Consider the following 48,978-nt stretch of genomic DNA (forward strand, 5'->3'; position numbering starts at 1 on the left):
CGCCATTCAGGATGTCGGCGCCGTTGCCGCCCCAGACCGTATCCGCGCCATGCACATCGTTCTGCCCGTGGTCATGGAACGTGTCATCGCCATCGCCCAGATAGATCTTGTCCCGGCCCCAGCCGCCCCAGACCTGATCGTCGCCATCGCCGCCATAGATCGTGTCATATTGCGTGCCGCCATAGATGCGGTCATCCCCGATGCCGCCCCGGATCACATCCGCCCCGGCATCGCCGTGCAATTCGTCCCGGCCACCGCCGCCATTCCGGATGTCGGCGCCATTGCCGCCCCCGACCGTATCCGCGCCCTGCACATCGTTCTGCCCGTGGTCATGGAACGTGTCCTCGCCATCGCCCCGATAGATCTTGTCCCGGCCCCAGCCGCCCCAGACCTGATCGTCGCCAGCGCCGCCATAGATCGTGTCGGATTGCGTGCCGCCATAGATGCGGGCATCCCCGATGCCGCCCCGGATCACATCCGCCCCGACACCGCCGTGCAATTCGTCCCGGCCACCGCCGCCATTCAGGATGTCGGCGCCGCCAAACCCGTGGATCACGTCATTGCCGTCGCGCCCGACGACATGGTCGGCCGTCGATCCCACCCGGGTCACCTCGAGCCGCAGGTTGCCCCAGGACTTGATGTCAAATTCCAGCGCCCGGGAGGAAACCGTCTTGCCGTCAAAATGCGTGATCGCCGCGGTGGCGCGCGGATCGGTACCGCCCGCGGCATTGTCCCAAAGCTCGGTGCCGGTCACGAAATACCGGGCCGGCAGGGACAGATCCGCAAAGGTCAGGGACACGTCCTGCTGGTCGGCACCGCTGCGTTCGGACACGAACAGGACGGTCCGGGCCGCATCCGCAAAACCATGAACGTCCAGCGCACCCTCCTGGCTCCAGTCCAGTACCGGGGTCAGCCCGGCCAGGCTTTCGGACATCAGCTTAAACATCTCGCCGGACAGGGTCGTCTCGTTGCCGTCCTTTGACACCAGGGTGATCGCCTGCGTGGTGTCAAAGGTCAGCGGCCAGGTATGGGCGGTCTGAATGCCGTTGGTGACCAGCTGAAAGAAATTCTCGACCAGCATCGACGCATGTTGCAGCCCCCGGTTCTGCTCGGCCCCCTTGGCATTGGTGTTCCATTCGGAAATGTGGAACAAAAGCGGCGCGTCCGAGACCTGCCGGTCCAGCGCATCCTCCAGCCGGTCGAATTGCGAAAAGAAGAATTCGTGGCTGGTATCGACGCCGGCAAAGCCCTCGCGCTGGTAATAATGCTGGACCAGACCGTCAATGACGCTGGCCGCGCCGGTCACCCCGTTGACCCCCTCGGCAATCTGAAAGACCTGGTTATAGGCGGTGCCCTGGCCCGGCACGGTCACCTTGACCCAATCCGCCGGCGGCGTGCCACCGTGGTTCTTCTGGACATAATCTTCGGTAAAGGGCCAGAGCATCCCGTGTTTCGTGCCGACATAAAGGGTGGTGTCGTTCTTGGGCGAAAACATCTGCGAGGCCGAGGAATGCGATTGCAGGATGATGTCGATATCCGGTTCGCCAAGCGCTTTCAGCTTGTCCTGCACGGCCACGGCCACGACCCCGGCCACCCGGCCATATTCGGTTGCGGTCATCTGGCCGCTGGCCCAGAATTCGTTTCCGATTTCAAAGCCGGTGATCTCGATGCCGTTCTTGCGCGCCTCGGCGACCGTCGTCTCGACAAGCTCCAGCAGGGTGTCAAGATAGGTCTGGCTGACCTCGCTGCGCTGCCCATAGGTACCCTTGATCATCGCCGCGCCGGCGATGTCCTCAAAGGCCATCCGCGTCGGCAGCACCATCGTGACGTTCATGTCCTTTTCACCGGCCACCCGGAAAAAGTCGTCCATCGGCACCAGGGTCTCGTCCGGATTGACATGCGAGACGCTGCGGTTCGGCGCCGCCATGTCAAACAGCAGTTCGGTGACCGCCCCCCCGGGATAGCGCAGGGTCGAGACACCGATCTCCTTGGTGATCGAACTCAGAACCGAGTCGGCCTTGGTGAACTCCTCGTCATATTTGGTGACCACGTTGGACCCGAAATGTTCCGGGGTCACCATGACCGGTTCGCTGAAAGAGCGCTGGTTCTTGACTGAATAGCTGTTCGAATTCTCCATTTCCGCGCCCACCGAATTCATCTGTTGGCGGCGATGAAACCGGAGCGGCGTGGTGAAACCGGGCAATCAATGTGGCATCTACCGGATAACTGCCGCGCATTTTCCCGACATTCGCCTTAAATCCTTTACAGCCGGGCGGGGCGGTGGCTTCCGCCGGATGGCCGGCATCCGGGGCAAGGTGCGCCGATCGGCCAGAAAACCGTATTATTTTCCTTGTTTTTCTTAGTCTTACACACACTGCCTCTGCGGTTTTGGTCGCGATAAACGCCCGACACATGGCGCGACCGGCCCGCTTCGGGGCGCGGCGGGCGGGGGCCGTGAATCGCCGCGCACCGCCCTGATCTGAACAGAGGGTAAAGGGCGCGCGCGCGCGCTTAAGCCGGCCTTGGTCCGGGCTGCGGCAGGGTGCGCCGGTTCCGTTCCAGCACAGGAGGTCCGGATGCCGGACAATTCGCCAATCCTCTCCCTGCCGTTCCTGATGCCCAGCCAGGCGCAGAAACATGTGACCCATAACGAGGCATTGCGGCGGCTGGATGTCGTGGTGCAACTGCGCGTCGCCGCCTTTGACGCGGTCACCCCGCCGGCCGATCCGGCCGAGGGCGAGGTGCATGCCCTGGGCGCCCAGCCCGAGGCGGCCTGGGCCGGGCAGGCGCATGCACTGGCGGCCTGGCTGGACGGAACCTGGCATTTCCTGCCGCCGCAGGAGGGCTGGCGCGCCTGGGGCCGCAGCGAACAGCAGCTGCGGATCTGGACCGGCAGCGCCTGGGTGCTGCCGGCGGCCGATATCGACAATCTGCAGTCGCTCGGCATCGGCACCGCCTCGGATGCCAGCAACCGGCTGGCGGTGCGCGCAGAGGCGACGCTGCTGACCCATGACGGCGACGGCCACCAGCTCAAGATCAACAAGGCGGCGGCCGGCGACACCGCCACGGTGCTGTTCCAGTCGGACTGGACCGGCCATGCCGAGATGGGCCTGGCCGGGGATACCGATTTCGTCCTCAAGGTCTCGGAGGATGGCACCAGCTGGACCGAGGCGCTGCGGCTGGACGCAGCCAGCGGCACCGCCGGCGGCACGGCGGTGCAGGCCGGACCCCGGGACGCCACGGCAGGCCGTCTGATGCGTGTCGGCGGCTTTGGCCTGGGGGCGACAGCGCCCACGGTGCTGGCGGATCTGGATGCCACCGACACGCCCACCGGGTTCTACCGGATGACCGCGGCCAGCCAGAACCGTCCCGTTGGCGCCGACACCGGGGTGGTCTGCATCCAGCGCCACGACGCCGGCGCCTTTCTGCAGCAGGTGACCCTGACATCGGGTATCTGCCTGCAGCGCTATCACGGCGGCGGCAGCTTTACCGCCTGGTCCACGCAATATGGCAGCGGCAACATTCTGGGGCCGGTCAGCCAGGCCGGCGGACAGCCCACCGGAGCGGTGATCGAACGCGGCAGCACCGCCGCCGGCGATTATCTGCGCCTGGCCGATGGCAGCCAGATCTGCACCCGGTCGATCCGGCTGACCCAGCAGAACCTGAACACCGCCTATGGCGGGCTGTTCCGTTCCAAGAACCTGCTGGCGGGCAATCTGGATCTGCCGGTCGCCTTCAGCGCCACCCCGGTCTTTAACGCGACGGTGCGGGTCGACAATTTCGCCACCATGTGCGCCTGGGGCGGCACCGGCAACGCCACCAGCCTGCCGCCGATCCTGTTCGGCGTGTCGCCGATTTCCCTGGGCAACCGCGACATCACCGTCGATATCGTCGCCACCGGCACCTGGGTCTGAGCGGCTCTAACTGCGGGAATAGACATCCTCGTAGCGGATGATGTCATCCTCGCCCAGATAGCTGCCGGTCTGCACCTCGATCAGAACCATCGGCACCTTGCCGGGGTTCTCCATCCGGTGCACCGCCCCGAGCGGGATATAGACCGACTGGTTTTCGCTGATCAGCCTGACCTCGTCGTCGACGGTGACCCTGGCGGTGCCTTCGACCACGATCCAGTGTTCCGAGCGGTGGTGATGGCTCTGCAGGCTCAGCGCCGCCCCGGGATGCACCACGATGCGCTTGACCTGGAACCGTTCGCCGATGACCAGGCTTTCGAACCAGCCCCAGGGGCGGTGGTCCTTGGGAAAGCTTTCGGCCTGTTTGGCCTGTTTCGCCTTCAGCGCCGCCACCGCCTGTTTCACGTCCTGGGCGCGGGCGGCATCGGCCACCAGCACCGCGTCGGGCATCGCCACGGTGATGATGTTCCTCAGGCCGATCCCGACCACCTCCAGCGCGTCATCCTCGCTGCGCAGCAGGGTGTCGTCGCAATCCAGCGCCGTGGCATTGCCCGCCGTCGCCACACCGCGTTCGTCCGGGCCGGTCTCGCGCCAGACCGCGTCCCAGCCGCCCAGATCGGACCAGCCGGCGGCAAAGGGCACGACGCTCAGATTGTCGGCCCGCTCCATCACCGCATAGTCGATGGAAATGTCATCCGCCTGGCCCCAGGGCTCGGGCGCCAGCCGCAGAAAGCCCAGATCCGGCTGGCCCTGATCGACCGCCGCCTGCACCGGTTCCACCAGATCCGGCGCATGGGCGCGGAAGGCCGCGAGGATGGTCTTGATCGAAAACAGGAAAATCCCGGCATTCCACAGATAGGTGCCCGCCGCCAGCATCTCGGCGGCGCGCGCCGCATCGGGTTTTTCCACGAATTGTTTCAGCGCCAGCGGCCGGGCGGCGAAATCGCCCGGATCCTCGGCCAGTTCCAGATAGCCATAGCCGGTTTCCGCATGGGTCGGCTTGATCCCGAAGGTGACCAGCTGCCCGGCCTCGGCCGCCGGCACCCCGGCCATCACCGCAGCGCGAAAGGCGGCCGCATCGGGCACCACATGGTCGCTGGGCGCCACCAGCATCAGCGCCGCCGGGTCGGTCTTTTCCAGCCACAGCGCGGCGGCCAGCACCGCGGGCGCGGTGTTGCGGCCCTCGGGTTCGATCAGGATCGCCGCCGGATCGACCCCGGCCGCGGCCAGCTGCTCGGTGACGATGAACCGGAAATCGGAATTGGTCAGCACCATGGGCGACGCAAATTCCGGCCCCGACAGGCGCGCCGCGCTGGCCTGAAACAACGTGCTGTCGCCGATCAGCGCGGCGAATTGCTTCGGATAGCTTTTGCGCGACAGCGGCCACAGCCGGGTGCCGGAACCGCCACACAGAAGAACGGGGGTGATCATGCGGATGGGCTCCTGCTATCCCTCAAGTTGCGCCCAACATATCCCCTGAACCCGCCCTGCGTTTCAAGCCGGTAAATCGGGCCCCGGATCTGTTGGCCTTTGCCGCGCGCGGACCTATAAGGACATCCCGCCCCGCGCCCCCAGACAAAGGCCCGACATGTCCCGGCTTCTATTCACCGTGAACCCCTGTTTTCCCCGGTCCGGCCACCGCTTTCTGCGCAGCATCTGCAAGGCCTATTTCGGCCCCGACATGGTGTTCCACTCGGATCGCCGGGCCAAGCGCCGCAACATCGAGAACCCGAATTACATCAAGGATCACGATTTCGGCCTGCTGAACGGCACCCCGGACCGGCCGATCACCCCCGAGGCGCAATATCTGGTGCAATACCGGCACCCGCTGGAAAGCGTGCAATCCTATTTCGAGTTCCGGGTGCATCACGGGCGCACCGAGGACGGGGCCGACAGCTGGGCCGAATTCCTGCCCTGGGCGCTGGATTACTGGAAAGCCTTTGTCAGCAAATGGTGCCTGGACAGCGACCGTCTGGCCGGCCACCGCCGGCTCGTGGTGCGTTATGGCGATCTCTATGCCGACACCCCGGGCAGCGCGCGCCGGGCCCTGACCTTTCTGACCGGCGGGCGCGAGGAAATCGATCCCGACCGGCTGAAACGGGCGGTGGCGCAGTTCAGCGGCGGCTTTGCCCGCTATGCCGAGGACCAGGCCCAGGGCAGCCAGCGCGAGAAAAAGGCCCGCGACATCCGCGATTTCCGCTATTTCGACGACTCGCTCTATCGGATCGAGGAAGACCTGGCCGAGGCCTATCTGCAGCCGCTGGGCCTGCCCCGGCTGGGGGCGGCACCCGCCGCCTGACGGAACTATTTTGCCCGCAGCGCCTCCGGGTCCTGCGCCAGGAACCAGGCATAGGTGTCGGCGATGCCCTGCTGCAGCCCGATGCCGGCGCGCCAGCCCAGCCGCGCCAGGCGGCTGACATCCATCAGCTTTCTGGGCGCGCCATCGGGTTTTGTCGCGTCAAAGACCAGCCGGCCGGCAAACCCCGTGACCCGCGCCACGGTCTCGGCCAGTTCGCGGATGGTGACATCGCTGCCCGACCCGACATTGATATGGCTCAGCATCGGCCGGGTCTCGCGCTGATAGGTCTCGTCATCCAGATCCATCACAAAGAGGCTGGCCGCCGCCATGTCGTCCACATGCAGGAACTCGCGCATCGGCTTGCCCGAGCCCCAGATCACCACCTCGTCGGCACCGTCCTGAACCGCCTGGTGAAAGCGCAGGATCAGCGCCGGCAGCACATGCGAATTCTCGGGATGGAAATTGTCGCCCGGCCCATAGAGGTTGGTCGGCATCACGCTGCGGTAATCGGTGCCGTATTGCCGGTTATAGCTTTCGCACAGCTTGATCCCGGCGATCTTGGCGATGGCATAGGGCTCGTTGGTGGGCTCCAGCGTGCCGGTCAGCAGCGCATCCTCGGCCATCGGCTGATCGGCCAGTTTCGGATAGATGCAGGAACTGCCCAGCTGCAGCAGTTTCGTGACCCCGGCGGCATAGGCCTGGTGGATGACGTTGCACTCGATCATCAGGTTTTCATAGATGAACTGCGCCGGATAGCTGTTATTGGCGACGATGCCGCCGACCCTGGCGGCGGCCAGGATCACCCGGTCGGGGCGCTCGGCGGCCATGAAACCGGCCACTGCGCGCTGATCGGTCAGATCCAGCTCGGCGCTGGTCCGGGTCAGCAGCGTGATGTCGGCACCGGCGGCCTGGCGGGCGGCCAGCTGACGGCAGATCGCCCCGCCGACCATGCCGCGATGTCCTGCAACGTATATCTTCATGACGGTCTCTTTCCGACGGCGCGTCTGGCTGTGGATCTGCGCCGCTGCCTACACCGGATCGGCCCCGGTCCGCAACGCCCGCCCCCCCGCGCACCGCGCCGATGCGGCCCCTGTCCAGACGGCGGGAAACGCTCTTGGCGGCGCCCGGGCGCTTCGCTACAAGGCGGCCATGAGCATCGAACAGCCCCCCCGGACCACACCGGCCTTTCCGGCCGAGAACGACAGACTGGCCGCCCTGGCCGGCCGCGATCCCATCGCCCATGCCGCCGCGCATCAGGAGCTGGGACCGCATGTCTGGCTGTCCAGCCAGGCCGAGGCCGGGACCGAGCTGAGCTTTGCCCCGGCCGGCGCAAGCGAGACCGGGTTCCTGCTGCGCATGGACACGGCGGGCCGGTCGCCCTGGGTGTCGCTGTCCTGGGCGATCGATGTCGAGACCCTGCGTCAGGGCCGCTATGTCGGGCTGATCTGCCAGGTGGTGTCGGACGGGTTCTTTGCCTTTCGCCCCTGCCTGCGGCTGTTGCAGGCGCAGGGCTTTCACGACCATTTCGCCCCCCAGCACATGGCCGCCTCCGGCGGCGCGCATCTGCTGCAGGGCCATGTCGAGATCCCGCAGGCGCAGCTGGATGACTGCCAGCGCGCCGAAATTCACCTGTTCTTTTCCGGCGATGCCTTTGCCGCCCGTTTCGAGCGGCTGGAAACCCTGCTGATGCGCTAAGCCGCCGGCGGGCGCTGCAGCAGATAGCCCAGCAGGGCCTGGCGCGCCGGTTCCGACAGCTGCGGCAGCGCTGCCGCCAGATCGCGCAGGAAATCCGCGCCGAACTTGCCGGGCGCGGGTGCGTCTTCCGCCTCGGGGCGGCGATAGACGATGCCGTACTGCTCTTGCAGAAACCGCATGTCCTCGGCGACCGCGTCCCAGGTGCGGATCCGGTCCTGCAGCGGCAAGAGACCGCCCTTGCTGCCCCGGAGTGCGAACAATACCGCGCGGTCCTCAGGCGTCAGCGCCACCCGCATCCGGCAATCCTGCAACTGGCCGGGGCCGGCACCGGTGCCCGGCAGATAGAGCGAGGACAGGAATTCGGTGACCTCGTCGGAAATCCCCTCATTGGTCATCTGCGGCGCGATCCCGCCGGGCGCCACCCCCAGGGTGCGCAGGAAATCCGCCACCAGCCCGCCGGGCGCGGCACAGGCGGTTTCGAAACTGCGAAACTGCACCGCCTCGGCGCCGAACACCGCCGCCCAATGGTCGTGGATCCGGCGATAGCGCCCGGCGGCATTGCGGATATGCACCGCCTTGCTGTCCTCCAGCCGCATGCCGTTTCCCTTGACGTTCTCCTGCATCGCGCTGGACACAAAGGCCACCGGATCGCGGGTATAGAGCAGCACCCGATAGGCCAGCCCGCCGGGCAGATCCGCGCCCAGCCCGTCCAGCCGCGCCCGCACCCGCGCGACCTCGGGCGGCTGAAAGGTACAGGCATCCTCGGCCGACAGCACCACCGTGCCGCCGTCAAAACGGCCCAGCACCTCGCCCAGACGCCGCAGATGCTGCCGCGCCTGCTGGCGGATCTCGACCGGACCCAGCCCCTGACGGCGGTTGGCATGATAGGTCGCGGCGCGGTCGGAAAAGGCGTTGATAAAGAATTGCGACTGGTTCACCGGCAGAAAGCCCGGAAACAACAGACCCCGGCGGCGCAACAGCCCGTGATTGTGTTTCAGCGTCGCCTGGATGCTGCTGGTACCGGTCTTGTGCAGACCGATATGCAGCACGACCGTTTTCGCCGGCGTCTGGATATCCGCCATGTCGTCCCTTCCGCTCTGCCACCACGGCGGTGGCCCGGGACAGGCTATAGGCGGCATTTTCACGCGATACAATCAACCCGCACCGGGATTTTCCGGCGCCGCGCGGGGCCGTCAAAGGGGGGAACGGAGGACGGAACCGGAGGCCCGCAGCGGGGAAATCCCCGGAGGAAATCGCCCCGCCCCCTTTCATTCGGGCCGGACAGGACGTAAACGCAGGCTCACTCGCCAAAGGCGGGTGTTGGCACGCGGGAACTTGCGCCCGGCCCCCGGGGGCCGGCGCAGCCGGAAAGGCGGACAGGCAATGGCAGAGTCAGAAACCGGTCTCACAGTGGTCACCTCGCTGAACCCCTTTGCCCGCAGCGCCGTGCAGCTGCGCTGTTTCCGCGCCTGGCAGGCCCTGGGCGCGCGGGTGCTGACCGCCAATACCGATGACGAGGCCGACCGGCTGCTGCAACTGGGGCTGCGCGACACCGACATCCTGCGCCTGGCGCCCGGCGACACCGGCCAGGCGATCCACGGCAAGCCGGTGCCGAACGTCGCCGCCGTGCTGCAGCATCTGGCGCAAACCCCCGGAACCGGGCCGGTGGCGCTGGTCAATTCCGATCTCTACCCGGCGATGCGCGACACCGGCGGCCTGACCTACTGGCTGGAACAGCGGCCCGCCGTCGCCCTGACGCGCGAGGAATGCGTCCTGCACGGCATGCACCGCTTTGCCGACCAGTCCCCCTATCGCGGCGGGCTGGATGCCTTTGTGCTGTCGCGCGCCGCCCTGCCCGGCCTGCTGGCGCTGCTGCAGGATTGCGCGGCGCGCCCGCGCATGTGTTTCGGCATTCCCGGCTGGGATTACGTGCTGGCCGCCGCCATCCTGACCCCCGCGATCGGCGGCAGCCTGGCCGATAGCGGCCTGCTGCTGCATGAAAGCCACCCGACCACCTATTCCAGCATGGATGAATTCGCCCATTACCTGGGCGACATGCAGCGCCTCGCCGGCCTGACCGAGACCGACCCCACCGCCGCCGCGGCCGCGTTTCACGCGGTGATCCAGCAGAGCTGCGAGCGCAATCTCGACGACAGCCGCCGCGTCCGCACCATCCAGTTCACCGCGCCGCGCCCGGAAACCGCGCCCGATGCCGCCGCCCGCGCCCTGGCGGCACGGCTGGCGCGGATCTGCCCGGCCCTGACCTGGACCACCCGGCCCTCGGCGGTGGCGCTGCTGGCAGCGCAGGCACTGGCCGGGGCGGATGTCGACCTGACCCGCGCCCGGGCGCTGTTCGAGATCGGCCCGGACCCGCATTACCGCTTTTACCAGCGCCTGCTGTCGATCCTGTTCTGCCTGGATTGTCAGGCCGCCGCCGGCATCGCCCCGGCGCTGGTCCCGCAGTACCCCCCCGAAAGCCTGCATGCGCGAATGGTCGAAGCGATCCGCACCGAACAGGCCGGCGATCCGTGGCGCCAGCGGCTGGAATTCGCCCTGCTGTTCGGCGCCGAACTGGTTTCCTATCGCATCTTCAACCCGCGCCTGTACAATTACCTGATACATTGCTGCGATACCGATGACGAACGCCGGCTGATGACCGAAATCCATGCCCATATCGAAAGGCTCCGCGATGCTGCCTGACCCGATCCGCCCCGCCTCCGTGCTGCCCTGGGAGGCCGGCCTGCAGATCGAGCCCGCCGATCCCGACCTGCCCGGCCTGTCCATCGTGATCCCGATCTACAATGCCGGCGCCTTCCTGGAAAAGACCCTGCGCAGCCTGTTGTGCCAGGATCTGACCGGGGTCGAGCTGATCCTGATGGATGGCGGCAGCACCGACGCCACGCCCGATATCGTCGCCCATTACCGCGACATGTTCGCCATCACCGTGATGGAAAAGGATGTCGGCCAGTCCGACGCGATCAACAAGGGGTTCGAACGCGCCAGCCAGCCGATCCTCTACTGGCTGAACGGCGACGACATCATCCTGCCCAATACGCTGGTGGCGGTGCGCCGCCTGTTCCGCGACAACCCGGACAGCCATGTGGTGGTCGGCGACGCCTATATGACCGAGATGGATTTCACCCCGATCAACCATTTCCGCTTTTCGCCGGAAAAGCTGACCCTGGCGCATCTGATGGACTACGCCGCGCATCACCTGATCCAGCCCAGCGTGTTCTTTACCCGCACGGCCTGGCAGACGGCGGGCCCGTGCAAGCTGTGGATGCATTACGCCATGGATGCCGACCTGTTTTTAGGCATGGCCGCGGCCTTCCGCTTTCTGCACCTGCCGATGGACATCGCCTATTCGGTCTATCACGAAGACTGCAAGACCCGTGGCAAACGCGCCGAATCGATCACCGAACTGGCGTTGGTCCAGGCCCGCCATGGCGGCTTTGACGAGGCCCGCAAGACGCTGGATATCCTGGTCGACCTGTTCAATCAGGCCGAGGCGGCCCAGACCCAACCGGCCCCCGTACCCCAACCGGCCCCCGTACCCCAACCGGCCCCCGCCCCCGCCGACGACACCGTCCTGCAACAGCAGCTGACGACGCTGCGCCGCAGCGTCGAAAAGAACAAGGCGCTGCTGCTGGATCTGGATATCGGAGCGACTTGATGGCCGATCCGTCCCCCGACACCGACGCCCAAACCGGCCCCCAATCTGGCCCCCAAACCGGCACCCGCATCGCGGTACTGTCCAGCGCCAGCGGCGGCGGCGGCGGCATCGCCGCACAGCGGCTGGCCACGGCGCTGTCCCGCCAGCCCGGCGTGACCGCCGATTTCCTGACCCGCGACCAGCTCGGCGACCTGCCCGCCGAGGTGGCACCGATGCGCTCGATGAGCAACCGGCGCCAGACCGACACCCATTTCACCGTGGAATATCCCGGCTATCGCCGCGACTGGCTGGTCGACCTGCTGGCCGGCTATGACATCGTCAACGTGCATTGGGCCAGCTACCTGCTCAGCCTGGCCGAGCTGGATGCCCTGGCCCGGCGCGGCGTGGCGATGCTGTTCCTGCTGCATGATTTCCACTATATCACCGGCGGCTGCCACTATCCGGCGGATTGCGAGAACCTGAGCCTGGGCTGTCACGACTGCCCGCAGGCCGACACCACCCTGTGCGACCCCCGCTTCATTCCCGTGAACCTGCGCCTCAAACGCGCCCTGTTCGCCCGCGCCAACGTGCATCTGGCCGCCCCCAGCCACCATCTGCGCGACCGGGCGGTGGCCAGCGGCATCGTGCCGGCGGCGCGCGCGCATGTGCTGCGCAACCCCTATCAGCCGCTGACCCCAAAAGCGGCGCGCCCGCGCGACGGTGTCACCCGCATCCTGCTGATCGCCGATTCCCTGACCGAGCGGCGCAAGGCCATGCCGCTGGCGCTGGACAGCCTGGCGGCCCTGCACCGCCGCCTGCGGGGCAGCCCCCACCGCGTCCATGTGGATGTGGTCGGCGCCGCCGATGATCCGGCGCTGCGCGACCGGCTGGCCGGCTGCGGGCTGGCGCACCGGCTGCATGGCCGCATCACCGACCACGCCAGGCTGGTCGATATCTTTGCCGCCAGCGACATCGTGCTCAGCTGCTCTTACGAGGACAACTGGCCCAATATACTGGTCGAGGCCGGGGCCTATGGCTGCGTGCCGGTGGTCGGCCCCGGCCATGGCTGCGAAGAATTCGTGACCACCTATGGCACCGGTGCCGTCGCGCCGGCCTATACGCCGGGGGCCTTTGCCGACACCCTGCGGCGCATGATCGCCACGCGGCAACACCGGGACAGGCCGGATACCGGGGTGCAGGCGCGCATCCGCGCCGATCATCAGGACGGGCAGATCGCGGCGCGGTTCCTGCGCATCGCCGCCACGATCGCGCGCCCGACCGACCCGGATCGCGGCCCGGATATGGCCCCTGCCCCCGAACAGAGCCTGAACAGGGACGCGCAGCCCGCCGCGCGGCAGCCGCAACCGGCCTGAACCGCCGCCGGACGGGCCTCAGACGCGTCCCGACCGGGGCGAAAACAGGCCCGGCCCCGGAATGGAAATCGAAATCAGGATCGGAACGGCGCCAAAACCGGCACCGGAACAAAGCCGGAATCAGGCTGCGTAGTTGAACCGCTGCAGCTCGTCCTCCAGCACCTTGCTGACCTTCTTGATCGTCGCCGGTTTCAGCTTGCGCCGGTGATCGCCCGGACGCACCTGGCGCTTGTGCTTGCCGACATCTTCCTTGCGCACGGTGAAATCGATGTCGCGCCCCAGGGCCTTGACCAGATCGTCGGTCAGCGGCTGGTCCAGAAATTCCGCGATCCGGTTCAGCCAGGCCGGGGTATCGGTCACCATCTCTTCGTAGGTCAGCACCAGAACGTCGTCATGGCGGTCGATGATCCGCTTGAGGATGCGCATGCGCCGGCGGTACTGCATCGCCCGCTTCAGCACGAAATCGTCGATCTCCATCTCCAGCAGCGCCGCCCGGCGCTGTTCGAACCGCTGGCGCTTTTCCGGATCCTCGGGCGGCTTGTGGCTGATCGCGAACGAGAAATAGGCCGAGGTCAGACAGTCACGCGGGTCGCGCAGCTGCACGATCGTCCGCAACTTGGGGATGATCTGCAAATCCTCGACATAGGGACCACGGGCCATGCCGTAATACCAGCCGGTCAGCTGCATCTTTTCCTGATAGGCCTGAAAGAACTCGCCCTCATCCAGCGGCGAAGCCTGCACCTGTTTGGCGATGTGATCGACCTGATAGCCCTTGGCCAGGGCGAATTGGGTCAGGATATTGTCGGTAATGGAACTGCCGGCCTTGTGCATCGACAAGGCCAACACGCTTTTCAAGTCCGGCATCTGCAACTCCCTGTGGCGTTTGCCCGCATGTTCCGCCGTATCTAACGGCGTTCTTTGGGCTTGGCCAGCCCCTGCACCGCGGCGCGCGTCACGGCGCCGGATCATAGCCCAAACGGGCGCATAGAGCCGCATATTGCGGCGATTGCGCCGCCTGTTCGGCCACCTCGGGCGGCACCGCGCGGCGCGGCCGCGCCGCAATCTTGCGCCCGGTCCGGCCGCTGCCGCCGGTCAGCGGCATCAGGTCCAGCAATTCCTCCTGCAGCCCGGCAAAAGGCAGTTCCAGGGTTGTGCACAGCGCTTCCAGCCGGGCCTCGGGATCGGCGACGAAATCCTCGTACCGGACCAGCTCGACCCCGGCATAGGCCGCGAGAAAGGCCAGATAGCGGCGGGCGTATTCCTCCAGCGTCGCCGGCGCGAAATGCACCCAGCCGTTGTGCCGCAGCGACAGCCAGGATTCCAGCGGGTGGCGCACCGTCACCACCGAGCGCACCGGATAGGCGCGCAGCAGCAGCCCCCGCAGGGTCGGATGGTCATGCGGCGCGGTGCCGTGGCAGAATTGCGAATGCGCATGGTCGCGCAGCACCAGCCGGCTGCCGCTGGCCCGGCAATGCGCCTGCAGCGGCGCCAGCGCGCCCAGAAACACCGCGCCGATCACCGGCTCGGGGATCTCGCGGGCGCTGTAGCGCAGGTGCCGGATCAGATCGGTGGGGGCGAAATGCAGCGGCATGCCATCGACCTGCGTCCGGCTGAACGGGTCGATCTCGCTGAGCAGGATGGTGTTGGGCTGCACCGCCAGATGCCGGGCGATCACCGTGCCGCCGGTGCAGGCGAAATGGTGCAGCGTGCGCAGCGGCTCGGCCTCGCGCCCGGCGACCGCCTCTGCCGCGGCACGGCACTGCTCGATCAGACGCGGCAGCGGATCCGCCAGGCGCGGCGTCAGCGCCGCCGGCCCGTCATGCTCGGCCAGCAGCGCCCGCGCCGCCTCGATACGCGCGCGCAAGGCCTGCGGATCGGCCGGATCGCTCATGAATCGCCCGTTTCCGCCGCCGTTTCCCGGCTCAGGCGCGGCTTGTCCGGCGCCGCGTCCAGCCGGCCCAGATGGTCCGATACATCGCCCAGCTGCAGCGCCAGCTGGCCCAACAGCGCATCCTGGCGGTCCCGTTCGGCATTCAGCGCCGCGTGCCGTGCCTGCAGATCCGCCAGATCCGCCGCCGCCAGCGTCTGCATCCGCAGCGCCAGCCGCAGATCCTCCTGCGCCGCCGCCGCCTGCGCGCGCAGGTCGGTCAGCTCGGTCTCCAGCGCTGCGATCCGCGCCTGATCCTGCGCCGTCCGGGTCTCGGCGGCAGCGCGCGCCGCGGCCTCCTCGGCGGTGCGGGCCTCCTGGGCCGCCAGGGCCCCGGCCCGGGCGGCCAGCTGCGCCTGCAATTCGACCAGCACCGCGTCGCGCTGAAACCGCAGCCGCGGCCAGTCCGGATCGTCCGCATCCTCGCGCGCCAGCAGGCGATAGCCCTGCCGCTGCAGCCGCGCGATCAGCTCGGGCGCGGCACTGCCGGGGCCATAGAACGGCTCGGCCCCCGCCACCAGCCGGATCACCGCGAACCGCGCCAGCGCCCCGGCGGCCTGCAGCCCGTCCAGCAGCCCGGCCACCGCCCCGGGCGCGTCGCAGCGCAGCACGTGGCCCGCGCCCTGCAGATCGGCCCGCGCCAGCAGATCGGCCGGCGACAGGGTGGCCACCTGCCGGCTGCCGACCGTGGCCAGCCCCGGCATCAGCCGCGACAGCGCTTCGGGCACGTCCAGCCCGGACAGGGCGGCGAAATTGCACCGGTGGAACGGCGCATTGCCGGTCTCGGGCGCCACCGCCGCGGCGATCAGCTGCACGCGGTCGCCCTGGTCGCGGATCTGCGCCCGCAGCTGCGGCATCCGGGCGGGATCGGGTTCGACCAGCACCACCCGCGCCGCCTGGGCGCACAGATCCGGCGCGTCACCGCAGCCGACATGCAGCATCACGGCACCGCTCATGCCGGTTTCGCCACAACCCGCCGGGCCCGGCGCAGCGGCGCGGTCACCCGCCACGAGGTCGAGGCGAACAGCGCGTCGATCTCGTGGCGGCTGTGGTTCAGCTCGGCCTGCAGCGCGCCGCGCGCCACCATCAGATCGCGATGCCCGTCCAGCAGCGCCGCGACCTGGCGCGCCTGTTCCGCCCGCACGGTGCTGAGATGCAGATGCGCCTGTTCCAGCTCGGCCCGCAGCGCCCGGATCTCGTCGGCGGCGGTCTGGCGCTCGGCCAGACGGTCGCGATACTCGCGCTCCAGCGCCTGCTGCGCCGTCCGCAGCTGCAGCTGCAGCAACTCGATTTCCTCGTCAAACAGGCTCTGCGCCTGTTGCAGGGCCTGATCCTGCGCCGCATTCGCCTGATCATCGTCGGCACGCGCATCGCGGTCCTGCCAGGCCGCGCTGACCGCGGCCAGCTGCGCCAGGCTGCCGGTACCGGCCCGCCGGGGCGACACCCCGCCGGCCTCAAGCTCGTCCGCCAGCTGCCGCAATTCCGGCAGCGCCAGGGCGGCCTGTGCGGCCAGCAGCCCGTGGATGTCCTCGGGCAAGGCCGGTTCCAGGGCCGGATCGGGCGCGGGCACCGGCCCGGCGGCACAATCCAGCCACTGCGCCAGCCGCTCGGCCAGCGCCTCGGGCGCGGCGGCAAAGGCATCGGCGTCGATCAGGAACAGCCGGCGCCGGCCGCGCCGCCACTGCGCCAGGATCGCCTGCGCCTGGCTCTGCCAGTCGGCGGTTGCCTGCTCTATCGGCACGCCGGCGCGCAGGGCGGCGGCGATCTGCCGGTCCGGCGCGGCGTAGATCAGCAGCGCCCGGCCCTCGGGCGGCAGCGCCTCGGGCGCGGCACATGTCTGCCAGTCGGTAACGTCGGGCAGCACCGCGTCCAGCCAGGCGCGGCACAGGCCGTCCCCCAGCCCGGACAGATCGACAAGGTTCAGCTGCATCATCCCGCGCTCCGCTGCGACCGGTATATCCTGTTCTCCGGCAAGGCCCATTCAGCCTTCCACCGAATGCGCCACCGTATAGCCGTGGCTGCGCAGCAGCGCGGTGCGCCGCGCCGCGTCCAGATCGCGGGACACCATCTCGGCGCACATCTGCTGCACGGTGATCTCGGGCACCCAGCCCAGCCGCGCCTTGGCCTTGGCCGGATCGCCCAGCAGGGTCTCGACCTCGGCGGGGCGGAAATAGCGCGGATCGATGCGCATGATCACATCGCCCGGCGCCAGCGCCGGGGCCATGTCGCCGGTCACCGCCTCGACCACCGCCACCTCGTCCACGCCGCGGCCTTGAAAGCGCAGGGTGATCCCCAGCTCGGCCGCCGACCAGAGGATGAACTGGCGCACCGAATACTGCACCCCGGTGGCGATGACGAAATCCTCGGGCGCCTCTTGCTGCAGCATCATCCACTGCATGCGCACATAGTCCTTGGCATGGCCCCAGTCGCGCAGCGCATCGATATTGCCCATATAGAGACAGGGTTCGAGGCCTTGCGCGATATTGGCCAGGCCGCGGGTGATCTTGCGGGTCACGAATGTTTCGCCGCGGCGCGGGCTCTCGTGATTGAACAGGATGCCGTTGCAGGCATACATGCCATAGGCCTCGCGATAGTTCACGGTGATCCAGTAGGCATACATCTTGGCCACCGCATAGGGGCTGCGCGGGTGGAACGGCGTGGTCTCGGTCTGCGGCGTCTCCTGCACCAGACCATAGAGTTCCGAGGTCGAGGCCTGATAGAACCGCGTGGTCTTCTCCAGCCCCAGAAAGCGGATCGCCTCAAGCAGGCGCAGCGTGCCGATGGCATCGACATCGGCGGTGTATTCCGGGCTTTCGAAACTGACCGCCACATGGCTCTGGGCACCCAGGTTATAGACCTCGCCGGGCTGCACCTGCCGCAGGATCCGGGTCAGGTTCGAGGTGTCGGACAGATCGCCGTAATGCAACTGGAACCGGGCGTGATCGACATGCGGATCCTCATAGATGTGATCGACCCGCTGGGTGTTGAAAGACGAGGCCCGGCGCTTGATGCCATGCACCTCATAGCCCTTTTCCAGCAGAAACTCCGCCAGATAGGACCCGTCCTGACCGGTGACCCCGGTAATCAATGCCGTCTTGCTCATGCTCACCTCGCGATTGTGCCCTGCGATAATATGCTTTGCCCCCCATCACAAGCCTTGCCCGGGGCCGCGGCCCGCACCGGGCTGCCCGCATCCAGCACCCGCTGCAGGGCCTGCAGCAGCGCGGTTTTCAGCCGCCGGCGTTCCGCCGCCAGCGCCCCGGCATCGGCAAACAGCGCCGCCAGCCGGACCTGCACGGCGTGATAAGCATCGAAAAACCCGCTATCGGCAAAGGGCGCGGCGGTGCGCGCGGCCGCCGCCTGCGGACTCAGACCGTAAAGGTTCAGCCAGGCCGGGGCCGGCAGGCCCAGCTCGTGCAGCCGGTGGCCGGGGCCGGCGACATATAACGGCCGCGCACCGCAGGCATAGGCATCAAACAGCTTTTCGGTCAGGTAATCGGGCAGATGGGTGTTCTCGACCGCCCCCAGGCTGCGGCAATGCCCGTCCAGCCGCATCAGCTTGTCAAAATGCCAGTTATTCACCTCGAACCGGCTGGCCCCGCCCTGCCAGCTCTGGCCCAGCCGCTCGACCACGCCGTCCCGGCAGGCCAGCGCCAGATCGGTGCGCCAGGAACACAGGCCGATCACGTCGCGCTCGGGCAGGCGGATGTCGAATTGCGGCCCCCGGCGGCGCTCGCACATGAATGTCACATCGGCGGCGCAATCGGCAAAGGCACGTTTCCAGTACCCGGCGCCGCGCGCGGCATTGCGGGCGAACCGCCAGCGATAGGCATTGATGAACCGGTTGTTGGTCAACAGGTAATAGGGCAGGCGCGCAAAGCGGAACACATCCGAGGTCAGATGGTTGATCTGCGTCACCGGCAGGGCGCCAAGGCCGGTGTCGATGACGAGCTGCGTTTCCAGCGGCCGGCGCAGACAGGTCGTGTCCCAGAACGGTTCCTCGGACAACAGCACCACCGGGCGCCGCCGCGCCCGCCAATCCGCGACCAGCGCGCGCGGCGCTTCCTGGATGTCGCGGCCGCGGGCGAACAGGTACAGATCGGCGCGGTCGGGCTGTGCCACCCGCTGGATGACATCGCCAAACAGCGGCGCCAGCGCGCGATAGGACAGCGGCGAGCGGTTGGCGTCGCGCCCGGTCATGAAGATCCTGATCATATGGTCCCTGCCCCGAAACGGCCCTGCCCGCCTGTTCAGAGCCTGTTTTAGGCGCTTTGCCGGCGATTGAAAACGCCCCCGCGGATCCCCCCGGACGGCGCAAGCCGCCTGCATCATGCGAGGGCCGGCGGCGCTCGGGGCTTTTCTTGGCCGCCGCCATCGGGCACCTAAGGGGCATCGCCCACCAGCCGGATACCCGAGCCCTTGCCCGATCCCCTGCCCGATGCCGTGCCAGCCCCCGTGCCAGCCCCCGTAACCAACACCCCGACCGACACCCCGACCGGTCCAGACCTGGTTCCAGACCTGGTTCCGGGCCTGAACCGGCTGCGCCACGGCCGCGCGGCCGGCGCGATCGCCGACCGGGTCGATCTTGCCCCCGGCCTGGCGCTGATCGCCGACCCGGCGCTGCGGGCCACGGGCCGCTGGCGCTCGCCCGCCGGGCGGCTGCTGGAGCTTGAGATCGAGACCGGCGGGCGCGGCGACTGGATGGCGCTGCATCTGGCGCTGGCAACGCCGGATCTGGCCCCGGCGGCGTTTTTCGGCTTTGCCTGCACCGGGCTGGCGCCGCAGATGCAGCTGATCCGGGCCTGCCTGCGCTCGGGGCGCGCCGATGGCGGCTTTGTCGACTGCTTTTTCGACCGCCACATCCTGACCGCGCCGGAACCGGCGGCGCATGTGGACGCGCTGCACCTGCCGACGCAGCCAGAGGTGCCCGAGGACGCCCCCTGGCGCGAATTGCTGCTGTTCCTGCCGCCCGAACCGGTGCGCTGGCACCTGCATGACCTGCGGGTGTTTGCGGCATGAGCGATGCGCTGCAGCTGACCGTCGCGATCCCGGTGCATGACGACCTGCCCTATCTGACGCGGCTGCTCGGGCGGCTGCACGGCCTGGGCTGCGTGGCGCATGTGGTGGTGGTCGATGACGGCTCGCCGGTGCCGCTGGACGCCCCGGCGCTCTGCGCCGCCTCGGGGCTGGCCCGCCGCCAGCTGACGCTGGTGCGCCATGACCGCCCGCAGGGGCCGGGGGTGGCGCGCAACCGGGCGCTGGCGCAGGTGCGCACCGGGCATCTGCTGTTTCTGGACGCGGACGATCTGCCCACCGCCGAACTGCCCGGGCTGCTGGCGGATCTGGCCGGGCAGCGCTTTGATTTCTGCATCTTCCAGCATCACGACAGCCGCAGCGCCGCCGAGGGGCGCTGGGGCCAGACCCGGCATGACCGGGCCCTGTGGCGCGCCGCCGGCACCGATATCGGCGCGCTCGGCCCGGTGACGCCCGAGGCGGCGGCACAGCTGATGCGCACCGCCAACTATCCCTGGAACAAGATCTACCGCACCGATTTTTTGCGCCGGCACCGCATCGCCTGTTCGCCGATCCCGGTGCACGAGGATATCGAACTGCACTGGCGCAGCTTTCTCTGCGCCGACCGGATCCTGGCCAGCGACCGGGTCGCGGTGATCCATTTCGTCGATGACGGCGGCAACCGGCTGACCAACCGGGCCGGGCCGGAACGGCTGCAGGTGTTCCAGCCGCTGGATGCGCTGGCCGCCGAGATCGCCGCGCGCGGCACCGACCCAATGCCGTTCCTGCTGTTCAGCCTGGAACTGCTGGACTGGATCCGCGGCAATCTGCGGCCCGAGTTGCAGCCCGACCTGACCCGGCGCGCCCGGGACTGGATGGCCCGGCACCTGAGCCCGGCGCAATCCGCCGCCCTGGACGCCGCCCGTCCCGGCCTGCGCGCCCGCCTCGCCCCTGCCCCGCCTGGCCCAGCCCCCTGATCCGGGCCGTTCAAGTGTAGAATCCGTTCCTGTTTTGACCCGCTCCCCTTTGTCGGACCAGCCGGCTGGAGATTTTCCGGGGGTTTGAACTCAGGGCGGCCTGCCCAGACCCGAGCCGTTTATCAGCGAGATCGGAGGTTCGTTCCCGATTGCCCTGTGGGGTCGTACCTCGTTGTCGTCTCTGCGCCAGTCCTCCATTTTTGTGCGGGCGGCCGTCGCGGTTCATTCACCTGCGTTACGACGAACTCCGCGGGCAGAACTGGCTCACCCTGCCGGACAAGGTTCCGCCTTCGAAATGGCCGAGTGCCCAGATCCAGGCGGCGATCGGCATCCCCTCGCACGATCTGCGGACACTCGCCGCGGACTACGTCCGGCGTCACGATCCGTCCGTCGCCGCTGATGTGATCGCCCCCACCTGGGCCACAAGACGCGGGAGGCCGGTGAGGCCTATCGCGCCGAGACAGAAAGCGAGACGGGTCGCGAAACGAACGACCGAAAACGCCATGGGCTTTCCGCACCAACCTCGCTGGCCGGCTCTTTCCGGTGAGAACCGGCCGCCGGGGTCGGTGAAACAGAGGAAAACAACATGGACCAAATGGAACCAACACCCCCTTCGCAATCACGCGTGAGGTCGTTCTCAAGGGCGCCGGCACTGATAAGTTCGCCGCCCGGCTCTATCCCTGCTGAGCGGGATCCGCCCGCCCGGATCCGCTGAACATGCCGCCGGACCGGGGCCGCCACCCTGCCCGACCAAAGGAAGGCAGTCGGGCGTCTTGACGCTGCCGCCCGGGTGCAGAGCTAACAAGAGAAGACCCCCATGACCTATCACCGGAAAATCGACCCGGAGTCCGTGTTCGATCCCAATGCCGACCTTAAAAGGGTCTGCCGGTTTCTCGACGAACACGGATCCGCGCTCGCAAATGCGGCCCATAACCGAAACCAATCTCGATGACCTGGCCGCGGATGCCGTGCGGTTCGGTCGCGAGGTGGCGCACAAGGCCCGCGCCCTGCGCCTCGGCGGCAGTGCTGGCGAGGTCGCCTTTGTCGCGCGCTGTCTCGCGCGGCCTGGTGATCACCAGCCCTTCGTTAAGGCCGACGAGGGAGGTCTCGCGGCCATCGGCGAGATCCTCGACAAGGACATCGCGCGCGGACCTCACGGCCTTTGCCGTGGGTTTCACGACGGGTCGGCTGCACCGGGCGCCCGGTTGCGCGGGGTCGGAACGATGTTGCCCCCGGCGCCGGGGCCGGCCCTCAGAGCGGGGCGGTGAAAAAGGCCGGCGGGCGGGTGCCGGCGGCGACATGGCTCTGAAAGCGCCGCGCCGCGTCCAGCGCCTCGCGGATGGTCACGTCCATGTCGAGATAGCGATAGGTGCCCAGCCGACCGACAAAGCTGACCCCTTCGGTGGCCTCGGCCTGCGCCACGTAGTCGCCCAGCAGCGCCTTTTCCGCCACCTGCCGGATCGGGTAATAGGGGATGTCCTCGGGCGCGCAGGCGCGCGAGAATTCGCGGTAACAGACCGAGCCGGCATGCTCTTCCCAGGGGGCGAAATGCTTGTGTTCGGTGATGCGCGTATAGGGCACGCTTTCCTCGCCATAGTTCATCACCGCACAGCCCTGGTAATCGCCGTCATAGGTGAACCGTTCGAAATCCAGCGTGCGATAACCCAGCCGCCCGAGATCATAGTCAAACCAGCCATCCAGCGGCCCGGAATAGAACACATGGTCGTAATCGCCGGCCTGGGAACGGTCGAAAACCGTCTCTAACCGCACCGTCAGGCCCGGATGATCGAGAATGCGTTCGATCATCGCCGTATAGCCCTGCTCGGGCATGCCCTGGAACTTGTGAAAGAAATAATTGTCGTCGTAATTGAACCGCACCGGCAGGCGTTTCAGGATGCTGGCGGGCAGCGCGCTGGGATGGCAGCCCCACTGCTTTTGCGTATAGCCCTTGAAAAACGCCTCGTAGAGATCGCGCCCGACAAAGCGCATCGCCTGTTCCTCGAATGTCTGCGGATCGGCGATAGAGGTGTCGGCCTGCTCTTCGGCGATAAAGGCGCGCGCCTCGTCCGGGCGCAGGGTCTTGCCAAAGAACTGGTTGATCGTGTGCAGGTTCACCGGCAGCGAATAGACCGCGCCGCCGGTGGTCGCCTTGACCCGGTTCTTGTAGGGTTTGAACGTGGTGAATCCGTTGACGTAGTCCCAAACCTCTTCGTCATCGGTGTGAAAGATATGCGGGCCATAGACATGCACCATCACCCCGGTCTCGGGGTCGCGCCGGGTGTGGCAATTGCCGCCCACATGATCGCGGCTGTCCACCACCGTGACCGTATGCCCGGCCTCGGCCAGATGCCGCCCGATCACTGCCCCGGAAAGCCCGGCGCCGACACAGAGTATGTTCATGCTGTCTTTTTCCTTTTCTGCCCGGGCGCGGCGGCCGGGCCGGTCTGGTTCTGCTGGTCCTGGATGATGGCGCTGATCAGCGGCCAGACATAGTCGCGCATCAGGGTGTCGCTGTCCTCGGGCAGGGCCCGCGCCGCCAGCGGCATATCGGGGCCCGGCAGCGGTTCCAGAAACAGCGCGTCGCGCCCGAAATAGCGCTGCGCCAGGGCCCGGTTGCCGGGCGCGTATTCCGCCATCAGCTCGACCCTTTCGGCATGCGGGATCATCAGCTCGGTCTGCCGCCGGCCGCCGGTCAGCGCCCGGTCCACCGCGGCACAGGCCAGGTTCAGCCGCTCGCGATAGGGCTCCTTGGCCTCGTGCAGCGGCAGGCGGCGCATGAATTCCGAGATCCGCGGCGAATAGCTGGCATTGACATGCGCCGGCGCGCCGAACCCGGTCCGGTCGGTCAGCCCGATACTGTCGCAGAACATCTCGATCGGGCCGCTGGCCATCTGCTGCTTTTCATACAGGTTCAGGATCACGTTCTCGCGCCCGAACAGCTTTTCCAGATGGCGCACATAGCCATCGTACCGGATCCAGTGAAAGGCGTCGCGCATCTCAAGGAAATCGTCGAACCGGCAATGGCTCAGCTTGCTGTCCCACTGCCATTTCACGTTCTGCAGATACCAGCTTTCCAGCCAGATATCCTGGCGCCGCAGGGTGAACACCACCTTGACGTCGAACCCGTCGCGGAACCGCGCCAGCGCGCCCAGATCGCGGCGCATGCAGATATCCTCGTCGCTCAGCACGATCGCGCGGATCGGGTGTTTCTTGTCGTCGGCGCGCGCGGTCAGGGTCTCGGTCATGGCCGCGACCCGGCCGGGATCGGCAAACAGCCGGTTCATCTGGGCCAGATGCCGGCGCACGCCGAACGGATAGAGAAACCCCTGGCGCATCATCGGCTGAACGTTCTGATACAGATAGGCCTGCAGGGCCGATGTCGCGGTGCGATGGGCCCCGATATGAATGAAAAGCTGTCGTTTCACGTCTGTCACCGGTTGCGAAAGGCTCGGGCGCTGCTTACCCCCGATCCCCGGGGGAGTTCAAAGCAAAAGAATCCCCTTTTTGGCGAAGATCAGGCGGATTGCCGCGCCGCCGCCGGGTTTTGGGCCGGATTCTGGGCCGGTTTCTGGGCCGGATTATCGGTCGGTTCCGGGGCCGAATCCAACGCCGGATCCGGGGCCGGTGCCGGATCGGTCAGATGCAGCTTGGCGCGCCAATAGGGCTCGGCGGTCAGGCGGTCATAACCCGCCCGCCAGTCGTCGCGCAGCCGGTCATAGTCGCGCAGGAAACGCCGCGCCAGCCCGGCAAAACGCCGGCTTTCCCGCAGCAGCCGGCGCTTGGAATGGCGCACCGTATAGGCCTGGCGCCGGTTGCCGCTGAGATAGGTGATCTCGGCCGCGCCCCAGCTCAGGCCGATGCTGCCGCGATCCTCGGCGCGCAGCACGATGCGGCGGCCATAGCGGGAATAGAACGGCAGCAGATGGCCGTTCAGGGTGATCTTCATGCCCAGCCGCGCCAGCCAGTTCAGCGGCTTGCGCCGCGGCGGCAAATCGGCCAGATGCGGCGGCGCCGGCGCCCAGGCCTCGTCCACGGTCAGCGCCTTGATGTCGGCCCGGCGCTGCGCCATGTCGGCATGCGCGTCAAAGAAATCCGGCCCCTGCATCACATCCGCCAGCGCCAGGTTGATCGCCGCCAGGGTCTCGTAATGCATCCGCGGCAGGTTGCGCAGAAAGAACCAGACCGCGATCTTCAGGGTGCGCAGCGCGCCCACGTCCAGCGCCGGCAGGCTGAGGTGATGCGCCATGTGGCTGCGCAGATCCAGATACCAGGTCAGCGGGCTTTCCTTGTCGGTGAAACTGTCCTGAAAGGACACCACCCCGTTCAGCCGCACGATGTTGAAATCATGCACCAGCGAGAAACTGACATCGTCGCCGCGCACGAAGAACGGGAACGGCATATGCTGCACCCGGTCCACCGGAAAGGCGAAATACCACCAGCCGCCATACAGGGTCGGCGGCGCCGGCCGGCTGGTGGCGAATTCCATGGCAAAGGTCTCGCCGGTGTCGCGCAGATCGGTGCCCATGAACAGCGGCCGGCAGCGGCCGTGAAACAGCGCGCCGTTCTCCCAGATCGACCAGCGGTGCTGGGCGGTGATCATCGCGCCGGCAATCGCGGTGGCCGGGTCGGTGGCATAGGCCAGGAACATCCAGCTGCGGTCCAGGCTGGCCATGTGCACCGAGGCGTCGTCATCCATGAACAGGCAATGGCTGGCGCCGCGGTCGCGCGCCGCCAGCAGGCCGCGGGCAAAGCCGCCGGCGCCGCCCAGATTCTCGTTGCCGATCAGCGACACCTCCGGGGTTTCGGCGATCTCGGCGCTGCGGCCATTGTCGGTGACGATCAGGTGCACATGATCGGCCAGAACGCTGTCGGCCAGATGCGCCCGGAACCGCGCCACCGTGCGCTGCACCGCGGCCTCGCGGCGAAAGGTGGTGATCGCGATCGCCAGTTCGGGCACCCGGCGCGGCGCATCCCGGGTCTGCCAGGACAGGTCGCACAGCCGGCCCGGCTGCAAGGCCCGGATTTCGCAGAACAGCACGCCCTCGCCGCTTTCCGCCGCATCGCCGATCACCGCGATGGCGGCGGCCATGTCCAGCCGCAGCGGCGCCGCCCCGGACAGGGTGACGATCTCGCTGACCAGCCGGTCCCACGAGCGGTGCGGCAGCGCCAGGAACACCGTCACCTCGAACATGCCCTGCCCCGCCAGCACCAAATGCAGATCGCTCAGCGCGCAATGGCGGTGCCATTTGCCCAGGTTGAACAGGTTGAACCAGGTGTCGAATCCGGCGGTCCCGCCGGGTTCGAACCGGATTTCGCGGCCGCTGTCGGACGCCCCCACCGGGCCGCGCAGGCGCATGTAGAGATCGCGTTCGGTGCAGATGCCCTGTTCCGGCCAGATCAGACCCTGCAGGGTGGTGAACCCGTCCGGGCCGGTCCCGACAGCCGCTGCAATCGCCGATGCGTCCCGTGTCCCGGTTTCCGCCTGATCCGTCATCTCCGCAGCTCCCCTGGCCCGCCTGCGCCACTCCTTACTGGAGCCGGCCCGGCAAGTTCAACCGGCGATCGCCGCGCGCGCCGCCGCCTCAGCCCAGGATTCCGCGATGCACCGCGATCGCCTCTTCGAGATCGTCGAAATACTGCATCTGGCCGTTTTCCAGCACGATGCCGGAATCGCAAAAGGCGCGCAGATCGCGCATGCTGTGGCTGACCATGATGGCGCTGGAATATTTCATCCGCTCGGAAAACACCGCCCGGCTCTTGCGCTTGAACAGCGCGTCGCCGACGGCGGTGACCTCGTCCACCAGATAGGTGTCGAAATGGATGCCCATCGAGGCGCCGAAGGTCAGCCGCGATTTCATCCCCGAGGAATAGCTGCGCACCGGCATGTGAAAGGAACTGCCCAGCTCGGCGAAATCCTCGACGAAATCCATCAGTTCGCGCGTGTCCACGCCATAGATGCGGGCGATGAACCGCACGTTCTGCGCGCCGGTCAACTCGCCGTGAAAGCTGCCGCCGAACCCCACCGGCCAGGAAATCGTGCCGTCGCTGACGATGCGACCGCTGTCGGGACGCATGGTGCCGGCGATGATCCGCAGCAGGGTCGATTTGCCCGCGCCGTTGCGCCCCAGCAGCGCCAGCGACCGGCCCGTGGGCAGGGTCAGGGTCAGGTTGTCGACCACCACCTTGCGCTCGCCGCGGATGCGAAAGCTTTTCGTCAGGTTCTCGAAACGGATCACCGGCGATTTCTCCGAAATCGCCGGGGGGCGGCAGGGCATTTGCAGCGCAAATGTCCCGAGAGCCCCACCGTGGGATCATCTGCCCTGCCCCGAGAACCCCAGCCTGGACCGCAAGCCCCCTGCCCCATCGCCCCTAACTCCGGTCGCGGATCGAGTAATAGACCAGCGCCAGGATCGACCAGGTCAGGACCAGGAACAGGGCCGCCAGCGCCGCCAGCACCGCGCGCCGGGGATATTCCGCCTCGCTGGCCAGGGTCGGCTTGATATAGGTCGCCAGATAGCGGCTCTGGCGGGCGGCGTCGTCGCGCGCCACCTCCAGCGCGGTCAGCGCCGCGCGATAGGTTTCCTCGGCATATTCGCGATCCACGGTCAGGCTTTCGAATTCCGAGATCAGCGTCGGATAATCCTCGCCCACCGCCCCGGTATCGGTGTTGTCGCTGGCAAAGGTCTGGCGTTCGATCTCGATGCGGTCGCGGATCACGTCGATGCGGCCCTGCGCCTTGGTCAGGCGCGGGTCCTGGGCCGGGGTGGTGCCGCGCAGCAGGTCGTATTCGATCAGCGCCTCGGCCAGTTGCTGCTGCAGGTTGTTCATCACCCCCATGCGGCCCTGGATATCGGCCTCGGGGTCGACGATCTTGGTGCGGGTGCGGAACCGGGTCAGCGCCTCGCGCGCGTCCTTGAGCCGGACCAGCGCCTCTTGCAGATCGGCACGGGCATAGCCCATCGCATCCTCGCGCGCCTGGTTGTTCAGCGCGTTGATCCGGTCCTGGCTTTCGCGCACGATCTCGTTCGCGATCGCGCGGGCGGTCTCGGCGTCAAGGGCCAGCACCTGTATCTCGATCAGCCCGGTGCCGGAATCATAGGAAATGCCGACCACCCGGTGCCAGTACCAGACCAGGTCCTCGATCGTCGCCTCGGGCCACAGGGCAAAGGCCCAGTCCCGCGGCCAGTTCTGCGCGTAATGGCGGCGCAGATCGATGCGGGCATCCACCACCTCGACCATTTCCTGGCTCTGGATGAATTCATACAGGATGTCGCTGTCGCTGGCGGTCGAGCCGCCCGAGAACTGCGCCAGCCCGCCCAGCAATTCGGTGGCGCCGCCGCTTTCCTGGCTGCGCACGGTGAAACCGGCGGTCGAGGCATACTGGTCGCTGGCAAGGACCCAGAGATAGAGGATCGCCGCCGCCAGCGGCAGCAGCACCATCAGCGCGAAACTGACCAGCAGCCCCCAGTGGCGCCGCCGCATCCGGGCCGGCCCGGCGATCGGCTGCACCTGCACGACAGCGGGTTTGACGGCGGGTTTTGCCGGCTTGCCCGGCCCCCCGGGTTTGCCGCCCCCGCCCGTTTTACCGACCCCGCCCGTTTTGCCCGGCCCGGCCAGCTTGCCGGGTCCGCCCGGTTTCGCGCCGCCATCCGGTTTTTTGGGGCCGCCCGCCGGCTTGCCGCCGGCGGCTTTGCCCCCCGGTCCGGCCTGATTTCCGGCCTGATTTCCGGCCTGGTTTCTGACCGGGGCCGCCGGCGCGTCGGTTTTCTGGTTCATGCCGTCCATCCCGGTGCAAAGCCGTTTGAATCCGTCCCGGATTTCTTACATAGTCGGGGCCACAAACACCAGTCTCAGAACGCTTTTTCATGTCCCTGCTTCCGCCCCTGACACCGCCGTCGCCGCCCGTCGTGGGGCCGGCCGCGCCGCGCCGGATGGCCGCCGCGCGGGTGATCCTGGCGCTGATCCTGCGCGAGATGTCGACCCGCTATGGCCGCACCCCGGGCGGCTATGTCTGGGGCATTCTGGAACCGCTGGCGGCGATCCTGTTTCTCAGCGTCGGCTTTTCGCTGGTCATGCGCAGCCCGTCGCTGGGCACCAGTTTCCTGCTGTTCTATGCCACCGGCTATCTGCCGTTCAATCTGTACCAGACCCTGTCGGGCATGATCGGCGCCGCGATCCGCTTTTCCAAGCCGCTGCTGAAATACCCCGCCGTCACCTGGCTGGACGCGGTGCTGGCGCGGTTCCTGCTGAACAGCCTGACCGGCATTCTGGTCACCATCATCCTGCTGACCGGCATCCTGGCGGTGATCGACAGCCGCGCCACGCTGGACCTGCCGCCAATGGTGCTGGCGATGGCGCTGGCGATGGCGCTGGGTCTGGGGGTCGGCACGGTGAACTGCGCGATCAGCGGGCTGTTCCCGATCTGGGAGCTGATCTGGTCGATCCTGACCCGGCCGCTGTTCATCGCCTCGGGGATCTTCTTTCTGTATGACAACATGCCGCCGATGGCGCAGGATCTGCTGTGGTTCAACCCGCTGATCCACATCGTCGGGCTGATGCGCACCGGGTTCTATCCGACCTATTCCGCCGGCTATGTCGACGTGGTCTATGTGCTGGGGCTCAGCCTCGGGCTTCTGGCGATGGGGCTTTTGCTGCTGGGGCGCTATCATCGCGATATCCTGAACCGGTAGGCACAGCCGCCCCGGCCAGCGCCAGGATCCGCGCGTGATCCACCCCGGTGCGGCCGCGCAGCCCGTCGCCCACCGCCCGGCCCAGCAGCCGCAGGAACACCGCCCGGTCGCCGCCGTGATGGCGGATCTTGGACAGCCATTTGGGCAGCACCACCAACAGCGCCGGCCAGAACAGCCAGCCCGCCGCCAGCCGGTACAGCAACAACAGGTTGCGGTGATAGTAATAGACCTTCCACAGCGGCCGGAACCGGCCGCGCTGGCCGTGAAAGGTGGAACAGTCATGTTCGAACCGCAGCGCCGGTTCAAAGCCGATCCGCCCGCCCGCCTTGCTGAGCGCCAGGGTGAACAGCCCGTCATCGCCATAGACGAACAGCTTGCCGTCGGGATAGCCGATGCGCGCGATCGCCGCGCGCGACACGAACAGCCCGACAAAGCTGGCCACGTCCACCGCCATGCCCGGCCCGGCGTAATCGTCCGGGGTCACGTGAAAGCCGCTGCGGCCGCCGCCGAACGCGGTGCGGCGGAACTCGCGCCAGTGCCAGAACGGGTTGCGCGACGGGCGGTTCATCTCGCAGATCTCGCCATCGGGGAAATAGACCGCGGCGGCCACCGCCTCCCAGCCGCGCGCCGGCAGGGCGTGAAACGCCGCCAGGGCGCCGGGCAGGGGACGGGCGTCGTCATCCATCACCACCATCCAGTCCGGATCGAACCGCGCGCTGGCCTGGCGCATGCCGGTTTCAAAACCGCCGGCGCCGCCCAGGTTGCGGGTCTGGCTGAGCACATGCAGGCGGGGATCGTCGCAACCGGCCAGCCAGGCGCCGGTACCGTCGGTGCTGGCATTGTCGACCACCAGCACCGCATCCAGATCGGTTGCCGGTTCCGCCAGCAGCCGGCGGACCGTCTCGCGCAGCTTGTCCAGGCGGTTATAGGTCACCACCACGGCCACCAGACGGCAGCGGTCCTGTTCCTGCATTGCGCTCACGTCCTGCCCCCGATCCTGTGCCCTGCGGCTAATCCACAAATTCCGCCCCGGAGTCAAACCCGCGCGTTACCCCCCGCTGCCCCGTCCGTCGGCACGTCCTCTGCCGGGGCTTTACGGATTCGGGATGTTTCGCGCAAGGTCATATCGTTTGTTTTCAATGGTTTGCAGAAATTTGTTTCGCGCGCGAAACATTCTGGTTTTCTTATGTTTCGCGGGTCAACGGGTTTTCAGCCAATCCTGCAGCGCCGCGAACAGCGCCGCATCGACGCCGCCACCGGTCAGTTCGATCCGCTGTGCCGCCGCATCCAGCCGCGCGGTGACCCGGGTCTCTTGCAGCCGGTCGGCCACCGATCCGGCATCCAGCCCGGTCAGGCGCGGCCGTGCTGCATCGCGGGCCGGGGCTGTTGCCGGGGCAGGGTTGGGGGCGGGGGACGGGTCGGTGGCAGGAGACGGGTTGGCGGCGGCCGAGGCCGCCTGATCCCGGTCGCGCAGCGCCGCCGCCAGCAGCGCCAGTTCCGCCTCGGCGCTGTCGGGTTCCTGCTGGCGCAGCCGCAGCCTGAGCGCCGTGGCGAACCGGTGATCGTCCTGCAGCGCCTTGGCCAGCGCCAGGCCCAGCTTTTCCGGGATCGCCGCGGGAAAGCGCAACAGCCCGTCCAGCGGCTCGACCAGGGTCAGGAAACTGCCGATTTTCGAGCGCCGCGAACGGCTGACCGAGCCAAACAGGCCGCGCAGGGCGGCACGCGGCGTCGGATAGACCCCCTCATGCACCGAGCGCAGCGCGATGCGGCCCTTTTCATAGAGGCTGAGCCCGGCGCGGATCTCGTTTTCCTCGACCATCGCCACATAGGCGGCCTGGGCATCCGCCGGGGTGATCAGCCGCGCCTCTACCGTGGCGAACCGGTCCTCGCCGGTGCGCGCCTGCAGCCGGCGCAGCGCGCTCAGCCGGCGCCAGCCCGAGATCAGCCCATAGGCGGCACCGCCCTTGCCCGGCTTGTCCGCGGGCAGGGCCACCACCTCGATCGGGCTTTGCTGGCCGCGGGCCTGCAACGAAGCTTCCAGTGCTGCCATCTCGTCGGCATCCTGCACCATGCGGTCGCGCACCAGATGCGTCTCGTCGATCGCCGCCAGCGGCAGGGTCTCGATCAGCCGCCCCTGGGCGCGGGCCGTGCGCAGGGTTTCGGACAGCTCGCCCAGGGCGGCATTGGCGCTGGCCTCGCCGGCCACCTGCGCGATCGGGGCGATCGGTGCCGCACCGGGCGCGGCGCGCGCCGGCTCGGCCTGCAGAAACCCGGGCTGGGCCGGGGTCAGTCGCTTGCGTTTGGCCATGATGTCTCCTCTCCCTGCTGCGGCTGCCGGTCGCCGGTCACTGCACCGGCTCGGCGGTGCGGGCCTGTTCCTCGCGCCGCCAGATGCCGATCAGCAGCCGCTTGAAGGCGGCATAGGTGGCATCGAACGTCTCGCGCCCGCGGGCATAGGTCTCGCGGTTGAAATCGCGGTAATCGGCCTCGTAGATACCGGCCACCTGTTCGCCGGCCTGTCCGATCAGGGCGGTAAAATCCTGCCGGTGCGGGCTGAGGGTCTGGCCCAGATAGGCCTGCATCAGGGCCGACAGTTCGCCCTGCTGGGCGCCGTCATAGCGGGTAATCACCGCCCGCACCGCGTCCCATTCGAACGCCGTCTCGGGCCGGCCCAGGGCGCGGGCGGCGGTGTTCTCGCCCTCTTCGATGCTGGCAAACGTGGAATGCAGCATGTCAAAGAACCGCCCGGTGCTGTCGAATTCCAGGAACGAGGCCCCCAGCGGCACCAGCAGGATGTCGGCCGCCGCCAGCCCGTTGATGGTCAGATAGCCCAGGGCCGGGGGGGTGTCGATGAACACCAGATCGTAATCGTCCAGCACCCCGTCGGCCGCCAGCCGGTCGGTCAGCGCGTCCCACAGTTTCCAGCCGCGCGCCGCCATCCGCCAGACCGGGATCTGGAACTCGGCCCAATAGAGGTTCAGCTGGGCGCCGATCAGGTCGATATTGGGCCAGTGGGTCGGCTGGATCACGTCCCGGGCGGTCATCTCCATCGCCGTGCCCAGCGTGTCGTCCAGCGGCAGCGGTGCTGCCCCCCGGTCCAGCCGGCGCTGGTTTTCGGTGCGCAGATATTCGCCGTAATGGCGTGCCAGCAGCGGAAAGGCGGTGTGCCATTCATCCTCGACCTGGCCGCCAAAGATCGAGGTCATGCTGCCCTGGCTGTCCAGATCGAGGACCAGCACGCGATAGCCGTCCAGGGCGGCGGACATGGCCAGATGCGCCGCGGTGCTGGTCTTGCCGACACCGCCCTTGAAATTCGCCACCGCCACCAGCTTGGCCGGCAGACCCGGCGGCCGGTAGGGCAGGTAGTTCTTGGCCTTCGAGCCCTGCGCGCCGAAAAAGCCGCGCAGGCGCAGCACCTCGTCCAGCGTGAACCATTTGGCGCCGCCCTCGGTTTCGCTCTGGCCCTGCGGCAGATCCGGATTGGCTTTCAGCACCCGCCGGAAATGCGCCTGCGCCACCGGGATCAGATAGCGGGTGATTTCCCAGGTCGAGAACAGGCGCAGGCGTTTCTGCCCGGCCTCGTTCAGCCCGCGGCTGGCCAGATCCGCCCGGCCCTGGGCACAGGCCGCAGCGATGGCGGCAAAACCCGCCGTATCGGTGGGGGCGGCCAGATCGGCCAGGGCCGCATCGGGATCGATGTTGAAATAGGGCGGCAGCCCGGATCCGGACCGTGTACCGTCTTTTGCCATGAATTCTGCTCGATGTGCTGTGTTTTTGTCAGAATACCACGAAACGCATGACATGAAAGAAAAACCGTCACAAGCCGGGTGTTTTCTCAGGAAAATCAGGGCCTGGCCGGCCAGTGCCGGGGGCGTCCGCAGGAGGATGGATTTTTTTTGCGGTGTTAGAATCGTGTTATCTTAGTGTTACGGGGTTTTTCGGGATCGGGTAAAGCCGTGCGGACAAAGGGTTTTCGGCGGCTTTTTTTGAACCAGGCGATTCCGAACCCCCGAAAGACCGACTCTGAAGCCACGATCAGGTGATTCCGAACCCCCGTTGCCGCATCCTGTGGATAACCATAGGGTGAGCGTCACTGAAACCACGATAAACGAGTCGGAGATACCGGCCATGGGCAGTGCAGGCGGAACAGGGGCGCTTTCGGGCGCCGGGGCGGGGGCGTTGTTGCCGGACCGTCACCGGCAGGGCGATTTCTTTCTCTGCGACATTTTCGATGCGATCCCCAAGGACGACATCGCCTCGATGGAACATCCGCTGTTCTCGCTGGCGACCCGCCCGGACCGGCGCATCCTGAGCTATGAGCATAATGCCGCGCGCATCACCGTGACCCCCAGCGTGCGCGGGCTGGCGACGATCCATGACAAGGATATCCTGATCTTTTGCATCAGCCAGCTGATGGCGGCGATCAATGCCGGGCGCCAGGTCAGCCGCACCCTGCAGCTGAAGGCGCATGATCTGCTGGTCGCCACCAACCGCGAGACCAGCGGCGATGCCTATCGCCGGCTCAGGGACGCGTTCGAACGGCTGGCGGGGACCCGGATCACCACCAATATCGTCACCGGCGATGTCGAGACCACCAGCGGGTTCGGGCTGATCGAAAGCTGGGAGGTCGTGCGCAAGAGCCCGCGCAACCAGAAAGGCGGCGGCCGCATGGTCAGCGTCAGCGTCACCCTGTCGGACTGGCTGTTCCGGGCGGTGCTGAGCAAATCGGTGCTGACGCTCAGCCGCGACTATTTCCGCCTGCGCAAACCGCTGGAGCGGCGCATCTACGAACTGGCGCGCAAACATTGCGGCCGTCAGGCCAGCTGGACCGTGTCGGTGGACACGCTGCTGAAGAAATCCGGGTCCGCCAGCCCGCGCCGGGTGTTCCGGGCGATGCTGCGCGAGATGATCGCCGCCGGGCATCTGCCGGATTACCACATGGCCGAGGCGCCGGGCGATCTGATCCGGTTCACGCTGCGCGATCCGGTGGTCGAGGCGGTACCGCCGGTGCTGAGCGCAGAGGCGCATGCGGCGGCGCGCGTCCTGATGCCCGGCGTTGACGTGCATGCGCTGGAAGCGGAATGGCGCGGCGTCTGGGCGCGCACCGGCGCGCCGCGGCTGCGCAAACCCGACGCGGCCTTTGTCGGTTGGGTGAAAAAGCGCGCCGGATAGGGGCGCTGCCCCCGCCGCGCTGACGCGCGACTCCCCCGGAGTATTTCGGGCAAGAGGAAGCAAGGATTTATTAACCTTGCCGGTGAAATCTGGGACTGCGGTACAGGCGGGAGCGCCGATGGCCGTGCAAGGGGAAGAACTGTCTTCTTCTATGGGGGATGCTGCGGCGTCCCCCTCTCGTATTTTGGGCAATACATGCCGCACCCCCATAGCGCTTGTGCGGCAACGTGGGCGGAAAAGGCGTTTCATGGTTTTCAAAAGCACCCTGTTTCCTCTTGCTGAAAATACTCCGGGGGAGTCCGCCAGCGGCGGACGGGGGCAGCGCCCCCTGCGACCTCGGGGGAAATGCGCGCCCCGGATACAGAGAGTGGGTGACGCCTGTGGGTATCGTTGCTAAACCCGGCGCGGATTGCAAAAAAGGGTACGAGGCGCATGCAGATAGAAGAAACGCCGCTGGCGGGGGTGCTGATCCTGACGCCGGCGCGGCATGGCGATGCGCGTGGGTTCTTTTCCGAAAGCTGGAACCGCCGGCTGCTGGCCGATCATGGTATCACGCTGGATTTCGTGCAGGACAACCATTCGCTGTCGGGTGCGGTGAACACCCTGCGCGGGCTGCATTTCCAGAGCCCGCCGGCGGCCCAGGCCAAGCTGGTGCGCTGCGGGCGCGGCGCGCTGTTTGACGTGGCGGTGGACATCCGCAGGGGCAGCCCCACCTACGGGCGCTGGTTCGGCGCCGAGCTGAGTGCTGAAAACGGGCGGCAGATGCTGGTGCCCACGGGGTTTCTGCACGGATTCGTGACGCGCCGCCCGGATACAGAGATTCTTTACAAATGCAGTGCCTATTATGCTCCGGATTGCGACGGCGCGGTGCACTGGGACAGTTGCGGCATCGACTGGGGCCTGACCGCGCCGCCGGTGCTGTCAGAAAGGGATGCCGCCGCGGTGCCGCTGGCGGAATTCGACAGCCCGTTTGTCTGGGAAGGATGAGGCGATGAAACTTGTGGTCACCGGCGGCGCCGGCTTTATCGGGTCGGCCGTGGTGCGCCAGGCGGTGCGCGCCGGGCATCGGGTGGTCAACCTGGATGCGCTGACCTATGCCGCCTGTCTGGACAATGTCGCCAGCGTGGCGGATGCGCCGAATTACACCTTTGTGCAGGCCGATATCCGCGACCGCGCGGCGCTGGACGCGGTCATGGCCGATCATCGCCCCGACGCGGTGATGCATCTGGCCGCGGAAAGCCATGTCGACCGCTCGATCGACGGACCCGGCACCTTTATCGATACCAACATCACCGGCACCTATACGTTGCTTGAGGCGGCGCGGGCCTGCTGGCTGCAGGCGGGCAAACCCGAGAGCTTTCGCTTTCACCATATCTCGACCGACGAGGTCTATGGCAGTCTCGGTCCCGAGGGCCAGTTCACCGAGGACACGCCCTATGATCCGCGCAGCCCCTATTCCGCCTCCAAGGCGGCCTCCGATCACCTGGTGCGCGCCTGGCACGAGACCTATGGGCTGCCGGTGGTGCTGACCAATTGTTCCAACAATTACGGCCCCTATCATTTCCCCGAAAAACTGGTGCCCGTGGTGATCCTGAACGCGCTGGCCGGCAAGCCGATTCCGGTCTACGGGGCCGGCGCGAATGTGCGCGACTGGCTCTATGTCGAGGATCACGCCGACGCGCTGCTGACGGTGCTGGCGCGGGGGCAGGTGGGGCGCAGCTATAATATCGGCGGCGAGAACGAGGCCCGCAATATCGACCTGGTGCGCAAGATCTGCGCCATCCTGGACGCAAAACGCCCCCGGGCCACGCCCTATGCCGATCAGATCACCTTTGTCGCCGACCGGCCCGGTCACGATGCGCGCTATGCCATCGATCCGACCCGCATCGCCACCGAACTGGGCTGGCGGCCCAGTGTCACCCTGGATCAGGGGTTGGAACAGACCGTGCAATGGTATCTGGACAACGAGGCCTGGTGGCGCGCCCTGCAGGACCGCGCCGGTGTCGGCCAGCGGCTGGGCACCGGATGATCCTGGTCTTTGGCAAAACCGGGCAGGTGGCCCGGGAACTGGCGGGTGCGGACGATGTGAGATGTCTGGACCGCGCGGCGGCGGATCTGTCCGATCCGGCGGCCTGTGCCGCGGCGATCCGGGCCCATGCCCCGCGCGCGGTGATCAACGCCGCCGCCTATACTGCGGTGGATGCGGCCGAAGGGGACGCGGCACGGGCCACGGTGATCAATGGCGACGCCCCCGGCGCGATGGCGCGGGAATGTGCGGCCCTGAACATCCCCTTTGTCACGATCTCGACCGATTACGTGTTTGACGGGTCCGGCACGGCGGCGTGGCAGCCCGGCGACCCCACCGGCCCTTTGGGCGCCTATGGCCGGTCCAAGCTGGCCGGCGAGCGCGCGGTGGCGGCGGCGGGCGGCACCTGGGCGGTCTTGCGCACCAGCTGGGTGGTCTCGGCGCATGGCCAGAATTTTGTCAAAACCATGCTGCGGCTGGGGGCCGAGCGGGAGGGTCTGAACGTGGTGGCCGACCAGATCGGCGGGCCGACCCCGGCGCGCGACATCGCGGCGGCCTGCCTGCGGATGGTGCAGGTCCTGGCCACGCAGCCGGACAAGGCCGGGATCTATCATTTCGCCGGCGCCCCCGATGTCAGCTGGGCGGATTTCGCCCGCGCGATCATGGCGCAGGCGGCGCTGGACTGCCGGATCACCGACATTCCGTCCAGCGCCTATCCGACCCCGGCGGCGCGGCCTGAAAATTCGCGGCTGGACTGTTCCGGTTTTCAGGCCGCCTTTGGCCTGACCCGGCCCGACTGGCGCGCCGGGTTGGCGGATATTCTGAACGCGTTGAAAGAGTTGAAAGAGGTTTGATCACATGAGCACACGCAAGGGCATCATTCTGGCCGGCGGCAGCGGCACGCGGCTCTACCCGATCACCATGGGGGTCAGCAAACAGCTGCTGCCGATCTATGACAAGCCGATGATCTATTACCCGCTGAGCGTGCTGATGCTGGCCGGTATCCGCGACATCCTGATCATCACCACGCCGCAGGATCAGGACCAGTTCCAGCGCACCCTGGGCGATGGCCGCCAATGGGGCGTGTCGCTGACCTATGTGGTGCAGCCCAGCCCCGACGGGCTGGCCCAGGCTTACATTCTGGCCGAAGACTTTCTGGACGGGGCCCCCAGCGCGATGGTGCTGGGCGACAACATCTTTTTCGGCCATGGCCTGCCGAAACTGATGGCGCGCGCCGATGACGCCGATCAGGGCGGCACGGTGTTTGGCTATCACGTGGCCGATCCCGAACGCTATGGCGTGGTGGCGTTCGACAGGGACGGCGCGGTGCGCGAGATCATCGAGAAACCCCAGGTGCCGCCCAGCAACTATGCGGTGACCGGGCTGTATTTCCTGGATGGCACGGCACCGGCGCGGGCGCGGCAGGTGACGCCGTCCGATCGCGGCGAGCTGGAGATCACCAGCCTGCTGGGCATGTATCTGTCAGACGGGCTCTTGCGGGTCGAGACCATGGGGCGGGGCTATGCCTGGCTGGACACCGGCACGCACGGGTCGCTGCTGGAGGCGGGCAATTTCGTGCGCACGCTGGAGGAACGCCAGGGGTTGCAGACCGGCTGTCCCGAAGAGATCGCGTTCGAGCAGGGCTGGATCACGCCCGACGAGCTGGCCGCGCGCGCCGAGATGTTCGCCAAGAACGGCTATGGCGCCTATCTGGCGGGCCTGCTGGACTGACGCCGCGTGCTGTTCACCGAACTGACCTTTTGGCTGTTCTTTGCCATCGTCGCGGGGCTGTATGTGCTGTTGCCGCACAAGGCGCAGAACCGGATGCTGCTGGTTGCCAGCTATGTGTTCTATGGCGCCTGGGACTGGCGGTTTCTCAGCCTGATCCTGCTCAGTACGCTGGTGGATTACGCCGTCGGTCTCAGGATGGCGACCGAGACGCGCCAGGACCGGCGCCGGCAACTGCTGGGGGTCTCGCTGGCGGTCAATCTGGGCATGCTGGGGGTCTTCAAGTATCTCGGCTTTTTCGTCGACAGTTTCCAGGCGCTGCTGGCCGGGGCCGGCTATGCCGCCGATCCTTTCATGCTGTCGATCGTGCTGCCGGTGGGGATATCCTTTTATACGTTTCAGACGCTCAGCTATACGATCGACATCTACCGGCGCGAGATGGAACCCTGCCGGGACGCGCTGGATTTCGCGCTGTTCGTCGCCTTTTTCCCGCAGCTCGTGGCCGGGCCGATCGAACGGGCAAAGAACCTGTTGCCCAATATCGCCGCCCCGCGGGTGCTGAGCTGGGAGGCGCTGGGGCGCGGCGCGGTGCTGTGCCTGCTGGGGCTGATCAAGAAGATCGTCATCGCCGATGCCATCGCGCCGTCGGTCGATGCGGTCTATGCCAGCCCCGACCCGACCCGGGCCGACGTGATCCTGGCGACCTGGCTGTTCGCGATCCAGATCTATTGCGATTTCTCGGGCTATACCGATATCGCCCGCGGCGTGGCCAAGATGCTGGGGTTCCGGCTGATGCGCAATTTCGCCCAGCCCTATTTCGCCATCGACCCGCAGGAATTCTGGCGGCGCTGGCATATCAGCCTGTCCAGCTGGCTGCGCGACTATCTTTACATCTCGCTGGGCGGCAACAAGGGCGGGCCGCGCAAGACCTATCGCAACCTGATGGCGACGATGACGCTGGGCGGGCTGTGGCACGGGGCGGCGTGGAATTTCGTGCTGTGGGGGCTGTATCAGGGCGCTCTGCTGGCCGTGCACCGGGTCCTGGCCGGGACGCATAAGCGCAGCGGCGAGGGGGCGCGGCGCAGCCCGCTGGCCTGGGCCGGGCGGGTTCTGGTCATGGCGCTGTTCTTTCAGGTGGTGTGCTATGGCTGGCTGCTGTTCCGGGCGACGTCCTTTGCGCAGATCGTCGATTTCACCCAGCGCCTGTTCACCGGTCCGGCCGGGCTGAGCCTGCCGTCCATCCCGATCGCCGCCTGGCTGGCGATGGCGTTTCTGCTGGTCTGGGACATGCTGATCGAACGCTCGGGCGATGTGCGGTTCTATCAGAGCTGGCCGCTGGCGCTGCGGGCCGCGACCTATGCCGGGATGATCTATCTTCTGGCCTTCGGGGCGACCACGGCGACCTCGGCCTTCATCTATTTCCAGTTCTGAGGGGCGGGCGATGAAAAAGTTCCTTGCGATGCCTGCCCTGATCCTGCTGTTCCTCGGGCTCATGGATCTCGGCGTTGCCGTCCTGCTGCACCAGGCCGAGGCGCGGGGCCGGCTGGGCAGTCTGGTGCGCTATTTCGACTATGGCCGCTCGGTGCCGGGCAAGCTGGCGCAGTGGCAGGCGCATCCGGGCACCCCCGGCAATCTTTACGACGTGGCCTGGCGGCCGGATATCCTGGCCGGCTCGGCCGCCGCATTCGCCGCCGAAGCCCCGGATACGGGGCCGGTGATCCGCAGCTATGGCATGTCCTTTGTCGGCAATGTCATCGCCGCCGCCCAGGCCCAGGATCCGGGCCTGCGCTGGGACAATCACGCCGGTCCCGGCGCGCCGCCCAATTTCACCTATGCGCTGTTCCAGGAGGACCGCGCCAACCGGCGCCCCGGCGATATCGTGGTGCTGGGTATCCTGTCCTCGGCGATCCCGGGCATGGCCGCGCTTGGCAATCGCAGCTGGGTCTTTGAACAGCCCGCCCCGTTCACCTATCCGGTGTTTCACCCCGAGGGCGCGGGGTTGCGGCGGATCGAGCCGCTGGTGACCAGCGCCGCCGACCAGCGCGCCCTGGCCGGCGATGCGGCGGCGGCGCGGGCCTGGGCCGATCAGCTGGCCACAGAGGACGCGTTTCACGCGCCGGTCACCTTTGGCGCGGTCTGGCTGGATGTCTCGCCCTTTGCGCGGCTGGTGCGCCGGTCGCTGGCCAAGAGCCATATCGCCCGCACCGAGGCGGCGATCCTGGGTGGCGGCGTCTATCCCCATGCCGAGGTTCTGGAGCGCATGATCACGGCTTTTGCCGGCACCGCGCGGGCCGACGGGCAGGTGCCGGTGGTGATGCTGATCCAGACCCGCAACCCGGCGGATGCCGATGTGCTGGCGCTGGCCGGCCCGGCGCTGCGGCGCGCCGATGTGGCCTATCTGGCCACGGCCGAGCATGTCGATCCGGCGGACCCGTCCGGTTTCGTGAGCGACGGCCATTACACGCCCGCGGTCGATGCCGTGTTCGGGCGGGCGTTTCTGCGGCTCTTGCCGGGTGCGGATCAGCGATAGACCCAGAGCCGGGACAGCACGAACGAGGTGCCGGCGATGATCACGGTGACCAGGATCTGTGCCGGATAGAACCCCATGCCGATGCGTTCGATCAGGGTATGGATCAGCGTCGCGTTCATCGCCATGCACAGAAGATGCATCAGGATATAGCGCACCAGCCGGGCGCCGGTGGGGGTGCTGCCAAAGGTCACCCGGGCCTGGGCGGCAAAGTTGAACACCGCGCTGACCACATAGGCGAACAGGCTGAGCACCACGATATTGCCGATGAAGGGGCGCGCCAGGGCCAGCACGACGAAATACAGCCCCACCGTGGTCAGCCCCACCAGGCCGAATTTCGTGCCGGTCCAGACGAGGTCCTGCAGGCTGGCTCGGTCGATCCGCATCAGGGGGCTCCCAGCAAGATGTAATGTGGCGTTTCCTGCCGCACGCGATAGCCCGTCAGGGTCCGGGTCAGCAAGCCGTCGATGCTGTCCCCGGCCGGGGCGTCGGGCGCGTCCGGCGCGGGCAGGGCGACTTCGCGGGTGTCGACCAGCACAAAGGCGGGGGGCTTGGCGCGCAGGTCGCGGTCGATTTCCGTCAGCCAGTCCCCATAGCCGGAGAAATTGGCCGCCAGACCGTCCAGCCCGGCCAGCTGGAAAAACCGCAGGCTGGCGCGGCGTTCGGCCAGATACGGCACCATGAACACCCGGCCCCATTGCAGCACAAAGGCATCCGGCGCGCTGTCGGCGCGGATGATCCGCACAGTTTCGGCGATGTCGGACCAGGCGGGCTGGTTCGGGTCATGCTGCACCGGGACAAGGTCGCCCCGGGCCAGCAGGGCGGCGTTGTCGCGATAGGACCAGAGCTTTTTCGCGGTGCCCAGCGTCACCAGCCCGGCACAGGCCAGCAGCGCGGCGCCGGCCAGCAGACGCGCAGCGCGGCCACCGGCACGCCGGCGGGCGCGGTTCAGCCCGTCCAGCGCCACCGCGATGAGCAGCACCAGCAGCGGCAGCAGCCCGCCGAGATGATAGTCAAAGCCCTTGTTCTGCACGAAATAGGACAGCAGCACCATGACCGCCAGCCCGGCGATCAGCAGCAGCCCGCGGCCGAGGCCGCGCCGCGCGCCCCAAAGCAGCGCACCCAGGGCGGCCAGGGCCAGGATCCAGTGCCAGGAATGGCTGAGCAGGAACAGCATGGGCTGCACCAGGCGGCTGCGCGGCTGCGGCACCTGATAGGCTTCGAGGTTGAACAGGATGGACTGCTGATAGAAATCGTCGAGCACCCCCAGCCCGGCCCCATACCAGGCGACGCCGCCGATCACCGCGGCAAATCCGAGGCACAGTGCCAGGCTCTGGCCCAGCCGCACGGTGCGGGGCAGGGGCGGTTCGCCCGGAAAGCGCAGCCAGTCAAAGATCAGCAGCCCCGCCAGGGCGCTGAGATAGGTGGGCCGGATCAGCGTGGCCATGGCCACCAGCGCCCCGGCCAGCAGGCTGGCCGCGGCCGGGCGGCGGGCCTGGGGCGGCAGCGCCAGAAAGGCCGCGCCCAGCAAGAGCCCCATGGCGACGATGTCGCGCTGCCCGGCCATCCAGTAACCCGAGGTGACATAGAGCGCCGGATAGAGAAACAGGAACACCCAGGGCGCGACGGCAAACCCGGCGCGGCCGAGGAACCCGGCGCCGGCCGCTGTCGCCCCGGCCAGCACCAGCGTGTCCACCGCGCGAAAGCTCCAGAATTCGGCGCCAAACAGCCGCAGCCCGGCCTCGTGCAGGAACATCTTGCCGGGAAAGTTCTGTTCGACCGCGCCGCCGTAATAGACATCGCCCTGCAGATGCGACCAGGCGATATAGTCAAACAGCGCCTGATCGGGCGAGACCGGCACCGTCAGATAGAGTGCCGCCAGCAAGGCGAACCACACCGCCCAGAGCGCCAGCAGCGGCCCCCGTCCTGTCACCGGCCCCCGTTCTGTCACCGGTTTGCGTCCAGTTCGGCGCGAAAGGTTTCATAGTCCCGGATGTAATCGGCGTTGTCATAGGCATGCGAGGCAAAGACGAACAGCACCGCGTCACGGGTATAGTCATATTGCGTGCCCCAGATCATCGGCGGCAGGTAAAGGCCGATATCGGGACGCGACAGCACCACCTCCTGGCGGTTCTCGCCATCGTCCAGCAGCGCCCGGCACGAGCCGCGCATGCAGATCAGGAACTGGTGGCATTCGCGATGCGCATGTTCGCCGCGCAGCTTTTCCGAGGGCACGTCATAGACCGCGAAATAGCGTTTCGGCAGAAACGGCAGGTCGCGGTCGATCTCGCCGACGGTCAGGTTGCCGCGGCTGGCTTCGAGCACCTGCGGCATCCGGTAGACCGCGGCATGGCCGACATCCAGCGGGATGATTTCGGCCTTTGCGCGGTTGCTGTCGGCCCCCGGGCCGCCGCCGGTGAATGTCGTGATGTCCTGGGGCAGGGCGGTGGTATAGCCGACGACCTGCGCCGGGTTGCCCTCGGCAATGGCGTTGGGCGGAATGGCGTTCAGCACCACCGCGCCGTCGCGGATGCGGGCGCCGCGGCCGATCTCGACCCCGGCGGCGATCACCGCCCCGGCGCCGATTTCGGCCCCGGCGCGCAGGATGATCGGTTGCGCCGGTGTGTCGCCCAGGACCGCGCCGCGGCCGATCCGCACGTTTTCCTCGAGCCGGACATTCTGGCCGTGGCTGACATCCGGTCCGATGTCGGTTGCTGTCTGGTTCATCCGGCGCCTCCTGCGGAAACGGCTGTGGCATCCGCCGGGTCCGTGGCGGCCGGGGCGGCCGGGGCACCGGGAAATTTCTGCGAGGACATGACGATATGCAGCGGCCGCCCCTTGGTGTTTTCAAAGACGCGCCACAGATAGATGCCCAGCACCCCCAGAGACAACAGCTGCAGCGTGCTGAAGAACAGGATCACCAGCATCGTTGCGGCATAGCCCGGCACGTCGATCTGCCCCAAAATGGCACTGAGAAACACCACCAGCCCCAGCACGATGCTGATCGCCAGCCCGCCGAATCCCAGGATCAGCAGCAGCGAAATCGGCAGATCCGAAAAGCTGAAGATGCTGTCCTGCATGTATTTCCACTTTTTCACAAAGGTCCAGGACGAGGTGCCGATCTCGCGGTCGGCGCGGTCATAGGGCAGCCCCTTGCGGCGAAAGCCGATCCAGAACAAGAGCCCCACCAGCGAGCTGTTGCGTTCGGTCAGCCCCAGGATCTGGTCGCGCACCGCCGCCGTGATGCCAAAGGTGTCGACCCCGCCCTTGGGGATGTCCGGGGCGACGAAGCGCCGGTAGGCGCCCCAGAACAGCGACGAGGCGACGCGCGTGTGCCAGGGGTCGCCGCGGCGCTGGCGCAGGCCATAGACCACGTCGCATTCATCCGCCGCCAGGGCCTGTTGCATGCCGATGACCAGCTCGGGCGGCTCCTGCAGGTCGGCGGCCATCACCGCCATGTTGTCGCCCTGCGCCCGTTCCAGCCCGGCGCGGATCGCCGCCAGCGAGCCGAAATTGCGCGACAGGGCGATCAGTTGCGCATTGAGCCCGGTGGCGGGCAGGGCGTCCCGCAGCACCGGATAGGACCGGTCCGGGCTGCCATCGACGACAAAGATCACCTCGAAGGTGTCATCGATCCGGTCGCGCAGATTCTGCACCGCGTCCAGCAGCGGCGGGATATTGGCCTCGTTCTTGTAGACCGGGATGATCAGGGAAAACATCAGCCGCCCCACGCCTTGACCGTCGCCACCACATGATCCCGCTCGGCATCCGTCAGATAGGGATGGATCGGCAGCGACACCTCGCCGGTGGCAAAGCGCCGGGCCCGGGTCAGGTCGCCATGCACAATCGGCGCGCCGCGGTCGGTCATCGCTGTCTGGTCGGGGATCAGCACCGGGTAATGCAGCCCGCCCTGGATGCCGTTCCGTTTCAGGTGGTCGAGAAAGGCGTCGCGGCGCGTCGGCGCCACCAGGACCGGAAACAGATGCCAGCCCGCGCCCTCGGGGTCGGGACCGGGCAGCAGGGTCACATGCGGCGTGTCGATGCCCGCCAGATAGGCTGCCGCGATCGCCCGGCGCCGCGCCAGCCAGGTGTCGAGCCGCGGCAGAAAGGCGTGGCGCAGGGTGGCGGCGTGCAGCTCGTCGAGCCGGCTGTTCAGCCCGATCACCGCGTGCACATAGCGTTCGGTCTGGCCGTAATTGCGGATCGAGCGCGCCAGCCTGTCCATGTCGGCGGTGGCGGGCAGCAAGGCGCCGCCATCGCCGATCGCGCCCAGATTCTTGGTCGGGTAAAAGCTGAAGGCCACCGCATGACCGTCCGCCCCGACGCCGCGGCCGTCGCGGCGCGCGCCGATCGCCTGGGCGGCGTCCTCGATCAGCGCGATGCCCTGCGCCGCCGCCAGCGCGGTCAGGCGCGGCATGTCGGCGAGATGGCCGTAAAGATGCACCGGGATCATCGCGCGGATGCCCGGATCGGCGGCCAGCGCGGCGGCGGCGGCGGCGGGGTCCAGCAGCCCGTGTTCATCGGTGTCGCAATAGACCGGCTCGGCCCCGGCGCGCAGGATCGCCAGCCCGGTGGCAAAGGCGCTGAGCGGCGTGGTCAGCACCCGGTCGCCGGGCCCGATGCCGGCGGCGCGCAGCGCGATTTCCAGCGCATCCATGCCGTTGCCGCAGCCCACGGCCGTCTCGCGGCCGCACCAGGCGGCCAGAGCCGCCTCGAAATCCGCGACCTGCCGGCCCAGAACGTACCAGCCGCTGGACCCGACCTCGGTCACGGCGGCGGTGTAGTCATCTTTGCAATCCGCCCAGAGGCGGTCGAATCTGTTCGCGGAAACGTCCATAAGGCCCTACATAACAAACCAAACCCGACAGGCATATATGTCGCCAAAAGTGTTGGTTTTAAGACATTTAGCGTGCCACATGGAGGCTTTTAGCATACGCAGGGCGGCCGGTATCGGCAATAGGGCACGTGCCGGTATCCGGTGCGGGGGGCGCTGGCGCGCGCGCCCTGTGGCGCACGCGCATCGGTGAGGGCTGCCGGGGCTCTGTTGAACCCCGGACGGGGGCGGAGTTGTCAGAAGAACCAGTGGTCCTGAGAGAAATCGTCCCCCGCAGAGCCCCCGGCCGACCCGATGCTGTCGGTCACCGGATCGGTCACCGGCTCAGTCGGGGCCGGCGCGCTGGCCGCGGCGGTGTCGTCAACGGTGCTGGTCGTGTTCTGACCGCCGCCGGCGCTGAGCGTCAGCAGCACCGTGTCGGTGCCGTGATCGACCACCAGATCGGCGCTCAGATCGCTGCCCAGCCCGACGAACTTGATCTCGTCCAGCTGGCCCAGCAATTCGTCCACCGCGATCAGGGTGTGCGATCCGGCGCCGCCGGAATAGTCCGACAGATCGACCTGCAGCGTGCCGTCCAGCGTGACGCTGGAATGGACCGGGCTGCCGGTCTGGTCCCAGGCGCCCGAGCGGAATTCCTCGATGGTCGAGAAGCCGCCGGCATCGCCCTTGAAGGTCAGCGTGCCGCCGGCCTGCATCTGCAGCTTGGCGGTGCCGCTGTTGGCCCCGTCAAACCCGATGCGCGCATCCGAGCCGTCGACGGTCAGCTGGCTGCCATCGGTGAGCGTATAGCTGCCGCCCGAGGTGGCCAGCAGGGTCTGCCCGTCACTGGCCTGCATCAGGGTCTTGCCGGTGACATTGCCGGTATTGGCAAAGCGGCCGCCATCCACATCGATCTGCAATTGCTGGGCGCCGGCATAGCCGTCGGTCCAGAACTGGCCACCATTGACGGTCTGGATCAGACCCTTTGCCCCGCTTGTGGACAGCGTGCCGTCGACCGTGAGCTTGCCGTGATTGACATGGAGATCGCCGCCGCCCAGGTCGAGATTGCCCAGTTTCGTGGTGCCGCCATATTGCACGTGATTGCCGCCCAGATCGACATTGTCGCCGGCATCGGGCAGTTCCTGGCTGTCCCAGTTGATGCGGTTGTCCCAGCGGATGCCGTCGGCGATCGCGTTCGGGATGAACCGATGCTCGGTCACGCTGCCATCGCCATTGGCGGCAACCCCGAACCCGGCCTGGAAATAGGCGATGATGTCATCGGCGGTGACCGAAGCCGTGCCGGCCAGAACCGCATCCATCATCTCGGTGATGGTGGCCTTGTCCTTGCCCAGCAGCGACGCGGCAAAGTTCTGGATCGTGGTGGCATCGGCGCGGGCGGTGTCGCTCACCTGGCCGTTGTCGGACACGTGATCCCAGACCTGGCCGCTGCCCAGCCAGTTGTAGATGATGGTGTCGTCATAGGCGATGCCGTTTTCCGACTGGAAGGCCGGGTGGGTCACGGTCTTGCCGGCCAGTTCGCCGGCATTGGCCGGGTCGGCCAGATGCGCGATGATGTTGTCCAGAAAGGCGGTGTCATAGCCCCGGTCGGTCAGGCCCAGCGTCAGCCCGCCCATGGAGGGGCTCAGCTTGTGCGCCCCCGAGGTGATCAGGTTGTCGGCAAAGAAGCTGTAATTGCCGATCGGGCCGGCCCCGGCATGGTCGCCGCCAAGCGCGTCCACGGCGGCATTGTTGTCGACAAAGACATTGTCCTCGATAAAAGCGCCGCCACGGAACTGGGCCCCGTAAGAGGCCCCCTGCGAGACGATATTGTCGCGGAAGGTGACATCGGTAGTGTCGTTCTGGAAATAGACATTGTGGCTGAACATGTTGGGCGGCATGCCGCCCAGGGTCGAATTGTCCATGCGATAATCGTCTTCCCAGCCGGTGTGGTGGAAGATGTTGTTTTCCATCAGCACGCCATCGGTGACCCCGATATAGGCTGCGGTGATCGTGCCCGACCATTCGGGACCGGCGGGTTTTTCGACGGTGATATGCGACAGGTCGGAATCGCGCAGGGTGATGCCTTCCATGTATTGGAAGGCGACGCCCTGACCGGTGAATTCACTGTCATTGACGATGATGTTGCTGCCTTTCAGCCCCATGATGCCGCCCTTCGGCGCCAGGCCATCGAACACGATATTGTCGCTGTCCAGCTGAAAGATCCGAATCTGGTCGGTCAGGACCGGGCGCGCGCCGCTGCCCCAGGACGAGATATAGATCGGCTGCAGCGGGCTTTCGCCCGAGGTGCCGGCGGTGATCAGACGGCCGGTGTTTTCATAGGTATAGCCCTTTTCGAACATGAGCCAGTTCGAGGAAACGACCGGTTCGGCCTGGACCGGATGCAGCGCATACCACAGATCCATGCCGATATCGGTGGCCAGCGCCTTGCCTTCGGACCCGCCATATTCCGGGTGGTCGCGCAGCCATTGGCCGGTGATCGTGCTTTCGCTTACGTTTTCGCGCGCGGCGATGTCGGCCGCCGTCAGGGCGTTGCTGCTGCCCGAGACATAGACCTTGCGGTGATTGTCGCCGGTCTCGATGACCAGATCGCCCTGGGCATCGGTTTCCAGCATGTAATGCTTGCCTTCGCCCCAGCCGGCCTTCTGGTCGGGGGCAGAGACGTTCAGCGCCGCGCTGCGGGCTTCGGTGGTCCCATTGGCATAGGTGATCTTGAAATCGAACGCGAGCGCCCCGCTGTAATCGCTGCCCGACAGGACCAGGGCCAGCGAGTTGTCGGGATTGACCGTGACATTGCCCTGCGCGGGGCCATTGGTGATCTGGATCGAGGCGATGTCCTGCGTGGCATCGACGGTGAACACCGTCACCCGGCCGCCATCGACCGCGACGGTTGCGCCCGGGGCCAGGGCCACCGGGGCGGTCTGATCGCCGGTCCCGCCATCGTCGGTCGAGGGCGGCGGCGTGGTGGTGTCGGTCTGGTCCCCCACCGATCCGGTCCCGCCATCGTCGGTCGAGGGCGGCGTGGTGGTGTCGGTCTGGTCCCCCACCGATCCGGTCCCGCCATCGTCGGTCGAGGGCGGCGGCGTGGTGGTGTCGGTCTGGTCCCCCACCGATCCGGTTCCGCCATCATCGCTGGGCGGCGGCGTGGTGGTGTCGG

41 protein-coding genes and 1 pseudogene are annotated in these 48,978 nt (G+C 67.3%); 16 read left to right on the forward strand and 26 right to left on the reverse strand.

Annotated features, from left to right (window positions below; genetic code table 11):
- Positions 1 to 2,158 (reverse strand): calcium-binding protein (locus tag ACFMPD_RS14785; protein ID WP_380995959.1); only part of this gene is annotated, 2,158 nt, incomplete at its 3' end.
- Between the two features lie 418 nt (positions 2,159 to 2,576).
- On the opposite strand from ACFMPD_RS14785, the gene ACFMPD_RS14790 reads away from it, so the two are divergent.
- The gene (locus tag ACFMPD_RS14790; RefSeq protein WP_380995962.1) at positions 2,577 to 3,914 is read left to right on the forward strand and encodes a DUF2793 domain-containing protein; all 1,338 of its coding nucleotides are present in this window, start codon (positions 2,577 to 2,579) and stop codon (positions 3,912 to 3,914) included.
- A 6-nt stretch (positions 3,915 to 3,920) separates the two neighbouring features.
- Here ACFMPD_RS14790 and ACFMPD_RS14795 read toward each other — a convergent pair whose 3' ends face one another.
- A complete protein-coding gene (locus ACFMPD_RS14795; protein WP_380995965.1) occupies positions 3,921 to 5,342 on the reverse strand; it encodes a mannose-1-phosphate guanylyltransferase/mannose-6-phosphate isomerase in 1,422 nt (473 codons plus the stop codon).
- A gap of 157 nt (positions 5,343 to 5,499) precedes the next feature.
- Here ACFMPD_RS14795 and ACFMPD_RS14800 point away from each other — a divergent pair, with 157 nt between their 5' ends.
- Positions 5,500 to 6,210 (forward strand): hypothetical protein, encoded by a 711-nt coding sequence (locus ACFMPD_RS14800; RefSeq protein WP_380995968.1) that lies wholly within the window; start codon positions 5,500 to 5,502, stop codon positions 6,208 to 6,210.
- 5 nt (positions 6,211 to 6,215) lie between these two features.
- Here the strand turns inward: ACFMPD_RS14800 and fcl are convergent, their stop codons facing one another.
- Positions 6,216 to 7,190: a GDP-L-fucose synthase gene (gene fcl, locus ACFMPD_RS14805; protein WP_380995971.1), complete on the reverse strand. Its 975-nt coding sequence runs from the start codon at positions 7,188 to 7,190 to the stop codon at positions 6,216 to 6,218.
- On the opposite strand from fcl, the gene ACFMPD_RS14810 reads away from it, so the two are divergent.
- A complete protein-coding gene (locus ACFMPD_RS14810; protein ID WP_380995974.1) occupies positions 7,189 to 7,905 on the forward strand; it encodes a hypothetical protein in 717 nt (238 codons plus the stop codon). The genes fcl and ACFMPD_RS14810 overlap by 2 nt on opposite strands.
- Here ACFMPD_RS14810 and ACFMPD_RS14815 read toward each other — a convergent pair.
- Positions 7,902 to 8,987: a hypothetical protein gene (locus tag ACFMPD_RS14815; RefSeq protein ID WP_380995977.1), complete on the reverse strand. Its 1,086-nt coding sequence runs from the start codon at positions 8,985 to 8,987 to the stop codon at positions 7,902 to 7,904. The genes ACFMPD_RS14810 and ACFMPD_RS14815 overlap by 4 nt on opposite strands.
- A 301-nt stretch (positions 8,988 to 9,288) precedes the next feature.
- Here ACFMPD_RS14815 and ACFMPD_RS14820 point away from each other — a divergent pair, with 301 nt between their 5' ends.
- Genes ACFMPD_RS14820 through ACFMPD_RS14830 form a run of 3 tightly spaced genes read left to right on the forward strand, consistent with a single transcriptional unit; the run spans position 9,289 to position 12,930 of the window.
- Positions 9,289 to 10,605 (forward strand): hypothetical protein, encoded by a 1,317-nt coding sequence (locus tag ACFMPD_RS14820; RefSeq protein WP_380995980.1) that lies wholly within the window; start codon positions 9,289 to 9,291, stop codon positions 10,603 to 10,605.
- Complete coding sequence (locus ACFMPD_RS14825; RefSeq protein ID WP_380995983.1) at positions 10,595 to 11,578, forward strand: glycosyltransferase; 984 nt, start codon at positions 10,595 to 10,597, stop codon at positions 11,576 to 11,578. Before ACFMPD_RS14820 ends, ACFMPD_RS14825 begins: the two co-directional genes overlap by 11 nt.
- Entirely contained in the window at positions 11,578 to 12,930 is a 1,353-nt protein-coding gene (locus tag ACFMPD_RS14830) for a glycosyltransferase (protein WP_380995986.1), read from the forward strand. The genes ACFMPD_RS14825 and ACFMPD_RS14830 overlap by 1 nt, the downstream gene beginning before the upstream one ends.
- Positions 12,931 to 13,050: 120 nt before the next feature.
- Here the strand turns inward: ACFMPD_RS14830 and ACFMPD_RS14835 are convergent, their stop codons facing one another.
- The 6 genes from ACFMPD_RS14835 to ACFMPD_RS14860 all read right to left on the reverse strand — a co-directional run bounded on the left by ACFMPD_RS14835 (position 13,051) and on the right by ACFMPD_RS14860 (position 19,072).
- Positions 13,051 to 13,794, reverse strand: coding sequence for a sulfotransferase domain-containing protein (locus tag ACFMPD_RS14835; protein ID WP_380995989.1), 744 nt, complete (start codon positions 13,792 to 13,794; stop codon positions 13,051 to 13,053).
- An 88-nt stretch (positions 13,795 to 13,882) separates the two neighbouring features.
- The gene (locus tag ACFMPD_RS14840; RefSeq protein ID WP_380995992.1) at positions 13,883 to 14,821 is read right to left on the reverse strand and encodes a sulfotransferase; all 939 of its coding nucleotides are present in this window, start codon (positions 14,819 to 14,821) and stop codon (positions 13,883 to 13,885) included.
- The gene (locus ACFMPD_RS14845; protein WP_380995995.1) at positions 14,818 to 15,813 is read right to left on the reverse strand and encodes a class I SAM-dependent methyltransferase; all 996 of its coding nucleotides are present in this window, start codon (positions 15,811 to 15,813) and stop codon (positions 14,818 to 14,820) included. The genes ACFMPD_RS14840 and ACFMPD_RS14845 overlap by 4 nt, the downstream gene beginning before the upstream one ends.
- Entirely contained in the window at positions 15,810 to 16,790 is a 981-nt protein-coding gene (locus ACFMPD_RS14850; protein WP_380995998.1) for an OmpH family outer membrane protein, read from the reverse strand. Before ACFMPD_RS14850 ends, ACFMPD_RS14845 begins: the two co-directional genes overlap by 4 nt.
- 48 nt (positions 16,791 to 16,838) lie before the next feature.
- Complete coding sequence (gmd, locus tag ACFMPD_RS14855; RefSeq protein ID WP_380996001.1) at positions 16,839 to 17,960, reverse strand: GDP-mannose 4,6-dehydratase; 1,122 nt, start codon at positions 17,958 to 17,960, stop codon at positions 16,839 to 16,841.
- Between the two features lie 2 nt (positions 17,961 to 17,962).
- Entirely contained in the window at positions 17,963 to 19,072 is a 1,110-nt protein-coding gene (locus ACFMPD_RS14860; RefSeq protein ID WP_380996004.1) for a hypothetical protein, read from the reverse strand.
- Positions 19,073 to 19,312: 240 nt separating this feature from the next.
- Here ACFMPD_RS14860 and ACFMPD_RS14865 point away from each other — a divergent pair, with 240 nt between their 5' ends.
- Entirely contained in the window at positions 19,313 to 19,876 is a 564-nt protein-coding gene (locus tag ACFMPD_RS14865) for a hypothetical protein (RefSeq protein ID WP_380996007.1), read from the forward strand.
- A complete protein-coding gene (locus tag ACFMPD_RS14870; protein WP_380996009.1) occupies positions 19,873 to 20,847 on the forward strand; it encodes a glycosyltransferase family 2 protein in 975 nt (324 codons plus the stop codon). The genes ACFMPD_RS14865 and ACFMPD_RS14870 overlap by 4 nt, the downstream gene beginning before the upstream one ends.
- Before the next feature lie 90 nt (positions 20,848 to 20,937).
- Here ACFMPD_RS14870 and ACFMPD_RS14875 read toward each other — a convergent pair.
- From ACFMPD_RS14875 to ACFMPD_RS14905, 7 genes and pseudogenes are all read right to left on the reverse strand, one after another.
- Positions 20,938 to 21,069: pseudogene (locus ACFMPD_RS14875) on the reverse strand (integrase core domain-containing protein); the annotation flags it as partial.
- 650 nt (positions 21,070 to 21,719) lie between these two features.
- A complete protein-coding gene (locus ACFMPD_RS14880; protein ID WP_380996012.1) occupies positions 21,720 to 22,025 on the reverse strand; it encodes a hypothetical protein in 306 nt (101 codons plus the stop codon).
- A 73-nt stretch (positions 22,026 to 22,098) separates the two neighbouring features.
- Positions 22,099 to 23,247, reverse strand: a complete 1,149-nt coding sequence (gene glf / locus ACFMPD_RS14885) for a UDP-galactopyranose mutase (RefSeq protein ID WP_380996015.1) — start codon at positions 23,245 to 23,247, stop codon at positions 22,099 to 22,101.
- Complete coding sequence (locus ACFMPD_RS14890; RefSeq protein WP_380996018.1) at positions 23,244 to 24,272, reverse strand: hypothetical protein; 1,029 nt, start codon at positions 24,270 to 24,272, stop codon at positions 23,244 to 23,246. The genes glf and ACFMPD_RS14890 overlap by 4 nt, the downstream gene beginning before the upstream one ends.
- 89 nt (positions 24,273 to 24,361) lie before the next feature.
- Entirely contained in the window at positions 24,362 to 26,341 is a 1,980-nt protein-coding gene (locus tag ACFMPD_RS14895) for a glycosyltransferase family 2 protein (RefSeq protein ID WP_380996020.1), read from the reverse strand.
- 88 nt (positions 26,342 to 26,429) lie between these two features.
- Positions 26,430 to 27,083, reverse strand: coding sequence for an ABC transporter ATP-binding protein (locus ACFMPD_RS14900; protein WP_380996074.1), 654 nt, complete (start codon positions 27,081 to 27,083; stop codon positions 26,430 to 26,432).
- A gap of 133 nt (positions 27,084 to 27,216) precedes the next feature.
- Positions 27,217 to 28,623 carry a KpsE/RkpR family capsule polysaccharide export protein gene (locus tag ACFMPD_RS14905; protein WP_380996023.1) on the reverse strand — a complete coding sequence of 469 codons (1,407 nt, stop codon included), beginning with the start codon at positions 28,621 to 28,623 and terminating at the stop codon, positions 27,217 to 27,219.
- Between the two features lie 89 nt (positions 28,624 to 28,712).
- On the opposite strand from ACFMPD_RS14905, the gene ACFMPD_RS14910 reads away from it, so the two are divergent.
- Entirely contained in the window at positions 28,713 to 29,537 is an 825-nt protein-coding gene (locus ACFMPD_RS14910; protein ID WP_380996026.1) for an ABC transporter permease, read from the forward strand.
- Here the strand turns inward: ACFMPD_RS14910 and ACFMPD_RS14915 are convergent.
- From ACFMPD_RS14915 to ACFMPD_RS14925, 3 genes are all read right to left on the reverse strand, one after another.
- Entirely contained in the window at positions 29,467 to 30,510 is a 1,044-nt protein-coding gene (locus ACFMPD_RS14915) for a glycosyltransferase (protein ID WP_380996029.1), read from the reverse strand. The two genes, ACFMPD_RS14910 and ACFMPD_RS14915, sit on opposite strands and share 71 nt — an antisense overlap.
- Before the next feature lie 225 nt (positions 30,511 to 30,735).
- A complete protein-coding gene (locus tag ACFMPD_RS14920) occupies positions 30,736 to 31,845 on the reverse strand; it encodes a ParB/RepB/Spo0J family partition protein (protein ID WP_380996032.1) in 1,110 nt (369 codons plus the stop codon).
- A 37-nt stretch (positions 31,846 to 31,882) separates the two neighbouring features.
- Positions 31,883 to 33,286 (reverse strand): AAA family ATPase, encoded by a 1,404-nt coding sequence (locus tag ACFMPD_RS14925; RefSeq protein ID WP_380996035.1) that lies wholly within the window; start codon positions 33,284 to 33,286, stop codon positions 31,883 to 31,885.
- A gap of 379 nt (positions 33,287 to 33,665) precedes the next feature.
- On the opposite strand from ACFMPD_RS14925, the gene ACFMPD_RS14930 reads away from it, so the two are divergent.
- From ACFMPD_RS14930 to ACFMPD_RS14960, 7 genes are all read left to right on the forward strand, one after another.
- A complete protein-coding gene (locus ACFMPD_RS14930; protein WP_380996077.1) occupies positions 33,666 to 34,709 on the forward strand; it encodes a replication initiator protein A in 1,044 nt (347 codons plus the stop codon).
- 432 nt (positions 34,710 to 35,141) lie between these two features.
- The gene (gene rfbC, locus ACFMPD_RS14935) at positions 35,142 to 35,696 is read left to right on the forward strand and encodes a dTDP-4-dehydrorhamnose 3,5-epimerase (RefSeq protein ID WP_380996038.1); all 555 of its coding nucleotides are present in this window, start codon (positions 35,142 to 35,144) and stop codon (positions 35,694 to 35,696) included.
- 4 nt (positions 35,697 to 35,700) lie between these two features.
- Positions 35,701 to 36,738 (forward strand): dTDP-glucose 4,6-dehydratase, encoded by a 1,038-nt coding sequence (rfbB, locus tag ACFMPD_RS14940; protein ID WP_380996041.1) that lies wholly within the window; start codon positions 35,701 to 35,703, stop codon positions 36,736 to 36,738.
- Entirely contained in the window at positions 36,735 to 37,589 is an 855-nt protein-coding gene (gene rfbD / locus ACFMPD_RS14945; protein ID WP_380996044.1) for a dTDP-4-dehydrorhamnose reductase, read from the forward strand. The genes rfbB and rfbD overlap by 4 nt, the downstream gene beginning before the upstream one ends.
- Before the next feature lie 4 nt (positions 37,590 to 37,593).
- Positions 37,594 to 38,466 carry a glucose-1-phosphate thymidylyltransferase RfbA gene (rfbA, locus tag ACFMPD_RS14950; RefSeq protein WP_380996047.1) on the forward strand — a complete coding sequence of 291 codons (873 nt, stop codon included), beginning with the start codon at positions 37,594 to 37,596 and terminating at the stop codon, positions 38,464 to 38,466.
- Between the two features lie 6 nt (positions 38,467 to 38,472).
- On the forward strand, positions 38,473 to 39,894 hold the full coding sequence (locus ACFMPD_RS14955) for an MBOAT family O-acyltransferase (protein ID WP_380996050.1): 1,422 nt from the start codon (positions 38,473 to 38,475) through the stop codon (positions 39,892 to 39,894).
- 10 nt (positions 39,895 to 39,904) lie between these two features.
- Complete coding sequence (locus ACFMPD_RS14960; RefSeq protein WP_380996053.1) at positions 39,905 to 40,993, forward strand: hypothetical protein; 1,089 nt, start codon at positions 39,905 to 39,907, stop codon at positions 40,991 to 40,993.
- Here ACFMPD_RS14960 and ACFMPD_RS14965 read toward each other — a convergent pair.
- The 6 genes from ACFMPD_RS14965 to ACFMPD_RS14990 form a co-directional block, all read right to left on the reverse strand.
- Positions 40,984 to 41,376 carry a GtrA family protein gene (locus ACFMPD_RS14965; RefSeq protein ID WP_380996056.1) on the reverse strand — a complete coding sequence of 131 codons (393 nt, stop codon included), beginning with the start codon at positions 41,374 to 41,376 and terminating at the stop codon, positions 40,984 to 40,986. The genes ACFMPD_RS14960 and ACFMPD_RS14965 overlap by 10 nt on opposite strands.
- Positions 41,376 to 42,923 carry a hypothetical protein gene (locus tag ACFMPD_RS14970; protein WP_380996059.1) on the reverse strand — a complete coding sequence of 516 codons (1,548 nt, stop codon included), beginning with the start codon at positions 42,921 to 42,923 and terminating at the stop codon, positions 41,376 to 41,378. The genes ACFMPD_RS14965 and ACFMPD_RS14970 overlap by 1 nt, the downstream gene beginning before the upstream one ends.
- A 14-nt stretch (positions 42,924 to 42,937) precedes the next feature.
- Complete coding sequence (locus ACFMPD_RS14975) at positions 42,938 to 43,717, reverse strand: WxcM-like domain-containing protein (protein WP_380996062.1); 780 nt, start codon at positions 43,715 to 43,717, stop codon at positions 42,938 to 42,940.
- A complete protein-coding gene (locus ACFMPD_RS14980) occupies positions 43,714 to 44,709 on the reverse strand; it encodes a glycosyltransferase family 2 protein (RefSeq protein WP_380996065.1) in 996 nt (331 codons plus the stop codon). Before ACFMPD_RS14980 ends, ACFMPD_RS14975 begins: the two co-directional genes overlap by 4 nt.
- Positions 44,709 to 45,827, reverse strand: coding sequence for a DegT/DnrJ/EryC1/StrS family aminotransferase (locus ACFMPD_RS14985; protein WP_380996068.1), 1,119 nt, complete (start codon positions 45,825 to 45,827; stop codon positions 44,709 to 44,711). Before ACFMPD_RS14985 ends, ACFMPD_RS14980 begins: the two co-directional genes overlap by 1 nt.
- Before the next feature lie 233 nt (positions 45,828 to 46,060).
- A partial coding sequence (locus ACFMPD_RS14990; RefSeq protein WP_380996071.1) for an autotransporter outer membrane beta-barrel domain-containing protein occupies positions 46,061 to 48,978 on the reverse strand: 2,918 nt, incomplete at its 5' end.

This window comes from Sedimentitalea sediminis (genome assembly GCF_042687825.1).
In the GTDB taxonomy this organism is placed as follows: Bacteria; Pseudomonadota; Alphaproteobacteria; order Rhodobacterales; family Rhodobacteraceae; genus Sedimentitalea.

Excerpts from the sequence above, each read along its gene's own strand:
- ACFMPD_RS14790 (WP_380995962.1), top strand. The coding sequence starts at position 2,577 with ATGCCGGACAATTCGCCAATCCTCTCCCTGCCGTTCCTGATGCCCAGC.
- ACFMPD_RS14795 (WP_380995965.1), bottom strand. The coding sequence starts at position 5,342 with ATGATCACCCCCGTTCTTCTGTGTGGCGGTTCCGGCACCCGGCTGTGG.
- ACFMPD_RS14800 (WP_380995968.1), top strand. The coding sequence starts at position 5,500 with ATGTCCCGGCTTCTATTCACCGTGAACCCCTGTTTTCCCCGGTCCGGC.
- ACFMPD_RS14810 (WP_380995974.1), top strand. The coding sequence starts at position 7,189 with ATGACGGTCTCTTTCCGACGGCGCGTCTGGCTGTGGATCTGCGCCGCT.
- fcl (WP_380995971.1), bottom strand. The coding sequence starts at position 7,190 with ATGAAGATATACGTTGCAGGACATCGCGGCATGGTCGGCGGGGCGATC.
- ACFMPD_RS14815 (WP_380995977.1), bottom strand. The coding sequence starts at position 8,987 with ATGGCGGATATCCAGACGCCGGCGAAAACGGTCGTGCTGCATATCGGT.
- ACFMPD_RS14820 (WP_380995980.1), top strand. The coding sequence starts at position 9,289 with ATGGCAGAGTCAGAAACCGGTCTCACAGTGGTCACCTCGCTGAACCCC.
- ACFMPD_RS14825 (WP_380995983.1), top strand. The coding sequence starts at position 10,595 with ATGCTGCCTGACCCGATCCGCCCCGCCTCCGTGCTGCCCTGGGAGGCC.
- ACFMPD_RS14830 (WP_380995986.1), top strand. The coding sequence starts at position 11,578 with ATGGCCGATCCGTCCCCCGACACCGACGCCCAAACCGGCCCCCAATCT.
- ACFMPD_RS14835 (WP_380995989.1), bottom strand. The coding sequence starts at position 13,794 with ATGCCGGACTTGAAAAGCGTGTTGGCCTTGTCGATGCACAAGGCCGGC.
- ACFMPD_RS14840 (WP_380995992.1), bottom strand. The coding sequence starts at position 14,821 with ATGAGCGATCCGGCCGATCCGCAGGCCTTGCGCGCGCGTATCGAGGCG.
- ACFMPD_RS14845 (WP_380995995.1), bottom strand. The coding sequence starts at position 15,813 with ATGAGCGGTGCCGTGATGCTGCATGTCGGCTGCGGTGACGCGCCGGAT.
- ACFMPD_RS14850 (WP_380995998.1), bottom strand. The coding sequence starts at position 16,790 with ATGATGCAGCTGAACCTTGTCGATCTGTCCGGGCTGGGGGACGGCCTG.
- gmd (WP_380996001.1), bottom strand. The coding sequence starts at position 17,960 with ATGAGCAAGACGGCATTGATTACCGGGGTCACCGGTCAGGACGGGTCC.
- ACFMPD_RS14860 (WP_380996004.1), bottom strand. The coding sequence starts at position 19,072 with ATGATCAGGATCTTCATGACCGGGCGCGACGCCAACCGCTCGCCGCTG.
- ACFMPD_RS14870 (WP_380996009.1), top strand. The coding sequence starts at position 19,873 with ATGAGCGATGCGCTGCAGCTGACCGTCGCGATCCCGGTGCATGACGAC.
- glf (WP_380996015.1), bottom strand. The coding sequence starts at position 23,247 with ATGAACATACTCTGTGTCGGCGCCGGGCTTTCCGGGGCAGTGATCGGG.
- ACFMPD_RS14895 (WP_380996020.1), bottom strand. The coding sequence starts at position 26,341 with ATGACGGATCAGGCGGAAACCGGGACACGGGACGCATCGGCGATTGCA.
- ACFMPD_RS14905 (WP_380996023.1), bottom strand. The coding sequence starts at position 28,623 with ATGAACCAGAAAACCGACGCGCCGGCGGCCCCGGTCAGAAACCAGGCC.
- ACFMPD_RS14910 (WP_380996026.1), top strand. The coding sequence starts at position 28,713 with ATGTCCCTGCTTCCGCCCCTGACACCGCCGTCGCCGCCCGTCGTGGGG.
- ACFMPD_RS14915 (WP_380996029.1), bottom strand. The coding sequence starts at position 30,510 with ATGCAGGAACAGGACCGCTGCCGTCTGGTGGCCGTGGTGGTGACCTAT.
- ACFMPD_RS14920 (WP_380996032.1), bottom strand. The coding sequence starts at position 31,845 with ATGGCCAAACGCAAGCGACTGACCCCGGCCCAGCCCGGGTTTCTGCAG.
- ACFMPD_RS14925 (WP_380996035.1), bottom strand. The coding sequence starts at position 33,286 with ATGGCAAAAGACGGTACACGGTCCGGATCCGGGCTGCCGCCCTATTTC.
- ACFMPD_RS14930 (WP_380996077.1), top strand. The coding sequence starts at position 33,666 with ATGGGCAGTGCAGGCGGAACAGGGGCGCTTTCGGGCGCCGGGGCGGGG.
- rfbC (WP_380996038.1), top strand. The coding sequence starts at position 35,142 with ATGCAGATAGAAGAAACGCCGCTGGCGGGGGTGCTGATCCTGACGCCG.
- rfbB (WP_380996041.1), top strand. The coding sequence starts at position 35,701 with ATGAAACTTGTGGTCACCGGCGGCGCCGGCTTTATCGGGTCGGCCGTG.
- rfbD (WP_380996044.1), top strand. The coding sequence starts at position 36,735 with ATGATCCTGGTCTTTGGCAAAACCGGGCAGGTGGCCCGGGAACTGGCG.
- rfbA (WP_380996047.1), top strand. The coding sequence starts at position 37,594 with ATGAGCACACGCAAGGGCATCATTCTGGCCGGCGGCAGCGGCACGCGG.
- ACFMPD_RS14960 (WP_380996053.1), top strand. The coding sequence starts at position 39,905 with ATGAAAAAGTTCCTTGCGATGCCTGCCCTGATCCTGCTGTTCCTCGGG.
- ACFMPD_RS14965 (WP_380996056.1), bottom strand. The coding sequence starts at position 41,376 with ATGCGGATCGACCGAGCCAGCCTGCAGGACCTCGTCTGGACCGGCACG.
- ACFMPD_RS14975 (WP_380996062.1), bottom strand. The coding sequence starts at position 43,717 with ATGAACCAGACAGCAACCGACATCGGACCGGATGTCAGCCACGGCCAG.
- ACFMPD_RS14980 (WP_380996065.1), bottom strand. The coding sequence starts at position 44,709 with ATGTTTTCCCTGATCATCCCGGTCTACAAGAACGAGGCCAATATCCCG.
- ACFMPD_RS14985 (WP_380996068.1), bottom strand. The coding sequence starts at position 45,827 with ATGGACGTTTCCGCGAACAGATTCGACCGCCTCTGGGCGGATTGCAAA.